Origin of the sequence: Pseudomonas sp. R5(2019) (genome assembly GCF_009905435.1) — a bacterium.
Classification (GTDB): domain Bacteria; phylum Pseudomonadota; class Gammaproteobacteria; order Pseudomonadales; family Pseudomonadaceae; genus Aquipseudomonas.
Map to the genome: position 1 here is coordinate 56,959 of NZ_JAAAMT010000017.1, position 49,831 is coordinate 106,789.

General features: G+C 61.4%; 46 protein-coding genes and 1 pseudogene (1 of these 47 cut by a window edge). 17 read left to right on the forward strand and 30 right to left on the reverse strand.

Annotation, left to right across the window (positions count from 1 at the left end; translation table 11 throughout):
• The 3 genes from dnaQ to GUY40_RS13525 form a co-directional block, all read left to right on the forward strand.
• Positions 1 to 25: the 3' portion of a DNA polymerase III subunit epsilon gene (dnaQ, locus tag GUY40_RS13515; RefSeq protein WP_166569445.1), read on the forward strand. It extends 710 nt beyond the left edge of the window; the window shows 25 of its 735 coding nt (coding positions 711–735); its start codon lies beyond the left edge, outside the window; it ends in the stop codon at positions 23 to 25.
• A 281-nt stretch (positions 26 to 306) separates the two neighbouring features.
• Positions 307 to 2,565, forward strand: coding sequence for an Orn/Lys/Arg decarboxylase N-terminal domain-containing protein (locus tag GUY40_RS13520; protein WP_166569446.1), 2,259 nt, complete (start codon positions 307 to 309; stop codon positions 2,563 to 2,565).
• Between the two features lie 29 nt (positions 2,566 to 2,594).
• On the forward strand, positions 2,595 to 3,143 hold the full coding sequence (locus GUY40_RS13525; protein WP_166569447.1) for an N-acetyltransferase: 549 nt from the start codon (positions 2,595 to 2,597) through the stop codon (positions 3,141 to 3,143).
• Here GUY40_RS13525 and GUY40_RS13530 read toward each other — a convergent pair.
• Both GUY40_RS13530 and GUY40_RS13535 read right to left on the reverse strand, forming a co-directional pair.
• Positions 3,133 to 4,041: a LysR substrate-binding domain-containing protein gene (locus GUY40_RS13530; protein WP_166569448.1), complete on the reverse strand. Its 909-nt coding sequence runs from the start codon at positions 4,039 to 4,041 to the stop codon at positions 3,133 to 3,135. The genes GUY40_RS13525 and GUY40_RS13530 overlap by 11 nt on opposite strands.
• A gap of 52 nt (positions 4,042 to 4,093) precedes the next feature.
• Entirely contained in the window at positions 4,094 to 4,300 is a 207-nt protein-coding gene (locus GUY40_RS13535; protein WP_166569449.1) for a hypothetical protein, read from the reverse strand.
• Positions 4,301 to 4,486: 186 nt separating this feature from the next.
• On the opposite strand from GUY40_RS13535, the gene GUY40_RS13540 reads away from it, so the two are divergent.
• Positions 4,487 to 5,047 carry an NADPH-dependent FMN reductase gene (locus tag GUY40_RS13540; RefSeq protein WP_166569450.1) on the forward strand — a complete coding sequence of 187 codons (561 nt, stop codon included), beginning with the start codon at positions 4,487 to 4,489 and terminating at the stop codon, positions 5,045 to 5,047.
• A 55-nt stretch (positions 5,048 to 5,102) separates the two neighbouring features.
• Here the strand turns inward: GUY40_RS13540 and phnX are convergent, their stop codons facing one another.
• Together phnX and GUY40_RS13550 are read right to left on the reverse strand one after the other, a co-directional pair.
• Positions 5,103 to 5,930: a phosphonoacetaldehyde hydrolase gene (phnX, locus tag GUY40_RS13545; RefSeq protein WP_166569451.1), complete on the reverse strand. Its 828-nt coding sequence runs from the start codon at positions 5,928 to 5,930 to the stop codon at positions 5,103 to 5,105.
• A gap of 55 nt (positions 5,931 to 5,985) precedes the next feature.
• On the reverse strand, positions 5,986 to 7,095 hold the full coding sequence (locus GUY40_RS13550) for a 2-aminoethylphosphonate--pyruvate transaminase (protein ID WP_166569452.1): 1,110 nt from the start codon (positions 7,093 to 7,095) through the stop codon (positions 5,986 to 5,988).
• Positions 7,096 to 7,205: 110 nt separating this feature from the next.
• On the opposite strand from GUY40_RS13550, the gene GUY40_RS13555 reads away from it, so the two are divergent.
• Entirely contained in the window at positions 7,206 to 8,057 is an 852-nt protein-coding gene (locus GUY40_RS13555) for a LysR substrate-binding domain-containing protein (RefSeq protein WP_166569453.1), read from the forward strand.
• A gap of 105 nt (positions 8,058 to 8,162) precedes the next feature.
• Here the strand turns inward: GUY40_RS13555 and GUY40_RS13560 are convergent, their stop codons facing one another.
• Positions 8,163 to 9,041, reverse strand: coding sequence for a LysR substrate-binding domain-containing protein (locus GUY40_RS13560; RefSeq protein WP_166569454.1), 879 nt, complete (start codon positions 9,039 to 9,041; stop codon positions 8,163 to 8,165).
• Positions 9,042 to 9,332: 291 nt separating this feature from the next.
• Here GUY40_RS13560 and GUY40_RS13565 point away from each other — a divergent pair, with 291 nt between their 5' ends.
• Together GUY40_RS13565 and GUY40_RS13570 are read left to right on the forward strand one after the other, a co-directional pair.
• Positions 9,333 to 10,640: an MFS transporter gene (locus tag GUY40_RS13565; protein ID WP_166569455.1), complete on the forward strand. Its 1,308-nt coding sequence runs from the start codon at positions 9,333 to 9,335 to the stop codon at positions 10,638 to 10,640.
• Between the two features lie 112 nt (positions 10,641 to 10,752).
• Positions 10,753 to 11,463 (forward strand): YebC/PmpR family DNA-binding transcriptional regulator, encoded by a 711-nt coding sequence (locus tag GUY40_RS13570; protein ID WP_166569456.1) that lies wholly within the window; start codon positions 10,753 to 10,755, stop codon positions 11,461 to 11,463.
• A 40-nt stretch (positions 11,464 to 11,503) separates the two neighbouring features.
• On the opposite strand, the gene GUY40_RS13575 is transcribed toward GUY40_RS13570, so the two are convergent.
• The gene (locus GUY40_RS13575) at positions 11,504 to 12,793 is read right to left on the reverse strand and encodes a leucine-rich repeat-containing protein kinase family protein (RefSeq protein ID WP_166569457.1); all 1,290 of its coding nucleotides are present in this window, start codon (positions 12,791 to 12,793) and stop codon (positions 11,504 to 11,506) included.
• 148 nt (positions 12,794 to 12,941) lie between these two features.
• Here GUY40_RS13575 and GUY40_RS13580 point away from each other — a divergent pair, with 148 nt between their 5' ends.
• A complete protein-coding gene (locus tag GUY40_RS13580) occupies positions 12,942 to 14,825 on the forward strand; it encodes a propionyl-CoA synthetase (protein ID WP_166569458.1) in 1,884 nt (627 codons plus the stop codon).
• A gap of 351 nt (positions 14,826 to 15,176) precedes the next feature.
• Here the strand turns inward: GUY40_RS13580 and GUY40_RS13585 are convergent, their stop codons facing one another.
• A complete protein-coding gene (locus tag GUY40_RS13585; protein WP_166569459.1) occupies positions 15,177 to 16,175 on the reverse strand; it encodes a bile acid:sodium symporter family protein in 999 nt (332 codons plus the stop codon).
• 85 nt (positions 16,176 to 16,260) lie between these two features.
• Here GUY40_RS13585 and GUY40_RS13590 point away from each other — a divergent pair, with 85 nt between their 5' ends.
• Positions 16,261 to 17,049 carry a helix-turn-helix domain-containing protein gene (locus GUY40_RS13590; protein ID WP_166569460.1) on the forward strand — a complete coding sequence of 263 codons (789 nt, stop codon included), beginning with the start codon at positions 16,261 to 16,263 and terminating at the stop codon, positions 17,047 to 17,049.
• Here the strand turns inward: GUY40_RS13590 and zapE are convergent.
• From zapE to GUY40_RS13605, 3 genes are all read right to left on the reverse strand, one after another.
• The gene (gene zapE, locus GUY40_RS13595) at positions 17,046 to 18,194 is read right to left on the reverse strand and encodes a cell division protein ZapE (RefSeq protein ID WP_166569461.1); all 1,149 of its coding nucleotides are present in this window, start codon (positions 18,192 to 18,194) and stop codon (positions 17,046 to 17,048) included. The genes GUY40_RS13590 and zapE overlap by 4 nt on opposite strands.
• A gap of 87 nt (positions 18,195 to 18,281) precedes the next feature.
• Positions 18,282 to 19,784, reverse strand: coding sequence for a HAMP domain-containing sensor histidine kinase (locus tag GUY40_RS13600; protein WP_166569462.1), 1,503 nt, complete (start codon positions 19,782 to 19,784; stop codon positions 18,282 to 18,284).
• Positions 19,781 to 20,497 (reverse strand): response regulator transcription factor, encoded by a 717-nt coding sequence (locus GUY40_RS13605; protein ID WP_166569463.1) that lies wholly within the window; start codon positions 20,495 to 20,497, stop codon positions 19,781 to 19,783. The genes GUY40_RS13600 and GUY40_RS13605 overlap by 4 nt, the downstream gene beginning before the upstream one ends.
• A gap of 183 nt (positions 20,498 to 20,680) precedes the next feature.
• On the opposite strand from GUY40_RS13605, the gene msrB reads away from it, so the two are divergent.
• The 3 genes from msrB to msrA are packed head-to-tail and all read left to right on the forward strand — an operon-like array spanning position 20,681 to position 23,722.
• Positions 20,681 to 21,199, forward strand: a complete 519-nt coding sequence (gene msrB / locus GUY40_RS13610; protein WP_166569464.1) for a peptide-methionine (R)-S-oxide reductase MsrB — start codon at positions 20,681 to 20,683, stop codon at positions 21,197 to 21,199.
• A gap of 35 nt (positions 21,200 to 21,234) precedes the next feature.
• Positions 21,235 to 22,998 carry a cytochrome c biogenesis protein DipZ gene (locus GUY40_RS13615; RefSeq protein ID WP_166569465.1) on the forward strand — a complete coding sequence of 588 codons (1,764 nt, stop codon included), beginning with the start codon at positions 21,235 to 21,237 and terminating at the stop codon, positions 22,996 to 22,998.
• Between the two features lie 16 nt (positions 22,999 to 23,014).
• Positions 23,015 to 23,722 (forward strand): peptide-methionine (S)-S-oxide reductase MsrA, encoded by a 708-nt coding sequence (msrA, locus tag GUY40_RS13620; RefSeq protein WP_166569466.1) that lies wholly within the window; start codon positions 23,015 to 23,017, stop codon positions 23,720 to 23,722.
• 3 nt (positions 23,723 to 23,725) lie between these two features.
• Here msrA and GUY40_RS13625 read toward each other — a convergent pair whose 3' ends face one another.
• From GUY40_RS13625 to GUY40_RS13640, 4 genes are all read right to left on the reverse strand, one after another.
• Complete coding sequence (locus GUY40_RS13625; protein ID WP_166569467.1) at positions 23,726 to 24,409, reverse strand: glutathione S-transferase family protein; 684 nt, start codon at positions 24,407 to 24,409, stop codon at positions 23,726 to 23,728.
• A gap of 44 nt (positions 24,410 to 24,453) precedes the next feature.
• Positions 24,454 to 25,605, reverse strand: coding sequence for a M14-type cytosolic carboxypeptidase (locus GUY40_RS13630; RefSeq protein WP_166569468.1), 1,152 nt, complete (start codon positions 25,603 to 25,605; stop codon positions 24,454 to 24,456).
• 54 nt (positions 25,606 to 25,659) lie between these two features.
• Positions 25,660 to 26,163 carry a DUF4880 domain-containing protein gene (locus tag GUY40_RS13635; protein ID WP_166569469.1) on the reverse strand — a complete coding sequence of 168 codons (504 nt, stop codon included), beginning with the start codon at positions 26,161 to 26,163 and terminating at the stop codon, positions 25,660 to 25,662.
• Between the two features lie 411 nt (positions 26,164 to 26,574).
• The gene (locus GUY40_RS13640) at positions 26,575 to 26,913 is read right to left on the reverse strand and encodes a DUF6124 family protein (RefSeq protein ID WP_166569470.1); all 339 of its coding nucleotides are present in this window, start codon (positions 26,911 to 26,913) and stop codon (positions 26,575 to 26,577) included.
• 128 nt (positions 26,914 to 27,041) lie between these two features.
• On the opposite strand from GUY40_RS13640, the gene GUY40_RS13645 reads away from it, so the two are divergent.
• Positions 27,042 to 27,725, forward strand: coding sequence for a LexA family transcriptional regulator (locus GUY40_RS13645; RefSeq protein WP_166569471.1), 684 nt, complete (start codon positions 27,042 to 27,044; stop codon positions 27,723 to 27,725).
• A gap of 63 nt (positions 27,726 to 27,788) precedes the next feature.
• Here the strand turns inward: GUY40_RS13645 and GUY40_RS13650 are convergent, their stop codons facing one another.
• From GUY40_RS13650 to GUY40_RS13675, 6 genes are all read right to left on the reverse strand, one after another.
• On the reverse strand, positions 27,789 to 28,205 hold the full coding sequence (locus GUY40_RS13650) for a DUF5615 family PIN-like protein (protein WP_166569472.1): 417 nt from the start codon (positions 28,203 to 28,205) through the stop codon (positions 27,789 to 27,791).
• Positions 28,202 to 28,885 carry a DUF433 domain-containing protein gene (locus GUY40_RS13655; protein WP_166569473.1) on the reverse strand — a complete coding sequence of 228 codons (684 nt, stop codon included), beginning with the start codon at positions 28,883 to 28,885 and terminating at the stop codon, positions 28,202 to 28,204. The genes GUY40_RS13650 and GUY40_RS13655 overlap by 4 nt, the downstream gene beginning before the upstream one ends.
• 73 nt (positions 28,886 to 28,958) lie before the next feature.
• Positions 28,959 to 30,920, reverse strand: coding sequence for an acetyl/propionyl/methylcrotonyl-CoA carboxylase subunit alpha (locus GUY40_RS13660; RefSeq protein ID WP_166569474.1), 1,962 nt, complete (start codon positions 30,918 to 30,920; stop codon positions 28,959 to 28,961).
• The gene (locus tag GUY40_RS13665) at positions 30,917 to 31,735 is read right to left on the reverse strand and encodes a gamma-carboxygeranoyl-CoA hydratase (protein WP_166569475.1); all 819 of its coding nucleotides are present in this window, start codon (positions 31,733 to 31,735) and stop codon (positions 30,917 to 30,919) included. The genes GUY40_RS13660 and GUY40_RS13665 overlap by 4 nt, the downstream gene beginning before the upstream one ends.
• Positions 31,736 to 31,738: 3 nt before the next feature.
• Positions 31,739 to 33,346 carry a carboxyl transferase domain-containing protein gene (locus tag GUY40_RS13670; RefSeq protein ID WP_166569476.1) on the reverse strand — a complete coding sequence of 536 codons (1,608 nt, stop codon included), beginning with the start codon at positions 33,344 to 33,346 and terminating at the stop codon, positions 31,739 to 31,741.
• Positions 33,347 to 33,372: 26 nt separating this feature from the next.
• Positions 33,373 to 34,536, reverse strand: coding sequence for an isovaleryl-CoA dehydrogenase (locus GUY40_RS13675; RefSeq protein WP_166569477.1), 1,164 nt, complete (start codon positions 34,534 to 34,536; stop codon positions 33,373 to 33,375).
• Between the two features lie 259 nt (positions 34,537 to 34,795).
• Between GUY40_RS13675 and GUY40_RS13680 the strand changes: the two genes are divergently transcribed.
• Entirely contained in the window at positions 34,796 to 36,475 is a 1,680-nt protein-coding gene (locus GUY40_RS13680) for an AMP-binding protein (RefSeq protein ID WP_166569478.1), read from the forward strand.
• 71 nt (positions 36,476 to 36,546) lie between these two features.
• Here the strand turns inward: GUY40_RS13680 and GUY40_RS13685 are convergent, their stop codons facing one another.
• The 3 genes from GUY40_RS13685 to GUY40_RS13695 all read right to left on the reverse strand — a co-directional run bounded on the left by GUY40_RS13685 (position 36,547) and on the right by GUY40_RS13695 (position 39,146).
• Positions 36,547 to 36,876, reverse strand: a complete 330-nt coding sequence (locus GUY40_RS13685; protein WP_166569479.1) for a hypothetical protein — start codon at positions 36,874 to 36,876, stop codon at positions 36,547 to 36,549.
• A gap of 470 nt (positions 36,877 to 37,346) precedes the next feature.
• A complete protein-coding gene (locus tag GUY40_RS13690) occupies positions 37,347 to 37,496 on the reverse strand; it encodes a hypothetical protein (protein ID WP_166569480.1) in 150 nt (49 codons plus the stop codon).
• Positions 37,497 to 37,658: 162 nt separating this feature from the next.
• A complete protein-coding gene (locus GUY40_RS13695; RefSeq protein WP_166569481.1) occupies positions 37,659 to 39,146 on the reverse strand; it encodes an aldehyde dehydrogenase family protein in 1,488 nt (495 codons plus the stop codon).
• Positions 39,147 to 39,438: 292 nt separating this feature from the next.
• Here GUY40_RS13695 and GUY40_RS13700 point away from each other — a divergent pair, with 292 nt between their 5' ends.
• Together GUY40_RS13700 and GUY40_RS13705 are read left to right on the forward strand one after the other, a co-directional pair.
• The gene (locus GUY40_RS13700; RefSeq protein ID WP_166569482.1) at positions 39,439 to 40,608 is read left to right on the forward strand and encodes a p-hydroxyphenylacetate 3-hydroxylase oxygenase component; all 1,170 of its coding nucleotides are present in this window, start codon (positions 39,439 to 39,441) and stop codon (positions 40,606 to 40,608) included.
• A 69-nt stretch (positions 40,609 to 40,677) separates the two neighbouring features.
• Positions 40,678 to 41,619, forward strand: coding sequence for a p-hydroxyphenylacetate 3-hydroxylase reductase component (locus tag GUY40_RS13705; RefSeq protein ID WP_166569483.1), 942 nt, complete (start codon positions 40,678 to 40,680; stop codon positions 41,617 to 41,619).
• Between the two features lie 66 nt (positions 41,620 to 41,685).
• Here GUY40_RS13705 and GUY40_RS13710 read toward each other — a convergent pair whose 3' ends face one another.
• The 4 genes from GUY40_RS13710 to GUY40_RS13725 form a co-directional block, all read right to left on the reverse strand.
• A complete protein-coding gene (locus GUY40_RS13710) occupies positions 41,686 to 42,837 on the reverse strand; it encodes an acyl-CoA dehydrogenase family protein (RefSeq protein ID WP_166569484.1) in 1,152 nt (383 codons plus the stop codon).
• A complete protein-coding gene (locus GUY40_RS13715; protein WP_166569485.1) occupies positions 42,824 to 43,945 on the reverse strand; it encodes an enoyl-CoA hydratase/isomerase family protein in 1,122 nt (373 codons plus the stop codon). The genes GUY40_RS13710 and GUY40_RS13715 overlap by 14 nt, the downstream gene beginning before the upstream one ends.
• A 213-nt stretch (positions 43,946 to 44,158) precedes the next feature.
• Positions 44,159 to 44,929: a S9 family peptidase gene (locus tag GUY40_RS13720; RefSeq protein WP_166569486.1), complete on the reverse strand. Its 771-nt coding sequence runs from the start codon at positions 44,927 to 44,929 to the stop codon at positions 44,159 to 44,161.
• Positions 44,916 to 46,031 carry a DUF3182 family protein gene (locus GUY40_RS13725; protein WP_166569487.1) on the reverse strand — a complete coding sequence of 372 codons (1,116 nt, stop codon included), beginning with the start codon at positions 46,029 to 46,031 and terminating at the stop codon, positions 44,916 to 44,918. Before GUY40_RS13725 ends, GUY40_RS13720 begins: the two co-directional genes overlap by 14 nt.
• Before the next feature lie 177 nt (positions 46,032 to 46,208).
• Here GUY40_RS13725 and GUY40_RS13730 point away from each other — a divergent pair, with 177 nt between their 5' ends.
• On the forward strand, positions 46,209 to 48,017 hold the full coding sequence (locus tag GUY40_RS13730) for an aminopeptidase P family protein (RefSeq protein WP_166569488.1): 1,809 nt from the start codon (positions 46,209 to 46,211) through the stop codon (positions 48,015 to 48,017).
• A gap of 32 nt (positions 48,018 to 48,049) precedes the next feature.
• Here the strand turns inward: GUY40_RS13730 and GUY40_RS13735 are convergent, their stop codons facing one another.
• From GUY40_RS13735 to GUY40_RS28040, 3 genes and pseudogenes are all read right to left on the reverse strand, one after another.
• Positions 48,050 to 48,331 carry a hypothetical protein gene (locus tag GUY40_RS13735; protein WP_166569489.1) on the reverse strand — a complete coding sequence of 94 codons (282 nt, stop codon included), beginning with the start codon at positions 48,329 to 48,331 and terminating at the stop codon, positions 48,050 to 48,052.
• Between the two features lie 176 nt (positions 48,332 to 48,507).
• The gene (gene rhtA / locus GUY40_RS13740) at positions 48,508 to 49,395 is read right to left on the reverse strand and encodes a threonine/homoserine exporter RhtA (protein WP_166569490.1); all 888 of its coding nucleotides are present in this window, start codon (positions 49,393 to 49,395) and stop codon (positions 48,508 to 48,510) included.
• A gap of 239 nt (positions 49,396 to 49,634) precedes the next feature.
• Positions 49,635 to 49,831 (reverse strand): annotated as a pseudogene (locus GUY40_RS28040) (hypothetical protein); the annotation flags it as partial.

Below are 49,831 nucleotides of genomic sequence, written 5' to 3' on the forward strand. Positions count from 1 at the left end.
GGCGATGTGGGTGCAGCTGTTGTAGGAGCCGAGCTTGCTCGCGATGAAGGCGCCGCGGTATTCCCGATATACCGCGGCGCCTTCATCGCGACGGTTCGGCGCCCCGACAAGCTCGGCTCCCACCTCAAAAAAATTGCAGTCAGCCATAGAATCTCCCACATTCCCAGCTTTGACATCGGTTAATGCTTGCTTTTGTGGGAGCAAGGCTTGCCTGCGAAGGGCCGGACGCCCCACATAAAACATCGCGAAAGGCTACCCTGAAGCATGAGGCCCATTTGGCCTGCTGCTTCAGGGATGCTGTCGCGTATGTACAAAGACCTGAATTTCCCCATCCTGATCGTCCACCGCGACATCAAGAGCGATTGCATCGCCGGTGATCGGGTGCGCGGCATTGCCGCCGAGCTTGCCCAGGACGGTTTCAGCATTTTGTCCGCCGTCGACTACGCCGAAGGTCGGCTGGTGGCGTCGACCCATCATGGCCTGGCCTGCATGCTGGTAGCCGCCGAAGGCGCTGGCGAGAACACCCATCTGCTGCAGAACATGGTCGAGCTGATTCGCGTGGCTCGTACCCGTGCGCCACATCTGCCGATCTTCGCCTTGGGCGAGCAGGTGACACTGGAAAATGCCCCCGCCGATGTCATGAGCGAACTCAACCAGTTGCGCGGCATTCTCTATCTGTTCGAAGACACGGTGCCGTTTCTGGCGCGTCAAGTGGCGCGGGCTGCGCACAATTATCTGGATGGCCTGTTGCCGCCGTTTTTCAAGGCGCTGGTGCAACACACCGCGCAATCCAATTATTCGTGGCATACGCCGGGCCACGGCGGGGGTGTGGCTTACCGCAAAAGCCCGGTGGGGCAGGCGTTTCACCAGTTTTTCGGCGAGAACACCCTGCGCTCGGACCTGTCGGTGTCGGTACCGGAGCTTGGGTCGCTGCTCGATCACACCGGCCCCCTGGCCGAAGCCGAAGCCCGCGCGGCGCGCAACTTTGGCGCCGATCACACGTTTTTCGTCATCAACGGTACGTCGACCGCCAACAAGATTGTCTGGCATGCGGTGGTCGGCCGCGATGATCTGGTGCTGGTGGACCGCAACTGCCACAAATCGGTGGTGCACGCGATCATCATGACCGGCGCAATCCCGCTGTACCTGTGCCCGGAACGCAATGAACTGGGCATTATCGGGCCGATTCCGTTGAGTGAATTCAGCGCCGAATCGATCCAGGCCAAGATCCAGGCCAACCCGCTGGCCCGCGGGCGCGCGCCCAAGGTCAAGCTGGCGGTGGTCACCAACTCCACTTACGACGGCCTCTGCTACAACGCCGAGCTGATCAAGCAGACCTTGGGCAACAGCGTCGAGGTGCTGCACTTTGACGAGGCCTGGTACGCCTATGCCGCCTTCCACGAGTTTTTCAGCGGTCGCTACGGCATGGGCACCTCGCGCACGCCCGAGAGCCCGTTGGTGTTTTCGACCCATTCCACCCACAAGCTGCTGGCCGCGTTCAGCCAGGCGTCGATGATCCACGTCCAGGACGGCGGCGCCCGGCAACTGGACCGCGACCGCTTCAATGAAGCCTTCATGATGCATATCTCCACCTCGCCGCAGTACAGCATCCTGGCCTCGCTGGATGTGGCCTCGGCGATGATGGAGGGGCCGGCCGGGCGCTCGTTGCTGCAGGAGATGTTCGATGAAGCGCTGAGCTTTCGTCGGGCGCTGGCCAACCTGCGCGAGCATATGGTCGCCAGCGACTGGTGGTTCAGTATCTGGCAACCGCCGCAAGCCGATGGCGGCCACCGGCTGGAGACCCAGGACTGGGTGCTGACGCCCCAGGCGCCCTGGCACGGCTTCGGTGATGTGGCCGAGGATTACGTGCTGCTCGACCCGATCCGCGTGACTTTGGTGATGCCGGGCCTGACCGCCGGTGGCGCCTTGAGCGAGCACGGCATTCCAGCCGCCGTGGTCAGCAAATTCCTCTGGGAGCGGGGCCTGGTGGTGGAGAAAACCGGCCTGTATTCCTTTCTGGTGCTGTTCTCCATGGGCATCACCAAGGGCAAGTGGAGCACCTTGCTGACCGAGTTGCTGGAGTTCAAGCGCAGCTACGACGCCAATATCGAACTGACCGCCAGCCTGCCCTGTGTCGCCCGACTCGATCCGGCCCGCTACAGCGGCCTGGGGCTGCGCGACCTGTGTAACCAGTTGCATGCCTGCTATCGCAGCAACGCCACCGCCAGGCACCTCAAGCGCATGTACACGGTGCTGCCGGAACTGGCGATGAAACCGGCCGATGCTTACGACAAGCTGGTGCGCGGCGAGGTCGAAGCGGTGCCGATCGATAAACTCGGCGGGCGCATCGCCGCGGTGATGCTGGTACCTTACCCGCCGGGGATTCCTTTGATCATGCCGGGCGAGCGCTTTACCGAGGCCAGCCGCTCGATCATTGATTACCTGGCTTTTGCGCGCACGTTCAACAGTGGTTTTCCGGGTTTTGATGCTGATGTCCACGGCCTTCAGCATGATGCCGATGAGCACGGGGTGCGGGTTTACACGGTCGATTGCGTCAAGGCGTGAGGCGACGTATTCACGGAACATGAGGGATTATGCGTTCGCTCAACTCAAGGCTGCAGGTGCGTACGGCAGGCGACGATTTTGCTGGTTACGTATTGGGCAGTGATTTTGGTTTTACCATCAATGGCTATGTCACGGCCGTCTTTGGCCAACCGGTCGAAAAATGGTCTATCAGCACGGTCGAGCCCTATCGCAAGTGCTATGGCATCGACCCGGAAGAGTTCAAGAGCTACCGCGACGCCGCCGACAGCGCGGTGCTAGTGGCCTGGCTCGACGATCGAGCGGTCGGCCATGTTGTGGTCAGCACCAACTGGAACGGCTATGGCCACGTCGACGAATTGGCGGTCACCGCTGCCGCTCGCCGCAGCGGTGTGGCTCGTGCGCTGCTTGACGCCGCCTGTCGCTGGGGGCGCGACAAGCGTTTGCCGGGGCTGATGTTGGAAACCCAGAACAACAACCTCGGTGCCTGTCGGCTGTATGAGGGCTACGGGTTCGAACTGGGCGGTATCGATTACTTGCGCTATCGCGGTATCGACCTGGATACCCGCGAAGTGGCACTGTTCTGGTACTTCATGTTCTAGCGGCTTGACTGGCCAGCAGGGCGCCGGCTTTTTCCGTGAGGATCTCCAGCAGCGTCTTGAGCGCCGGCGACGCTTCGTGCTCGCGCAAGGTCAGGGCGTAGAGGGTTACCGGAATGGCCGGGGCAATCGGGCACATATCCAGGCCCGCCGCGCGGGCGCCGAGGGCGGTGAAAGGGTCAACCACCGCCAGCCCTTCGCCGGCTTCGACCATGCTGCGCATCATCGGGTAAGTCTGCACGCGGGTCTGGATAAGCGGTGCCGGGCGCAGGGTCTGCAGTCTGTTTTCCAGCAAGCGCCGCAGCGGGTCCTCGCCATCCAGGCCAATCATGGTCTGCCCGGCCAGGTCTTGCAGGGCGATGTATTTCTGCTTCGGTTGCAGCCAGCCGTGCGGCGCCAGCAGCTGCAGTTTGCCCTGGACCAGGGCCGCGCCGGTGATGGCGGGGTGCTCGCAAGGCTCCAGGCTCAGGCCGACGTCGCAGTCGCGCAACAGCAGGCTGCGGACAATCGCCTGGTTGCTCTGGCTGGACAGCGAGCAGGGGGTCTCGCGAAAACGCCGGCGCAGGGCGGCAACGCTCTGGGGCAGCAGCTGTTGGGCGAGGGTCGGGGTGCAGACAACCCGCAAGGGCGGGTCCTGATGCTGACGCAGGTCGCAGGCCAGGCGCCGGATGTGCTCGAGTCCGTCATACAGTCGGTTGAATTCGTTTTCCAGCGCCAGCGCTTCGCGGGTCGGTTGCAACCGGCCCCGGCCCTGAGCGAACAGCATGTAGCCCAATTGCTGTTCGGCCTCTTGCAGGGTCGCGCTGACGGCGGTGGAGGGGAGGTCGAGCGAGGCGGCTGCGGCCGTCAGGTTGCCGGTCTGCAGAATCGCCTGGATCACTTCAATATGACGCAGTCGCATGAACTCCCTTTCTCCCGGGTCAAGGCCTCGATTGGCCGTATCCTACGGCAGATCAGGGAACGCGGGTGATCTTGACCCCGCTTTGCACCAGTTCGAACACATCGTCTTCTACGTGATTGACGCGATCGCCAATGGCCAGACGGTAGGTGGTGAGGTTGCTGCCATCCGCTTGAGGGGTGGATTCCTGATATTCATGAACGGGATAAATCCGACCTTCTGCGTCCCTTGCATGAAATTGTCCAACGAGTACTGCAGCCATTTGTTCAAGAACCTCTAGAAAAATCCACAATTTGCGTCAGCTGTAGACCACTGATTTACAGGCGAAGTTTAGCCGACACTGAAAAATAATCTTCTGTCCGACAGAACGAAAGCACCATACAGCGGAATAATCGGGAACTGTCATCTATAAGTTAACCTCCTCAAGTCAGATAAGTCGGAAACTCTTATGAGCAAAGTCTATTCAGTGGCCGTGGTGGTCGGCAGTCTGAGGAAGGAATCGTTCAACAAAAAGGTGGCGCTGGCCTTGAAAAACATGGCCCCGGCGAGCCTATTGCTTGAGTTGATCGAGATCGGCGAGCTGCCGTTGTACAACGAAGATATTGACAGTGATTCACCGCCAGCGGCCTATACCGCGTTCCGTGAAAAAATTCGCAACAGCGACGCGGTGCTGTTTGTTACCCCGGAATACAACCGTTCGGTCCCCGGCGTGTTGAAGAATGCGATCGACGTCGGCTCGCGGCCTTATGGCAAAAGTGTCTGGAACAAGAAACCGGGCGCGGTCATCAGCGTTTCGCCAGGCGCGGTCGGTGGCTTTGGTGCCAACCATCATCTGCGCCAGTCCATGGTCTTTTTGAATGTGCCGTGCATGCAGATGCCGGAGGCCTATATAGGCAGGGCGGGCTCGTTGTTTGACGATGCCGGCAAGCTCTCGGAGCAAACCCGGCCGCTCTTGCAGAGCTTTATCGACAGCTACGGCCAGTGGGTCGAAAAACAACTCAATGCCTGAAGCAACGACGCCGCAGTCCCTTGCCGGGGCTGCGGCGTCGTTGTGTTCAACGGCCTCAGGCCGCTTGTGGCGTCTCGCCATTGGCCAGGCGACGGTTGATGTCGGCGACCACTTGCGGCAGTTCATTGATGGTGTCGATCAGGTAGTGCGGGCGCGAACCTTCGAACAGTGCGTGGATGCGCTTGCGTTCGGTGTCCAGCTGATCCGAGCCCAGGGCGCGGAAGCCTTCGTAGGTCAGGCCCAGGGCGTTGCCCGAGCACACCAGCGCCACGGTCCACATGCCGGCACGGCGGCCTTCCAGGATGCCCGGGACGGTGTCATCGACCTTAACGCAGGCGGCGACGTCGTCGATGCCCAGGGCGATCACGTTGGCCAGGGCCTGGGCCGGCCAAGGGCGGCCGTTAGGCACTTCGTCGGTGGCGACCACATGGTCGGCGACATAGCCATTCTTGGCCGCCAGCTCAACCACCTTCTCCATCACCACCGCCGGGTAGCCGGAGCAGGAGCCGATTTTCAGGCCGTCGTTGCGCAGTTGGGTGATGGTCTCCAGCGCACCCGGGATCAGCGCCGAGTGGGTGGCGATCTTCTCGATCTGCAGCGGCATGAAGCGCTTGTAGATGGCGGTCACGTCGTCATCGGTCGGGGTGCGGCCGAATACCTGCTTGTAGCGTTCGGCGATCTGCGGCTGGTCGCACAGGGTGCGGATGTGGTCCCACTTGCCCATGCCCATCGGGCCGCGCGCTTCTTCGATGGAGACCTGCACGTCGAACTCGCCGAAGGCTTCGACAAAAATCTGCGTCGGGGCAAAGGAGCCGAAGTCGACCACGGTGCCGGCCCAGTCGAGGATGGCGGCTTGAAGCTGGGTAGGGTTGTTGTAGTTCATGTCTGAATTCCTTGAATGGTCGTGCTGCAAATAAGGGTTAACAAGCAGAAGCGGTTCAGATGTCCAGCACTTCCATTTCGCGCAGGACTTCGGCGATAGCGTTGACGGCGGCGCTCATACCGTCCGGGCCGACGCAGCCGATGCTGCCGACGCGGAAGGTTTCGACCTGGGTCAATTTGCCCGGGTAGAGAATGAATCCCTTGGCCTTGACGCGCTCGTAGAAGTCCTTGAACTGGTAGCGGGCATCACGCGGGGCGTGGAAGGTGACGATGATCGGCGCCTGGATCTCGGCCGGCAGGAAGCTGCGCAGGCCAATCTCGGCCATGCCATCGAGCAGCGTCTTGCAGTTGGCGGCGTAGCGGGCGTGGCGAGCGGGCAGGCCGCCTTCTTCGTTGTACTGCAGCAGGGCTTCGTGCAGCGCCGCCACCACGTGGGTGGGCGGGGTGAAGCGCCATTGGCCGCTCTTGGCCATGTAGGTGTGTTGGTCGTACAGGTCCATGGCCAGCGAGTGGGCATTGCCTTCGGCCTTGGCCAGCGAGTCTTTGGCGGTGAACACAAAGCCCATGCCGGGCACGCCTTCAAGGCATTTGCCGGAAGCGGCGATCAGGGCATCGAACGGGATTTCCCGGGCATCGATCGGCAAGGCGCCGAAGGAGCTCATGGCATCAATGATCAGGCGTTTGCCGTGCTGGGCCACCACCTGGGCGATTTCTGCCAGTGGGTTGAGAATGCCGGTGCTGGTCTCGCAGTGGATCAGGGCGACGTGGGTGATGGCGCTGTCGGCGCGCAGCAGGCGGTCAACGTCTTGCGCGGTGGTGGGTTCGTCTTCGGCGGTTTCAAAGGTGCTGAAGTCACGGCCCAGCACTTTGCAGATCTTCGCCAGGCGCTGGCCGTAGGCGCCGTTGATCAGTACCAGCACCTTGCCATCGCGCGGCACCAGGGTGCCGATCGCCGCTTCCACGGCGAAGGTGCCGCTGCCTTGCAGGGGCACGCAGTGGTGACTGTCGGCACCGTTGACGATGGCCAACAGTTGTTGGCAGAGGCTGGCAGTCAGGTCGTTGAAGCGGCTGTCCCAGGAACCCCAGTCAACCATCATCGCTTGCCGCGTACGGTTCGAGGTTGTCAGTGGGCCAGGGGTAAGCAGGATCGGGGCAGCGGTACTCATTCTGGGTTCCTCACAGCGGTGGGCTGAACTTACGGTGCCTAAGTTGCAATTCTGTTGATCATCAATCAAATTGTTTGTTGTTATGCCAACCATAAGTCAGGCCGATAGATATGAACCTGTTTCAACTGCGCGCATTCGATGCGGTGGCCCGTGAAGGCAGTTTTACCCGCGCCGCAGAGCGGCTGTTCATCAGCCAGCCGGCGGTCACCGGGCACATCAAGGCACTGGAGGAGCACTACCAGATCACCTTGTTGCGTCGTACCGCCCGACGGGTCGAGCTGACCGAAGAGGGCATTCGCCTGGCGGCCATCACCCGCGCCATGTTTGGCTTGGCCGAAGAAGCCCAGGCCATGCTCGAAGCCAACCGGCAACTGCTGACCGGGCGTCTGGAAGTGGCGGCCGATGGGCCACACCGGGTCATGCCGATGCTGGCCCGCCTGCGTGAGCGCTATCCGGGAATTACCGTCAACCTGCGCTTGGGCAATGCGCAGGAAACCTTGGCAGCGTTGCTGTCTGAACACGCGGATGTGGCGGTGATGACTGAAGTGGAGCCGCGCAAGGGCTTGCACCTGCAGGCGCTGAGCCCATCACGCATTTGCGCATTGGTGCCAGCCGGACATGCCTGGGAGCCAGCGCGGGCGATCGAACTGCGCCTGCTGCATCAGCAGATCATGGTGCTGCGCGAACCGAGCTCGATTACCCGGCGCACCTTTGACCAGGCCTGCGGTCTGGCGCAGATCCAACCGCGGGTGCTGCTGGAGTTGGACAGCCGGGAGGCGGTTACCGAAGCGGTGGCGGCGCAGCTGGGGGTGGGTATTGTGTCGTCAGTGGAGGTCAGCCACGACCCGCGAGTGTGCGCGGTGCCGATTGAGGGGGAGGGGTTGGTGAACCAGCATATGGTCGGGTGCCTGGAGCGGCGGCGGGAGTTGCGCCTGATTCAGGCGTTTCTGGCGTTGGCGTAGGAGCCGGCTTTAGCCGCGATGGGCTGCGAAGCGGCCCCCTGGGCCGGGCCTGCTGTGCAGGCCATCGCGGCTAAAGCCGGCTCCTACACAGGGGCCGTGCTGAATTCATTGATCAGCCAGACTCTCGCGCACCATCTCCAGAAACGTCGCCACCACCCGCCGCGAACTCTGCTCACGCAAACACACCAGCGTTTCCGTCAGCCGCCGCTTGCAGTCGACAATCGGCAACGCACACACCCGGGCATCTGCCCCGAACTCCGCCGCCGACACGACGCCCACGCCAATCCCTACCACCACCGCCTCACGCGCGGCTTCGCGCCCTTCGACCTGGATGGCCGGGCGAATGCGCAGGCCGGCCTGTTGCATTTCTTCCTCAAGCGTCTGGCGCGTGACCGAGCCCACTTCGCGCAACACCAATGGCGTGTCGTCCAGGTCGGCCAGGCTGATCGAGCCACGGCTGGCCCACGGATGCTGCAGCGACACGAACGCCACCATCGGGTCATTGCGCAGCGGCAGGCAGAGCAGGCGCTCGTCGTCCACATCGCGACCGAGCAGGGCAAGGTCGGCCTGATAGTTGAACAGTCGCAGCAGCGATTCGTCGGTGTTGCCGGTTTCGATCTTCACCCGGATGCCGGGGTAGCGATCGCAGAATCGGGCAATCTGTGGCAGCACATGCACCGGCGCATCCACCGCCAGCACCAGCGTGCCGGTCTGCAAGGCGCGGGAATCTTGCAGCAGGTCGTGGGCTTCGGCTTCGCAGGTGAACATGCGCTGGGTGATCAACAGCAGTCGCTCGCCCAGGTCGGTCAGGCGCACCGAGCGTTTGTTGCGATGAAACAGCAATACGCCGAAGCGCTCTTCGAGCTTGCGGACCTGATCGGAGATCGCCGGCTGAGTGAGAAACAACCGCTCGGCGGCGCGGGTGAAGCTGCCATGCTGGGCCACGGCATGGAATGCCTTGAGCTGTGCGTGCGAAACAGACATGCCACGACCTCTTAAAATCTGGACTTATATTTGAAATACGATAAATCGATTTTATTTATTAGTCAGTAATTGTTTCTATCCCGCTCAGCCCAACGACGCAGGCGGCCGACTGCGTCGTCAGGGCATGGGCCAGGCGGCGTTGACAGACCCACTACAACAGCGCACCCGCCAGGTTCTCGACTGACCCAGCAGCGTCCTTCACCGGTCGTCGCTGAAAGTGCTCAACACAATAAAAAACAGGCGTTTTTTCTCAATTCTGCCGGCACACTCGAACTCGAGGTCAGACTCACCATGAAAAAACAGATAGCTACCATCCAGCGTTGGCGTGTGCAGATCTTCGCCATCACCTGGTTGGCCTATGCGGCCTTCTATTTCACGCGCAAAGCGTTTTCAGTCGCCAAACTCGGTATTGGCGAAGACCCCACGTTTCACCTCGACAAAATGGCCATGGCCAACCTCGATGCCATCTACTTGACGGCCTATGCCGTCGGGCAGTTCACCTGGGGGATGATGGCGGATCGCTTCGGCCCTCGGGTGGTGGTGCTCGGCGGGCTGGTGATTTCCGCTGCCGCAGCGGTGGTCATGGGCAGCGTCGCGACCTTTCCGATCTTCGCCGCCTGTATGTTGATCCAGGGCCTGGCGCAGTCCACTGGCTGGTCGGGGCTGTGCAAGAACATCGGCAGCTTTTTTCCGGCCGAGCAGCGTGGCCGGGTGCTGGGGCTGTGGAGTTCCTGCTATGCCTTTGGCGGTCTGGTGGCCTCACCGTTTGCCGGCTGGTGGGCCTACACCGCCATTGGCAGCTGGCAGGCGGCGTTTATCTCCAGCGCCGCGGTGGTGGGGCTGGTGGCGGTGCTGTTTTTTATCTTTCAGCGCAACAAGCCTGAAGATGTCGGCTTGCCGGCCGTCGAGCCAGAACCGCAGACCGTCGGCACCAGCGAGCCGCGGTGCAGCATCTGGGCGCCGCTCAAGGAAATCTTGCGTAATCGCACGGTGATGACCCTGGGCCTGGCCTACTTCATGCTGAAGCCCGCCCGCTACGCCATCCTGCTCTGGGGGCCAGTGATTGTGTTCGAACAGATGCCCTCGGTGGGCAAGGTCGGGGCGGCAATCATCCCCACCGTGTTTGAACTGGCCGGGTTGCTCGGGCCGATCATGATCGGTCTTGCTTCCGACAAAATCTTCGGCGCCCGGCGCATGCCCGCCTGTGTACTGAGCCTGATTGCCTTGACCGTTACCCTGGCCCTGTTCATGGGCACTCTGCACACCGGCAGCGTGACACTGGTGGTCTGCCTGCTGTTTGTCATGGGTCTGACCCTTTATGGCCCGGATTCGATGATCAGCGGTGCGGCCGCCATCGATTTCGGCGCCGCCAAGGCCGGTGCCAGCGCGGCCGGTTTCGTCAACGGCTGCGGCTCGGTCGGGGCTATTCTCGGCGGCTTGCTGCCGGGCTACTTCGACACCGTCACGGTGTTCATGGTCTTCGCCGGTTGCGCGCTGTTCTCCGCCCTGGTGCTGGTGCCGCACTGGAACAGCCGCCCGGCAGCCGCCAGCGATGTACGAGTGGCGGTGCCTACCCCATCGATCCCGCTGCGTACCTGATGCAGCCGCAAGGCCGACAAGGGCTGAGTTTCAAATTCTACGGGATTGTCGATAAACTGGCGCAAAGTGCCGATCGCTAACGGAATCGGCGCACCGAGCAAGAGAGTCAGTAATGGGCGCACAGTGGAAAGCTAAACACCGAGAAGCAGCAGCCAACGCCAAAGGGCGGATTTTCGGCAAGCTCGCCAAAGAAATCCAGATCGCTGCCCGCGCGGGTGCCGATATCGAAACCAACTCGCGCCTGCGCCTGGTCCTGGAGCAGGCCAAAAAGGCGTCGATGACGCGCGAGACCTGGGAACGGGCGATCAAGAAAGGCTCGGGTGTCGGCGGCGATGCCGTCCAGTACACGCTGGTCAAATACGAAGGTTTTGCCCCGCACCAGGTGCCGCTGATCGTCGAGTGCCTGACCGACAACGTCAACCGCACCGTGGCGCAGATCCGCGTGCTGTTCCGCAAGGGTCAGCTGGGCGCTGAAGGCTCGGTGTCCTGGGACTTCAACCATGTCGGCATGATCGAAGCCACCCCGGACACAGCGGATGCCGATCCGGAAGAAGCCGCCATCGAGGCCGGTGCTCAGGAGGTTGAAGAGGCTGATGAGGGCGCAACCCTGTTCATCACCGAGATCACAGACCTGGACGCGGTGCAGAAAGCCTTGCCTGGCCAAGGTTTCACCGTGACTTCGGCGAAGATCGGTTATATCTCGAAGAATCCGGTCGATCCGACCAGCCTCTCCGAAGCGCAACTGGCCGAAGTCGAGGAGTTTCTGGAGGCCATCGACGGCAATGATGACGTGCAGAACGTCTATGTCGGTTTGGCAGGTTAAGTGACACCCAGCGCGCTACTGTGTATAGCGCGCTGCTTTTTCATACAGGCTGCAGGCGTCGATGGATTTCTGCAAAGCTCGGTCTTTGCATGACCTGCGCCAGCAGACAGCTTTGCTGCAAGGCTTCCATTGCCGGATCGCTGTCATCACCGCGCTCCAGCAATTCCCCCAGCAATATTCCGAAGGCCCTGACTTCGATGCGTTGCAAGGCCTGCGCCATTGTGCCTGCCGCCTGCGGATAAAACGCCGCCGCACCGAAATCCCCCAATAGGGCTTGACCCTGCTCGGTACACAACACGTTGTGTGCATACAGATCGCCGTGATTGATGCCCAGGCTGTGCAGGTGTTCGGCTGCCGACGCGATGGCGCAAGCCAGTCGACGGACGGCTACAGGGGTGAAACGCGCTCGCTCGGGATAGATATCACGCGTGCAGGATTCAAGGCTCGGCGGCCCTGCCAGATTGCCCAGCTGTGGGTCGATCAGATCCATCACCAGCCCGGCCAGCCCCTGCGGATGGCCGCTGACCCGACCCTGGACGCCAATCAGGTGCGGGTGTTTGCCTGCGATCAACGACGCGCTCATCTCATGATGCGGCAGGCCATCGCTGGTGATGTTGCCCTTGTACAGCTTGACCGCCACTTCACACTGCTGCGGTTGCCGGAAAGCCTGGTGGATCACCCCGGAAGCGCCTTCTCCCAACGTGTGATGCAAGGTCAGGTGCTGCCAGTCGATGGTTGCCCTGTCCGGCTCCGGCGGCGGCTGGAAACCGTCCGGCAGCGGGTTACCGGCGAACGCCAGCCAGGCTAGATTCGGCATCTGCAGCAGCCACAAGGGCAGGGCGCTTAAACGGTTGGCGGCCAGACGCAGCAATTCCAGTTGCTGACAGCGCGCCAGGCTGTCGGGCAGTGCGGTCAGGCGGTTGCCGGAGAGCATCAGCTTTTGCAGCTCCACGCAGTCGCCCAATTGCTCGGGCAGCGTCTCGATGCGGTTGTCGGTCAGCACCAGGCTGCGCAGGCGTGGCGCCAGGGCGCTGGCCGGTACACGCTCGATCTGGCAGCCCCTGAACCCCACCACCTGCAGCGTAGGGCACTGGCCGAGGCTTGCCGGTAGTTCAGTGAACGGGTTGTAGGAGCAAAACAGCACGCGCAGGTGTTTGAGCCGCCCCAGATCGTCGGGCAGGCTGCGCAGGCTATTGCCGCTCAGGTTGAGCACTTGCAGCGTGTCGGCCAGGGAGAAAATCTCCTCGGGGAAGTGCTCCAGCCCGCAGGCCAGGTCCAGCCGCGTGCTGCCCGCCAGGCGGCCGGCTTTCAAGTCGTCGAGGGTATGCATGGAAAACGGTGCTGCTCCAGAAAATCGCGGCGGCCATGATACCCGTTCAGGGCATGCGCGTTACGACCTTGGTCACGTGGCAACCTGCGCGTCTGCGGCCATACTCAAGGTTCGCCCTTCAATAACAACAAAGCACAGGGTAGTACTGATGAATTACCAGCAATGCTATGACCGCTCCATTGCCGACCCTGCGGCCTTCTGGGCCGACCAGGCGCAAGAAGTGGCCTGGTACCGCAAGCCCACCCAGATACTGACGCATAATCCCGATGGCACCGACCAGTGGTTTGCCGATGGCCAGCTGAACAGCTGTTACCTGGCGCTGGACCGCCAGATCGAGCTGGGCCGGGGCGAACAGGCCGCACTGGTGTACGATTCGCCGGTCACAGGCGTCCAGCAATCCTTCACCTACCATCAATTGCGCGACGAAGTGGCACGCCTCGCCGGTTTGCTGCAGGCACTCGGGGTGCGCAAGGGTGACGGGGTCATCATCTATATGCCGATGGTGCCTCAGGCGGCCATGGCGATGCTGGCCTGCGCGCGCATTGGCGCGGTGCACTCGGTGGTGTTCGGTGGCTTTGCCGCCAATGAGCTGGCCTTGCGCATCGATGACGCCCGGCCGGCCTTGCTGCTGACCGCATCCTGCGGCCTGGAGTTCGACCGCGTCATCCCCTATAAACCGCTGGTGGACCGAGCCCTGGCGCTGGCCAAACACCGGCCCGCGCGGGTGCTGGTGTGGCAGCGCCCGCAATGCGAGGCCGAACTGCTGCCCGATCGGGACCTGGATTGGCGGGCGGCGCTGGCCCATGCGCAGCCGGTCGAACCGGTAGCGGTCGCCGCGGGGGACCCGCTGTACATCATGTACACCTCCGGCACCACCGGGAAACCCAAGGGGATCGTCCGCGAGAACGGTGGCAACGCCGTGGCGCTGGGTTTTGCCATGCGGCATATCTACGGTATGCAGCCTGGCGATGTGTGGTGGGGGATTTCCGACGTCGGCTGGGTGGTGGGTCACTCGCTGATCGTTTATGGGCCGTTGATGAACGGCTGCACCAGCGTGTTTTACGAGGGCAAGCCGATTCGCACCCCGGACGCGGGCGTGTACTGGCGGATCGTCGAGCAGTATCGGGTCAACGCGCTGTTCTGTGCGCCCACGGCCATGCGCGCGATTCGCAAGGAAGACCCGGAAGGGCACTTGCTGCGTCGGTATGACTTGAGCTCGCTGAGGCAGTTGTTCCTGGCCGGGGAAAAACTGGATTCCAGTACCCATCAATGGCTGGAAGCGATGACTGGCAAGCCGGTCCACGATCACTGGTGGCAGACCGAAACCGGCTGGCCGGTGACCGCGCCCTGCGTCGGCCTGCCCGGTTCCGGCGCGCGTGCCGGCTCCAGCAACCGTGCCGTGCCGGGTTATGCCGTGCGGGTGCTGGACGAAGAAGGCAGGGTCCTTGGCCCGGGCGAACAGGGTTCGATCGTGATCGCCTTGCCATTGCCGCCGGGCTGTAGCCAGACCTTGTGGGGTGACCATTCGCGCTACCTCGAGGCGTACCTGAACACCTGGCCGGGTTACTACCACACCGGTGACGGCGGCTACCTGGATGACGAGGGGTTCGTCTACATCATGGGGCGCACCGACGATGTCATCAATGTGTCCGGCCATCGCCTGTCGACCGGTGAAATGGAAGACCTGGTGGCACAGCATCCGGCCGTCGCCGAATGCGCGGTGATCGGTATTCAAGACCCGATCAAGGGCCAGGTGCCGCTGGCGCTGGTGGTGCTCAAGGACGGTTGCGAGGTGACCGAGCAGGCGCTGCAAGCCGAACTGGTGGCGCGGGTGCGCGAGCAGATCGGTGCGCTGGCGTGTTTCAACAAGGTTCAGGAGGTCAAGCGCCTGCCAAAAACCCGCTCGGGGAAAATCTTGCGGGCGGTGCTGCGCAAACTGGCCAATGGCGAGGCGTGCAGTGCGCCCTCGACCATTGATGATGCGACGATACTGGTGGAGATCGAGGCGGTGCTGGAGGCGCATCGGGGCTGAAAAACCCGGTTTGCACGCCGGGTCGATTCGAAGCCGGCTTCAGCCTCGAAGGGGTGCGCAGTGCCCAATGCCAGTCAGTTAAGGCGAATTACATGTGGGAGCGGATTTATCCGCGAATGAAGGCTCCGCGCAATGCCTGATAAACCGCGGTGTCTGAATTCGCGGATAAATCCGCTCCCACATTAGGTTTTCGGCGTTCCATTCCTTGACTGACCGGCATTGGGGCAAGCCCGGCTCTCATCACGGGGTCCGTGCCTTGACTGACGGGCATTGGGCGCAGTGCCCCCCAACTTTTAGGCCTGCTGCGCAGGCCATCGCGGCTAAAGCCGGCTCCTATCATTAGGTTATTGCCTAGGGATCTACCTGGCCCATCAGCTCGGGCACCGATTCCGGGCGTTTGGCGAATCGCTGCGCCAGCACCGCACAGACCATCAGTTGAATCTGGTGGAACAGCATCAGCGGCAGGATCAACACGCCGATGGTGCTGCCGACGAACAGCACCTGGGCCATCGGCACGCCGGTCGCCAGGCTTTTCTTCGATCCACAGAAGAGGAGGGTAATGCGGTCTTCCTGGTTGAAGCCAAAGGCCTTGCCCAGCACGGTGGAGGCCAGCAACACCAGCGCCAGCAGCACGCAGCAGACGATCACCAGCCCGGCCAAATCCCGTAGCGGGATCTGCTGCCAGATGCCTTCGATCACCGCCTCGCTGAACGCGCCGTACACCACCAACAGGATCGAGCCCTGGTCGACGAACTTCAGCCAGTGCTTGTTGCGCGCCACCCAGGCGCCGACCCAGCGTCGGGCGATCTGGCCGGCAATGAACGGCAGCAACAGTTGCCCGCTGATCTTCACAATGGCATCCATCGTCGAGCCGCCGTCACCGTGCACGTTCAGCAGCAACGTCACCAGCAAGGGCGTCAGGAAGATCCCGATCAGGCTGGACGCCGCCGCACTGCAAATCGCCGCGGGGATATTTCCCCGCGCCAGTGAGGTAAAGGCAATCGCCGACTGAACCGTGGCGGGCAGGGCGCAGAGGTAGAGCATGCCCATGTACAGGTCGTTGCCGATCAGCGGCGACAACAAGGGCTTGAGCGCCAGACCGAGCAGCGGGAACAGCGCGAAGGTCAGGCCGAACACCAGCAAGTGCAGGCGCCAGTGGCCGGCACCGGCAATGATCGACTCGCGCGACAGTTTGGCGCCATGCATAAAAAACAGCAGGGCGATGGCGCTGTTGGTCAGCCAGCCAAAGCCGACCGCGACCTGTCCGCTGACGGGCAGGAAGCTTGCGAGCAGCACCACGCCGACCAATGTCAGGGTGAAATTGTCGGGTAAGAAACGAGGACGGGTCATACGCATCATCATCCGGGGTTGCCAAATACGTTGCGGCGACTCTAACGTGCCTGCTGATTACCGACTAACGCCGATGAGCCAACAGATGTCGCCTAAAGGACATGAAAAACCGGTCAGGCGCAGTATTCCCGGACTGCCCAGCCTGCCACGACCTATTTACGGTCGAACCGAATCGCTGCCCAATCGGGCGCTGACGCGACGCCACAGCCACCCTTGGGTGCAGTTGTCCTACGCGATTCAGGGCGTGCTCGAGGTGCAGACCAGCGCCGGGCGCTTCATCGCACCGCCGCAGCGCGCGGTGTGGATTCCGGCGGGCATGCCGCACCGGGTGTTGAGTTCGCCACGCACGGAAATGCGCAGCCTGTACCTCGATTGCAGTGTCACGGGCTGGGCGGCGGCGCATTGTCAGGTGCTGGGCGTGAGCGAGCTGTTGCGGGAGTTGATCCGGGCGTTCAGCGAATTTCCGGTGGAGTACGAGCTGGAGGGGGCGCACGGACGGCTCGCCCAGGTCCTGCTGGATCAGCTGGCCGCCGCCCCGCAACTGGACCTGATGTTGCCACTGCCTCATGACATCCGCTTGCGCCAGATTTGCCGCAGCCTGCAGCTGCACCCGGAGCAGCAGACAACGCTGGGTCACTGGAGCCAGAAACTGGCGGTGACAGAGAAAACCCTCAGCCGGCTGTTTCTGCGCGATACCGGTCTGACCTTCCGCGCCTGGCGCCAGCGCTTGCGATTACTGGGCGCGCTGACGCCGCTGGAGACGGGTGAGCGTGTCACGGATGTGGCGCTGGCCTGTGGCTACGACTCGACGTCCGCTTTTATTGCCGCCTTTCGCGAGCACTTTGGCACCACGCCAAGGGAATTCTTCCGTTAAACAGCGCCGAGCGCCGCAGGCCCGACTTCCACTAGCTGCCCCAGGCGGCTGCGGGTCCGTGCCAGATCCGCCGCTGTCCCACCCAGGCTGTCGCGCAGTGGCCTTTGGCCAATCAGCAGCAGGCGCTTGTCCTGGTCGTAGAGCACGTCGATCAGGTTGATAAACCGCTGTTGTGCCGCCACCGTGCAGTCTTCCAGGTTGGGTAGGCGGTCGATGATCCAGGTGTCGAAGCGTCGGCTCAGTTCCAGGTAATCCATCACCGCCGTCGGCTGCTCGCAGATATCGCTGAAGTCGAAGCGGATGGTGCGCTCATGGCACAACCGCGCCTGCAGCTCGCGCGTACCGACCGCCAGGGCAAAGGGCGGACTGTCCAGCGGCGGCAGTTGCAGGGCCTGGCGTTGGGCTGTGCAGCCCGGCCAGACGTAATGCCCTTGGGTGAATAGCTGACCGATTCCCGACTCCGGCTGGCTGCGGTAGTCATGTGCGCCGCCGACTTCCATCACCTGCATGTGCGCATTGATCAGCTTGATGACCGGCAAGAAGCGCTCATGATAGAGCGGGTTGGGCAGCAGGCCTTCAGGCGGATAGTTGGAGGTGATCAGCAGAAAGATCCGGCGCTCGAACAGCGCCGTGAACAGCCGCTTGATCAACATCGCATCGCCGATGTCGTGCACATGGAATTCGTCGAAACACAGCAACCGGCAATCCTGGAGCAGTTCATCGAGGGTCATGCCCAGGGCGTCGTCCTGGCCGCGATGCCTGAACATGCCCTGATGCAGCTGGGCGAAGAAATCATGAAAGTGCAGGCGGCGCTTCTGGCTGATCGGCACGGCGCGGAAAAACCCATCGAGCAACCAGCTTTTGCCGCGTCCCACGGCACCGTGCAGGTACAGGCTACGCGCGCTCGCCTGGTCCAGTTGCCCGGCCTGCTGGGCCATGCTCTGGATCACGCGTTGCTGGCTATGGCTCAAGGTGTAGCCTTGCTGTCTGGCCTTCTTGCGAAAATAATCGGTGATCTGTTGGCCGTGCCCGCCTGGTTCACTGCCCACAGGTTTGCCAAGGCGTTTGCCGAGCGTGCGCAGGGGGGCGCTCAGCCATGATTTTTTCGGCGGTAGAACGGCCAATTGAAGAGTCCTCGCATGCATTCCAGGCTCGCTGGCGCGAGCGGCGCTAATTTAACCGACCGCCCGCCAAGCCGAAAGTCCAATAGCCTGCAAGCGTCGTAACCGGTACTAAAGTGCCAGGCGCAACCGCGTGGCGGACTTTTCGTCTACCGGCAACCCGAAGCGAAAGCTTGCGCCACGCCCGGGCAGGTCCACCAGCTGAATCTGCACACCATGCAGCTGCAGGATCCGGTGCACGATGCGCAGCCCCAGGCCACCATCACGACGCGCCCCGCCGATGGTGAACGGGCGCAGAAACAAGCCTTCGCGCAGGGCAGCATCGATGCCGGGGCCGCTGTCGCTGACTGTCACTTCGACCATAGCGCCTTGCGCGACCAGGGTGATTTCGACCTCGCCGCCCGCCGGGGTGTGGCGCAGTGCGTTGTCCAGCAGGTTGGTCAGCACCCGCTCGATCAGGCCCAGGTCAGCGCAGGCGGCCGAGACGCCCGGGGCGATATTGGCCTTGAGCGCCACCTGGCGTGCTTCGGCGGTCAGTTCGAATTTCTGGAACACGTCCTGGACCAGATCGGTCAGCGAGAAGCGCTCCAGCACCGGCTGCACGAAACCATGTTCCAGGCGCACCAGTTCCAGCAACGACTGGGCCAGGCCACCGACCTTGCGGCTCTGGTCCAGGGCGATGCCCAGGTAGCGCCGGCGTTCGGCGGGGGTCAGGCTGGCGTCCTTGAGCGAGAGGGTTTCCAGATAGCCGTGCAGAGAGGCCAGCGGCGTGCGCAGGTCATGGGAGATGTTGGCCACCAGTTCGCGGCGCTCCTGCTCCTGGCGGGTCAGCGAGCGCCATTGCTCGCCCAGGCGGGTTTCCATCTGCCGGAACGCCGCATCGAGCACGGCGATCTCGTCCTGGCTGGCGGTTTTATCGTTCGCTTCAACGGCTGGCGGGGCAGGCGCTGGCGCGGGGGCGCCATCGATGTCGAAGCGCCGCACGGTGTCGGTCAGCCGGCGCAATGGCCGGGTGATCAGGGCAAAGGCGGTCAGGCCGGCCACCAGGCACAGCAGCGCGACCATTACAATCGACCACAGCGCGGTGCTGAGGGCCACACCGGTTGCCCCGCGCTCGGCCAGGCGGTCGTACTCTTCGCTCAGCAACACCACGTAGAGATAACCGGTCTGGTGGCCATTGGCGCGCAGCGGTGCGACGCTGAACACTTTGCGCCCGTCGTCACTGCGAGGGTCATCACCGAGCACCGGCAGGGCCGCGCCGGCCAGCAGCCGCCGCAGCGGCGCCAGATCGACCTGCTCCCGGCGCAGGCGCCCGGCCGGTGCGGCATTGCCGATGACGCGCCCCTGGTTGTCGAGCAAGTACACCTCGACGCTGGGGTTCACCTGCATGAGTTTGCTGAACAGGTCGCGCAGCGCCTCGGGCTTCAGGCCGCTGGCGTCCATCAGTTGGGTGTCACCGGCAATGTGTGCGGCCAGATCGCGAGATAAGCCCTGCACCACTTCCAGCTCGTGCATGCGGGTGGAGCGTACCTGCATCCAGACCGACGTGCCGCTGCACACCAGCAGCAACAGCGCGAACACCACTGACAGGCGCTGGGTGAGGGTCAGTCTCATGGCAGATCCTCGGGGTTGGCCATTTTGTAGCCTCGCCCCCACACGGTGAGGATGCGTACTGGCTGGGCCGGGTCGGTTTCGACCTTGGCCCGCAGGCGGTTGATATGGGTATTGACGGTGTGCTCATAGCCTTCGTGGTTATAGCCCCAGACGGCGTTGAGCAAGTCGATGCGCGAGAACACCTTGCCCGGCTGGCGCGCGAAAAAGTACAGCAGGTCGAATTCGCGCGGAGTGAGGTCGAGCAGGCGGCCTTCGAGTGAGGCCTCCCGGGTCAGCGGGTCGATAAACAGCCCGGCCGCGTTCAGGCTGCCAGCGTCCATTTTCAGGTTGCGGGCCATGGCATCGACCCGGCGCAGCAGGGCTTTGACCCGCGCCACCAGCTCCAGCATGGAAAACGGCTTGGCCAGGTAATCGTCGGCCCCCAGTTCCAGCCCCAGCACCCGGTGCATTTCGCTGGAGCGGGCGCTGGTGATGATGATCGGCGTGTAGCGGGTCATGGCCCGGGCGCGGCGGCAGATTTCCAGGCCATCGACACCGGGCAGCATCAAGTCGAGGATCAGGGTGTCCCAACCGCCCTGCTCGAGCAGGCGCAGGCCCTGATGACCGTCGGCGCAATGGACGACCTCGAAATGCTCATCGCGCAGGTGCAGCACGATCAGGTCGGCGATGTGCTGGTCATCCTCGACGACGAGGACGCGTTTGGCTTGATCCATCGAGACTCTCCCTGGAACGGCCCCTCACTTCTTCATCAGAGTTTGGGCTAGTACGTTCGCCCCATTGTGCAAGTTTTCCGGCGCCGAAGTTGTCACGAATTGTTTAACTCTGCGTGAGGATTTGGCGATCAGCGACCCCTTAGGCTTTACCCAATACCCACGCGGTCATTCGGGAGAAAGGCCATGTTATCCAGACGACAATTGCTGGTTGCCGGTGGCAGCCTTGGCGCGGCAGCGCTGGCGATCGGTGTGCTGCCGAAGTGGCTGGCGGCATCCTCAGCCGCGGATGCGGGCCCGGCCACGGCGGCGCAAGCCTTTGAAATCAGCCACACCGACGCGCAATGGCGCGCGCTGCTGAGCGCCGAGCAATACCAGGTCCTGCGCAAGGAAGGCACCGAACGCGCCTACAGCAGCCCACTGAACGACGAGCACCGGGCCGGCATCTTTGCGTGTGCCGGTTGCGGGTTGCCGCTGTTTTCGTCGACGACCAAGTTCGACAGCCACACCGGTTGGCCCAGTTTCTGGCAGCCGCTCGAGAACGCCGTGGCGGTACGTACAGATTCTTCCTACGGGATGGTGCGCGACGAAGTGCACTGTCGTCGCTGCGGTGGCCATCTGGGCCACGTGTTCAATGACGGACCACGCCCCACCGGCCTGCGCTACTGCATGAACGGCCTGGCGATGACCTTTACGCCGGCCTGAGCCTGCGCACCTTTACCCTGATAAGGAAGGACGTTATGTGGCTTCTCATACTTGCCTACCTGGGTGGCGTGCTGACCATCGTCAGCCCATGCATCCTGCCGGTGCTGCCCTTTGTGTTCGCCCGCACCGGCCAGCCTTTCCTGCGCAGTGGCTTGCCGCTGCTGGCGGGGATGGCGCTGACCTTTGCGCTGGTCGCCACCCTGGCCGCCGTCGGCGGTGGCTGGGTGGTGCAACTGAACCAGTACGGCCGCTGGCTGGCGTTGATTTTTGTCGCGCTGTTCGGGCTGACGCTGCTGTTGCCGCACTTGGCCGAACGCCTGACGCGGCCGTTGGTGGCAGCGGGTAACTGCCTGTCGCTCGCCGCCGGCAACGATCCGCGGCCACGGCCGGGGGCTTCCCTGTTGATCGGGGTCGCTACCGGCTTGCTGTGGGCACCGTGCGCCGGTCCCATACTTGGGCTGTTGCTGACCGGTGCGGCCCTGCAAGGCGCCAACATCACCACCACCTTGCTGTTGCTGGCCTACGCGGCGGGTGCCGCCACTTCGCTGGCTCTGGCGCTGTTGATCGGCGGCAAGGTGTTCACCTTGATGAAGCGCTCGCTGGGCGCCGGTGAATGGCTGCGCCGGGGCCTGGGCGGGGCGATGCTGGCCGGCGTCGCGGCGATTGCGCTGGGCCTGGATACCGGCATTTTGGCGAAGCTGTCCACGGCCTCCACCGGTGGGCTTGAGCAGGCGCTGGTCGGCCGTCTGGCCGGCATCGGCCCGTCCGGCAGCGGTGCGATGATGGAGCAGGGCGCGGCGATGAAAGCCTCCAATCAACAGGCCTCGGTGTTGCCGGTCGAAGGCACGCTGCCGGCGCTGGATGGTGCCGTGCAATGGCTCAACTCGCCGCCGCTGACGGCAGAAGCCTTGAAAGGCAAGGTGGTGCTGGTGGATTTCTGGACCTACTCGTGCATCAACTGCCTGCGCAGCTTGCCGTACGTCAAGGCCTGGGCCGACAAGTACCGCGACCAGGGGCTGGTGGTGATTGGTGTGCACGCACCGGAGTTCGCCTTCGAGCGTGACATCGACAACGTCACCCGGGCCATGCGCAAGCTGGGCATCGATTACCCGGTGGCCATCGACAATGACTACCGGATCTGGCGCGCTTTCAATAACCAGTATTGGCCGGCGCACTACTTCGCCGACGCCCAGGGTCGCATCCGCTATCACCATTTTGGCGAAGGCAAATACGCCGAATCCGAGCGGGTGATCCAGCAGCTGTTGCGTGAGGCTGGCGCCACTCAGGTGACGGCGGGCCTGGCCGAGGTCAGCGGGCAGGGCGTGCAGCAAGCGCCGCAAATGGGCGCAATGCGCTCACCGGAGACCTATCTGGGCTTCGAGCGGGCCAGGCACTTTGTCTCGACCCAAGCGTTGGCGCCGGACCGCGTTGCCACGTACACGCCGCCGGCAACCCTGGCGCTCAACGAATGGGGCCTGCAAGGGCAATGGACCATTGGCGCCGAGCACGCCAGCCTGGTGGCGGCGAGCGGGCGCATCGTCTACCGCTTCCATGCCCGCGATTTGCACCTGGTGCTGGGCCCGGGGGCGGACGGCAAGCCGGTGCGTTTCAAGGTCACCATCGATGGCCAGGCGCCGGGTGACGCCCACGGTACCGATGTGGCGCCCGATGGTAGCGGCCGTGTGACCGAACAACGGCTCTATCAGCTGGTGCGTCAGCGCGGCGAGGTGCAGGACCGCACCTTCAGCATCGAATTTCTCGACCCGGATGTTTCGGCCTACGCCTTCACCTTTGGTTGATTCAGGAGTGTGCGCCATGACTGTTTTTGCGAAATATGCGTCGGGGCTGATGGGCTTGTTGGCGCTGGCGTTTGCCGGCCCCGGCAGCGCCTTTTCCTTCGGCACAGGTAGCGAGGGCGTGGTGATCGCCGCGCCCGCCCTGGACGAAACGGCCAAGACCGGCAGCCAAACCCTGGTCGTGGCCGGTGGTTGCTTCTGGGGTGTGCAGGGGGTGTTTCAGCACGTCAAGGGCGTGACCCGTGCGGTCTCGGGCTATGCCGGGGGCGCCGCCGACACCGCTGACTATGAACGGGTCAGCGACGGCGACACCGGGCATGCCGAAGCGGTACAGGTGACCTTCGACCCGGCACAAGTGAGCTATGGCACGTTGCTGCAGATCTTCTTCTCGGTCGTCCACAATCCCACCGAGTTGAATCGTCAGGGCCCCGACAGCGGCACCCAATACCGCTCGGCGATTTTCCCCCAAAGCCCCGAACAACAGCAGGTCGCCCAGGCGTACATCGCCCAGCTTGATGCCGCCGGTGTGTACGGCAAGCCCATCGTGACCCGGCTGGAGCGCTTCAACGGCTTTTATCCCGCCGAGGATTACCATCAGGACTTCCTGACCGAGCACCCGATGTATCCCTATATCGTGGTCAATGACCTGCCCAAGGTCGCGCAGTTGAAGAAGCTGTTTCCCGATCGCTACCGCGATGAACCGGTGTTGGTCAAAGGCGGCTCATAAGGCTTATTCATCGTCCAGAAAGCGCTTGGGGATAGCCTCCTTGAACGGGAACAGCTTGAACCAGGGCCGTGCCTCTTCCAGCACCCGCTCGAAGGAACGGCGTTTGAGCAAGCGTTCGAAATACGCCGTGAGGTTGCGGTGGCTGGCGGGGAACGGCTCGACGATCGAGGCATAGAACAGGGCCGGAGCGGCGGCGCAATCGGCGAGGCTGAAGCGGTTGCCGATGGCCCAGGCCTTATCCGCCATCTGTTGCTCGATCATGTTGTAAGCGGTGCGCAGGTTGGCATGAGCGTCGGCCACGCCGAGCACATCGCCACCGCCTTCGGGGCGCAGGCGGTCGGCGACAATTTTCTGCATCGGCACTTGCACATAGAGGTCGAAAAAACGGTCCCACAGGCGCGCCTGCAGTTGAGCCGCCGGGTCAGCGGGGAGAAACCGCGTCTGGCCCGGGTAATGCTGATCGAGGTATTCGATGATGATGCTGGTTTCCGGCAGGGTCAGCTGCTGTCGGGCGTCGTACAGCAGGGGGATCTTGCCCACTGGCCAGCGTTCGAGAAAGGCCTTGTTCGCCTCGGCATCACTGAAGTCTACGGTGTGGGCGGTAAAGGGTGTGTCGTTCTCGTAAAGGGCAATCAACACCTTGTGGCAGAACGAGGCCAGCGGGTGCAGATAAAGGGTCAGTGCCATGGGGAGGTCCTGTAGTGGGCTGTGCTGGAGGTGACCTTCTGGATTCAACGCAACTTCGGGATCAGGTGCGCAAAGGTGCTCAACACATCCTTGCCCAGCTGCGCCGATCGCTTGCCGGACCAGCCGGTGAGGGCATCCGGTGCATCGTCGTGATCCTTGAACGGCATCTCCAGGGTCAATGACAGGCAGTCGTACTTCTCCCCGACGGCGTTGCACGCCAGGGTCATGTTGGCTTGGCCAGGCTGATCGCGCTTGTAGCCATGGGTGGTCTGGAAGTCTTTGGTTTGCTGGCTCAGGTGGCTGCGAAAGGCCTGTTCAAGCTCGGCGATGCGCGGCGTATAGCCTGGGTTGCCTTCGCAGGCCGCAGTAAACACATGGGGGATTTCTTCATCGCCATGGGCGTCGACAAACAGGTCCACACCGTGCTTGTTCATCTGTTGCTGGACAAAGAACACTTCCGGGCTGTGTTCGGCGCTGGAGTCCTGCCAGGCGCGGTTCAGATCCTTGCCCATGGCATTGGTGCGCAGGTGGCCATGGAAGGCGCCGTCCGGGTTCATGTTCGGCACCAGGTACAGGTCAGCGCTGGCCAGCAGGGCCTTGAGTTCTTCGCCACCGTCCTGTTGCAAGCGCTCGATCACTCCCTCCATGAACCACTCGGCCATGTGTTCGCCGGGGTGCTGTTGGGCAATGATCCACAGCTTGCGCTTGCCGGGTGCGCCATCGCCCTTGCGCAGCAGGGGAATGTCCCGGCCTTCTGCGCTCTTGCCCACGGCCAGCAACTCGAGACCGGCGTCGTTGACGGCCCGTGCGATCAGTTGCTCATGCCGGGCGCGGCTGTAGGGCTCGAAGTAGGCAAACCAGACCTGGCCTTCACGGGCTTCAAGATCGAAGCGCAAGGCCTGGCCGTCGAAGCGGCTGGGGACGCGAAACCAGGTGCTGTGATCGTAGGAGGCCACCGCGTTGTAGCCCTGCCAGGCCTTGTTGTACGAAGACTGCCCGGCGTTTTCCAGGCTGAAGCCGTAGTGCTCACCCGGCGTCATGCCGCTGACCTTGAAGTGGAACCATTGAAAGTGCTGGCTGCGGGTATCGGGGCGGATGGCCAGGCGCACGTTGCCGGGCTCGCTGGCGTCGATCAGTTCGATGTTGCCGCTGTCGAAGTCGGCGCTGATCAGAAGAAGAGTTGCTGGCACGGTCATGGCCTCATCAATATGCGTGTGAGGCGTACTGTACACGGCCCGACGGAGGCTGCGTCAGTACCAGAGGCAACCGAGCCCAAGCACGCTCAAGGTGAGCAACAGCAGCGACCAGCTGCCCATGCCCAGCGAGCGCCGTGGCTGGCGGTACCACTGGCCTTTGCCCAGTTCACGGGCCGGTGCCAACAGGGCGCGCCAGTGCAGTTCGGTAGCATGGAAGGCGTGCAGATGGGCAGGATCGGCATCCAGCCAGCGGCGAAAGTCGATGCGCTCGCTGGCGGTGGTCGCGGCGCATTGCAGGCGCACATACCAATGGCTGGCCATGGACACGTCGGTTTGCAGATGATCGCGACCCTGTTCCAGCACCTGGGTCATGTCCTTCTCCACTTGCTCCTGGGTCAGGTGCAGGCGCTGAGCGATATCAGCAAAGGGCAGATCATCGAGGCGACTGAGCAGGAAGACCTGCAGGACCCGGCGTGGCAGTTTTTTCAACTGTTCGCGCTGACCTTGGGCCGGGTGGCGCTGGAAGGGGTTTTCAAACGAAGAAAGCAGGCTGGCCATAAGTAAGCTCCATGCGAGGTCTGGCGAACGCTGAGCAGCTGAAAGTGGGGGGCGTCCTCCCTGACGCTGCAGCAGCTTAGTCTTTATGAGATTGATTCTCAAGTGCTAAGTCGCTGGATATCAAGATCAAAAGGTTGTTTCAGGCTTTTGCTGACGATAGTCCTTTGCTATTATCGCGGCCATTCGAAACACCCTCTTCATTAGCCTGAAGAAACCAAAAAAAGACCCGGCAAAAAAGCCGGGTCAAAAACCGTGATTAGCCTGATGAGGAGATAATCTGAGAGTCCGACCTAAGGTCTTTCAGGTTATCCAACCAGTCTCGCGACCAGTTGCTGCAATAATAATCGTTATCATTTAGAGGTCAAGTGAATTTTCCGTCATTCGGGAAAATTCATGCCTCGCATCGCCCCGTCATTGCCGTTGATATTGATCCAGAGCCCGTTCTACAAGGGTTTTGGTCATATCGGCCATGTGCACCACAGAAAACGCCAAATCCCTCTTGGACCCTTGCTGTGCATCGGCGACTTCATACGCCGTGGCTGCCGTGCAGCGCATCAACATCAATGCATGTGTCAGCGCCTGTTCGGTGCTGAGGCCGTCGCGCGCCATGAAAGGCGGGCGTTCCGGTTGAGGGTTTACCGGCTCCGGGTTCAGGTAGTAGTCGAGCGCGCGCCTGGCGGCTTCGGATTCGCTGAGAGTGGGGGTGTTGTCCAGATCACTTGCCTGAACGCCGCGAGGCTTGGAATTCATAAGGGGCTGGCCGCCTTTTTTGATTGGAAAATGTCCGCACCAGATTAATACGACTCGTATTTATTTCCATAATCTACATAATACAAAGTGTGTATTGAGTGGTTCAGTACAGACCGTATCGTGCCGCAATGGAAAAATGGATTGCGCTGATTAGAAACAGGATGCGTGACATGAGTGTCACGCAAGAAAAACTCGCCGAACGCCTCGGAGTCTCCCAGGGCGCGGTCAGCCATTGGCTGAACGACCGCCGCGGGCTGAAGCTGGACCGCCTCAACCGCATGCTCCATGCCTTGGGGCTGACGCCGCTGCAGTTGATGCCTGACGCTCAGGTGGCCGAAGCGGCTGCCAGCTACGGCCTGGAGTTCAAGGAAGCCCCGGCGATCTCGCAGGTGAGCGACGGCGTGCGACTGGCGCTGTGCTTTCGTTACCCGCTGATCAGCTGGGACCAGGCACTGGACCCGGAGCAGCCGGCATTGCTGTCAGTACCTGGGCAACGCTTCGAACTGACCGACTACCAGACCGATGCGCACTGCTTCTGGCTGGAAGTGGAAGGCGATGCGATGAATGCTCCGGTGGGCATCAGTGTGCCCCATGGCATGCTCATCCTGGTAGACCCCACCCTTGTGCCCAAAGCCGGGAATCTGGTGATCGCGAAATGGGATGACAGCGCGGTAGCCACCTTCCGACAGATCATCGAAGAGGGCGGAAAGCGTTATTTAACGCCGCTTAACCCTACTTACCCGAAACAGCTTCTGACAGACCAGTGCCGCGTTATAGGCGTGGTCGTACAGGCTTCCGTGAAATTTCTTTAAACATGAACTGATGCGGCCTACGGGCTGCATCACTTTTGCGGCAACACGTATTTTCGTGCATGCCTAAAGACTGGGAATGTCGTAGCAATTGATCGTGACTGATCCGTCTTCGGCTTCACTCACTTCGATCGCCTTATTGACCAAGTCGGCCGGGAGTGAGTCCAGGGCAATCTGAAACAGTGCCCTCTGCCCGAGCATACCCAGTGGCACGTTGCCGGAGCGCGTAAGGCAGATCAATCCCGCGTGAATTTCCTCAAGTGAATGCAAGCCCGCGAGCGGCCCGCCTGTTGGCCCTCGAAAATCACGTGCATTGTTGGTGACAAGCGTCAGGTCCTCGGCGATGACGTATTTCATCAGTTGCTGATCCTTCAGACCTGCCCAACCCCTGTCGCGAACGGAGGTGGCGTTATAACCGGCGGCGTGTGCGAGCTTGGTGAGTGAGGGAGAGAGGCATTCGTCGATCAGGAACTGAAGCCTCATTCCTCTCCTCGCGCTGCCCGTACGTTTTTGGATTCAACCAACTTCCAGCCCTTCGGTGGCCCCGCCTTGCGCGGCCGGCCCCGGCGTGGATGGGTTTCTCGGTAGAGGCGGGCCAGATCAATCATTTCCTCGGTCAGAAATGGGTAGTCTTCCTGGATGAGCTCCAGTGGTACACCTTCGCCAACCGTTGCCAGAATATTCTCGATTGGCAGCCTTGAACCTTTGAAAACGGGTTCGCCGCCGAGGATGTCGGGGTCGCAAACTACGGTCTCATAGGCTTTTGAAAGTTGCTGCATTCGCAGAATGACGAAGAGCATCTCGTCCCGGATGTTAACGGTCAGAGGGCCCAGGTCTACGGTGCTTAGCGCCAGTAACCACTCGGCCAGCGGGTCAATTGCCGATTTTCGAGCAATTTCCTTGGCAGCAGCGTCGTAATAGCAAGCAGCCCAGGTATCGATTGCGTCTCGACGTACAGCCCGTGACAGCATGTTTTTGAATTTGTGATTTATGCACACTGATACCGCTGTTCCCAGCAGGTCATATTCGCGACGCGTGGTGCGGGTGACGAATCTGCCAGGCAAAAGACCGTCGTCGAGCAATCTGTCAACTTCGGACTCCGAAGTCTGGGTCACAAAGGCAACCTCCGAGCTGACGGACCTTGCGAATGCTGTAGCAGTCATGATGAATAATCCTTCCCTGTAGCCGGAAGGATTATCCTGGTCTTCTTTCTGCTTCAGCGCAAGGTGCGCCCGTCTACTCGCCAGCCTCTTCCAGCTCCACCAGCACACTGCCTTCACTGACCATCTCGCCTTCCTGGCAGTACAGCGCCTTGATCACCCCGGCATGCGGGGCGCGGATGCTGTGTTCCATCTTCATCGCTTCGAGCACTACCAGTTGCGCGCCGGCTTCGACGGGCTGGCCGACCTCTACCAATACCCGCACGATGCTGCCGTTCATGGGCGCGGTCAGGCCGCCCTGATGGCTGTGGCTGGCTTCGGCCTCGGCAATCGGGTCGACACGCGAGACGGTGTGCAACTCGCCTTGCCATTGCAGATAAAGCGGGTCGCCTCGGCGGATGGCCAAATGGTTTCGACGGATGCCGTCTTCGTCGCGGATCAACTGTTCACCTTGCAGCTGCAAGGTGCTCGGGCTGCTGGCGTTGAGCGAGATCATCTGCCGCTCGTCATTGCAGCAAAGGTGCAGGCTGACGTTCGAAGGCAAGCCGGCGCGCAGGCCCTGGGTCGAACTCCAGGGGGAATGCCGGTCGTCGTTGCGGATTCGAGCCGGTTCGCTCTGGATGTATGCCTCGGCGGCTGCCTGCCAGAAGGCTCCGGGCAAGGGTTGTGGAGCAGGCAGCAGTTGCTCCTGATAGCGGGGGATAAAGCCGGTGTCCAGTTCTGCCTCGGCAAAGGCCGGGTGAGCGATTATCCGCCGCAGGAAGGCGATGTTGGTCTTGACCCCGCCGATGGCGAATTCGTCCAGCATGCTCAGCAAGCGCAAGCGGGCCTGTTCGCGGTCTTCGCCCCAGGCGATCAGCTTGCCCAGCATCGGGTCATAGAAGGGCGATACGCTGTCGCCTTCTTCCACGCCACTGTCGACTCGCCGGCCCGGGCCCGGCGCGGATTCGCGGTAAACCTGCAAGCTGCCGGTGGCCGGGAGAAAATCGTTGCTCGGGTCTTCGGCGTACAGCCGCACTTCAATCGCATGGCCCTTGAGCGGCACCTGATCCTGGGTAATGGGCAGGGGTTCGCCGCAGGCGACGCGAATTTGCCAGGCCACCAGGTCGAGCCCGGTGATGGCTTCGGTGACCGGGTGCTCGACTTGCAAGCGCGTGTTCATCTCCATAAAGAAGAATTCACCCCGCGAGTCGAGCAGAAACTCCACGGTCCCTGCACCCACATAACCGATGGCCTGGGCGGCGCGTACGGCCGCTTCGCCCATGGCCCGGCGTTGTCCCGGGCTCAGACCGGGGGCGGGCGCTTCTTCGACGACTTTCTGGTGGCGGCGCTGGATCGAGCAATCGCGCTCATTAAGGTACAGGCAATTGCCGTGCTGGTCGGCAAAGACCTGGATCTCCACATGGCGTGGCTTGAGCACGTACTTTTCCACCAGCATGCGTGAATCACCAAAGGACGATTGGGCTTCACGCTGGGCCGACGCCAGCGCTTCGGCCAGCTCGCTTTCGCGTTCGACCACCTTCATGCCCTTGCCGCCACCCCCGGCGGTGGCTTTGAGCAGGACGGGATAGCCAATACGTGCCGATGCCTCGCGGAAGGTTTCCAGATCCTGGGCCTGACCGTGGTAGCCCGGCACCAGCGGCACACCGGCGGTTTCCATCAGCGCCTTGGCCGCCGACTTGCTGCCCATTGCGTCGATGGCGCTGGCCGGTGGGCCGAGGAAGATCAGCCCGGCCTCTTCAATGGCGCGGGCAAAACCGGCGTTCTCGGACAGAAAGCCGTAGCCCGGATGAATCGCCTGGGCGCCGCTGGCCTTGGCGGCTGCCAACAGTTTGTCGACGTCCAGGTAACTGTCGGCGGCCTTGGCGCCGCCCAGGTCAACGCGGATATCTGCTTCGCGGCTGTGGCGGGCATTGCGGTCCACGGCGCTGTGCACCGCCACGGTGGTCAAACCCAGCGCCTTGGCAGTACGCATGACCCGGCAGGCAATCTCGCCACGGTTGGCAACCAGCAGGGTAGTCAATGGGGGGCGGCTCATGGGCGCGGCTCCTTCGCAGTGGCGTCGGTTTGCCAATCGGGTTGGCGTTTTTCCAGGAAGGCATGCAAACCTTCCTGGCCTTCGGGGCTGACGCGAAGGCGGGCAATGGCGCTTTCGCAGCTATGGCGCAATGCTTCAGTCAGCTCGCCAGCGCCTACTTCGCGTAGCAGCGTCTTGGTCGCGCACAGGCCTTGTGGGCTGTTCTGCAGCAAATTGCTGACCCAGGCCTCGACCTGAGCGTCCAGTTCCGCGGCTGGGTAGACTTCGGCCAACAAGCCCAGTTCTCGTGCCCGCACACCACTGAAACGCTCGGCGGTCAGGGCGTAGCGACGGGTTGCGCGCTCACCGATCGCCTGGACCACGAACGGGCTGATGACCGCCGGGGCCAGACCGATCCGCACTTCGGACAGGCTCAATTGCGCATCCTCTGCGCCGATGGCCATGTCGCAGCAGCTGATCAAGCCCAATGCACCACCGAAGGCGGCTCCCTGAACCACCGCCAGGGTCGGAATCCGAAGGGCGGCCAGGTTGTACATCAGGTCGCCCAGTTCATGAGCGTCCGCCAGGTTAGTGGCGTAATCCAGCCCGGCCGATTGCTGCATCCAGGCCAGGTCCGCCCCGGCGCTGAAATGCTTGCCGCGTCCGCGCAGTACCAGAAAACGCAGGCTCGGGTCGCCATTGACCTGCTCCAGCACTTTGATCAGTTCGCCGATCATCTGGGCATTGAAGGCGTTGTTTTTCTGCTCGCGGCTGAGCCAGAGGGTGGCGAAACCACGGATGTCCTTGTGCAATTCGAGGGTCGTGAAATCGTTCATCGGTCACATCCGGAAAATGCCGAAACGGCTCTGTTCGATCGGGGCGTTGAGTGCTGCGGACAAGGCCAGGCCCAGTACGTCACGGGTCTGCGCCGGGTCAATGACACCGTCGTCCCACAGGCGCGCACTGGAGTAATAGGGATGCCCCTGATGTTCGTACTGATCGAGGATGGGTTGCTTGAGCTGCGCCTCTTGCTCAGCGCTGAAGCTTTGCCCGCTGCGCTCGACCTGTTCGCGCTTGACCTGGGCCAGCACGCCTGCGGCCTGCTCGGCGCCCATCACGCCAATCCGTGCATTCGGCCACATCCACAAAAAACGCGGGTCGTAGGCGCGACCGCACATGCCATAGTTGCCAGCGCCAAAGCTGCCGCCGATGATCACGGTGAACTTCGGCACCTTGGCGCAGGCCACGGCGGTCACCAGTTTGGCGCCATGCTTGGCGATACCGCCGGCCTCGTATTTTTGCCCGACCATGAAGCCTGTGATGTTCTGCAGGAACAGCAGTGGAATGCCGCGCTGACAGGCCAGCTCGATAAAGTGCGCACCTTTTTGCGCCGCCTCGGCGAACAGGATGCCGTTATTGGCCAGGATTGCGATCGGATAGCCATGCACGTAGGCAAAGCCGCACACCAGGGTGGTCCCGAACAGCGCCTTGAACTCATCGAACACTGAGCCGTCGACCAACCGTGCAATGACTTCTCGCACATCGAATGGTTGCTTGGCGTCGGCCGGAACGACGCCGTACAGCTCTTCGGCGGCATAGAGGGGGGCGATGGGGGCGTGCTGCTGAACCATACCGAGTTTCTGCCAATTCAGGTTGGCGACACAGCGGCGGGCGATGGCCAGTGCATGTTCGTCGTTATCGGCATAGTGGTCGGCAACGCCCGAGATCTTGCAGTGCACATCAGCACCCCCGAGGTCTTCGGCGCTCACCACTTCGCCGGTCGCGGCCTTGACCAGCGGGGGGCCGGCGAGAAAGATCGTGGCTTGCTGGCGAACCATGATCGCTTCGTCGGCCATGGCCGGCACATAGGCACCGCCGGCGGTGCAAGAGCCCATGACCACGGCAATCTGGGCGATGCCCAGGGCGCTCATGGTGGCCTGGTTGAAGAAGATCCGCCCGAAGTGCTCGCGGTCAGGAAACACCTCGTCCTGGCGCGGCAGGTTGGCACCGCCGGAGTCCACCAGGTAAATACACGGCAAGCGGTTCTGCAGCGCGATGGCCTGGGCGCGCAGGTGCTTTTTCACGGTCAGTGGGTAGTAGCTGCCGCCTTTGACCGTGGCGTCATTGGCCACGATCATGCATTCAACCCCTTCAACTCGGCCGATGCCCGCGATGACGCCGGCCGCCGGGACGTCTTCGCCGTACACTTCATAGGCGGCCAATTGGCCGATTTCCAGAAACGGTGAGCCCGGATCGAGCAGGCGATCGATGCGCTCGCGTGGCAGCAGCTTGCCGCGTGAGGTGTGCCGCTGCTGGGCCTTTTCGCCACCGCCTTGCTGAACCTTGGCCAGCAGGTCGCGAAGGGCCTGGACCTGTTCAAGCATGGCCGCACTGTTGCTCGCAAATTCCGCGGAGCGGGGATTGATCTGAGTGTGCAGGATTGCCATTGGCGCGATTCCTTTTATTCGGGAGCTCAGCGAGTTTCGTTGAACAGTTCGCGGCCGATCAGCATCCGGCGGATTTCGCTGGTGCCGGCACCGATTTCGTACAATTTGGCATCGCGCAGCAGGCGCCCGGTGGGGAACTCATTGATATAGCCGTTGCCGCCCAGAATCTGGATCGCGTCCAGGGCCATTTGGGTGGCACGTTCGGCGGTGTAAAGGATCACGCCGGCAGCGTCCTTGCGGGTGGTTTCATTGCGCTCGCAAGCCTGGGCCACGGCATACAGGTAGGCGCGGCTGGCATTGAGGTGGGTGTACATGTCAGCGACCTTGCCCTGGATCAGCTGGAACTCGCCGATGCTCTGGCCGAATTGTTTGCGGTCGTGAATATAGGGCACCACCACGTCCATGCACGCTTGCATGATCCCGGTCGGGCCGCCTGAGAGCACTACGCGTTCGTAGTCCAGGCCGCTCATCAGCACCTTGACCCCGCCATTGACCACGCCCAGCACGTTTTCTTCCGGCACTTCGACATCGTCGAAGAACAGCTCGCACGTGTTGGAGCCGCGCATGCCGAGCTTGTCGAACTTGTTGCTGCGGCTGAAGCCTTTCCAGTCGCGTTCGACAATAAAGGCCGTGATTCCGTGAGGGCCTTTTTCCAGGTCGGTCTTGGCGTAGATGACGTAGGTGTTGGCGTCCGGGCCGTTGGTGATCCAGGTCTTGCTGCCATTGAGCACGAAGTGGTCGCCGCGCTTGTCGGCGCGCAGTTTCATCGACACCACGTCGGAGCCTGCATTGGGCTCGCTCATGGCCAACGCACCGATGTGCTCACCGCTGATCAGCTTGGGCAGGTACTTGGTTTTCTGTTCGTGGTTGCCGTTGCGGTTGATCTGGTTGACGCACAGGTTCGAGTGCGCGCCGTAGGAGAGGGCGACCGAAGCAGAACCGCGGCTGATCTCTTCCATGGCCACCACGTGTGCCAGGTAGCTCAGGCCGGTGCCGCCGTATTCTTCCGGCACGGTGATGCCCAGCAGGCCCATGTCACCGAACTTGCGCCACAGGTCAGCGGGGAACAGATTGTCGTGATCGATCTGGGCGGCGCGGGGTGCCACTTCGGCGGCGACGAATGCCTGAACCTGGTCACGCAGCATGTCGATGGTTTCGCCCAGGGCGAAGTTCAGGGAGGGATAGCTCATGTGGGCACCTGTGCTGATTATTGTTATGAACGTGTGGGTGATGACCTTTACGTTAACGTAAACCTCGGAAGATTCACTGTCAACAGTAGGCAATCGCTTTGTCTGTTGTAGTCTGATTCCTACGTTAGCCTAAGCCGATTAATCATCATGACCTTTACGTTAACGTAAATATGCGCCAAAGTAAGCCCAGGTTATGGGTGCCGGTGCTTCTGACCGGCAGTTCACGAGTGCTCCCAGAACAATCACAAAAGGGACCGTCATGGATCAACTGAGCTACACCCAAGGTCGGCAAGACAAACCGCTATTGGCTATGACTATTGGCCAGGCATTCGATAACACGGTCGCCCGTTTTCCTGACGGCGAGGCGCTGGTGGTGCGTCATCAACAACTGCGCTACAGCTGGCGAGAGCTGGCTGTGCTGGTCGATGTGCATGCTCGCGCCTTGCAGGCCCTGGGCCTGGAGTGTGGCGACCGGCTGGGCATCTGGGCGCCGAACTGCGCGCAGTGGTGTATCGCCCAGTTCGCCAGTGCGCGTATCGGCGCGGTGCTGGTCAATATCAACCCGGCCTATCGCAGCAGTGAACTGGAATACGTGCTCAAGCAGTCGGGTTGCAAGTGGCTGATCAGTGCTGGCGCTTTCAAAAGCTCCGACTACCACGCCATGCTCAATGGACTGATTCCGGAGCTAGCCGAACATCCCGTGGGGCAGCTGCAAAGCGCCGTGCTGCCGGACCTGCGTGGGGTGATCAGCCTGGAGGCGCTGCCACCGGCAGGCTTTTTGCCCTGGAAGCAATTGGCGGCCCTGGCCAGCGAGGTCAGCGAGGATGATTACCAGGCGCGCCAACGCAGCCTGCAATTCGACCAGCCGGTGAATATTCAGTACACCTCCGGTACCACCGGTTTTCCCAAGGGCGCCACGCTCAGCCACTACAACATCCTCAATAACGGCTACATGGTGGGCGAGAGCCTGGGCCTGACCGAACAGGATCGCCTGGTGATCCCGGTGCCGCTTTACCACTGCTTCGGTATGGTCATGGGTAACCTGGGCTGCATGACGCACGGCAGCACCATGATCTACCCCAACGACGCCTTCGACCCGTTGCTGACGCTGACGACCGTCGCCGAAGAACGCGCCACTGCTTTATATGGTGTGCCGACCATGTTCATTGCCATGCTCGACCAGCCCGAGCGCCCGCAGATGGACCTGTCGAGCCTGCGTACCGGCATCATGGCCGGGGCTGTATGCCCGATCGAAGTGATGCGCCGAGTGATCACCGACCTGCACATGAGTGAAGTGCAGATCGCCTATGGCATGACCGAAACCAGTCCGGTGTCCTTGCAGACCGGCCCCACCGACGAATTGGAACTGCGCGTGAGCACCGTCGGCCGCACCCAGCCGCAGTTGGAAAGCAAGATCATCGACAGTCTTGGCTGCATCGTTGCGCGCGGCCAGATCGGTGAGCTCTGCACCCGTGGCTACAGCGTCATGCTCGGTTACTGGGGCAACCCCCAGGCGACTGCCGAAGCCATCGACCCGGCGCGCTGGATGCACACCGGTGATCTGGCGACCATGGACGCGCAGGGCTACATCTGCATCGTCGGGCGCAACAAGGACATGATCATCCGCGGCGGCGAGAACATATACCCGCGCGAGCTTGAAGAGTTCTTCTTCACCCATCCGGCGATAGCCGATGTCCAGGTCATCGGCATCCCGGATGAGAAATACGGCGAGGAGGTGGTGGCCTGGATCAAATTCCACCCGGGCCACAGCGCCAGCGAGGCAGAGCTGCAACTCTGGTGCAAGCAACGCCTGGCACACTTCAAGACACCGCGTTATTTCCGCTTTGTCGACGAGTTTCCGATGACGGTTACCGGCAAGGTGCAGAAGTTCAAGATGCGTGAGATCAGTATTGAAGAGTTGGGGCGGGTTAAACGCTGACACCCGCCCAATAAAAAGCCCCGCCCTTTGATACAGGGCGGGGCTTTTTTATACATCGCTGGTAATGGCAATCAGCAGTAACGGTCCAGGCGACGAACTTCCGAGCTGTCCCTGATTGCCTGCCACTCCTGCTTCAGCGTTTGCAGCACGCGGGCCATGAAGTCCTTGTCGGCTGCGGCTTTCTTGCCGACATAGCCCTGACCGCGACGGTACATTTTCAAGCGTGCACGCAAGGCCGGCGTGTGTTGTTCAAACTCGCTTTCCTGGGTGAAAGGCGCAAGCGTATCAATTTGAACAGTGCCCGACTCGCTGACCCACAGAATATGGTTGTCGAGCGTGTCTTTACGGGCGGCAAACAGTTTAGCCAGTTCATCAACAGTAGGTTGATCATTCAAATTCATTTGTAAGCCCCTTAGATCATTCGTTGATCTGCTTGTGAGTTAACTCAAACCGGCACGTCGGCCCGTTGATGAGTGGCGAAGCAAATGGACGACACTGAGTGTTCGTCGAGTGAAGATCTGGCCCTAGCTTGATGTATGTAGCTTCGATGCGAAGCTACTACACCAGCGTCGTGGCACGGGGAGGGGAGAGTTCCCAAGTTACAGGTGACGGTGACAACGTCATCAAGAGCGGCTCCCCAAACTGCTTTCCCGTGCCGGACGATGATGCTAGTCATTCATCAATCTGCCTTTTGGGCAGTTCACATCACTGAGCAGCTCAACGGCTTGTCGAGCCTGCCTGGATTACCTTTTGCCAGCGCTCCCGATCAGGGAGATGGCTGCATCATGCAAGGGCAAAAGAGCGTCGTCAATAGCTTTTGTAGTGAATATTTTTTGTCACTACAAGATTGTCCGACAGTCTGAGCGGAGCGTCAGGGCTTGAGGGGGCGTTCTTCGTCCTGATCTGACAGGCTCTTGCCATCGTCAGGGTGCTTCCAGGTTTGCGGCGGCTCCTGCTCGTCATCGGCAGGTTCGTCGGGAGGGAGTTCTTTCGAGGGATTGGAGTCGGGAGTGTTGGCCATATGCACCTCCACTATTGGAAACAATCGGGAGATTTCAGTATAGAACCCCGTTGCGGGGTGCGGCCAAAAGCATCGCGGCGGTTCGGCGTCCCGACAAGCCTCGCTCCTACGCGTGTAGGAGCGAGGCTTGCCTGCGATGCTTTTGGCAATCTAGAGCCGAAATCAGTACCGAATCATCACCGACTTCAACTCGGTGTAATCATCGATAAACGCATCTCCGAACTCACGGCCCACGCCCGACGCCTTCACGCCACCGAACGGCACGGCTGGGTCGAGCAGGGTGTGCATGTTCACCCACACCGTTCCGGCTTCAATCTGCGGCACCATGCGCAATGCCTTGCTCAGGTCGTTGGTCCAGAGGCTGGCGCTCAGGCCATAGGGGGTGTTGTTCATCAATTGCAGCAGCTGTTCTTCGTCGTCGTATGGGAAGAAGGTCGCCACCGGGCCGAAGGTTTCTTCGTTGAGCAGAGTGTCGTTAATCGAGTTGGCAATGATGACCGTCGGCTCCACGTAGCAGCCCGGGCCGTCGATGACCTTGCCGCCACAGACAATGGTGCTGTTCTCGGCGCGTGCCTGGGCAAAGAACTGCCCCAGTTTGGCCTGGTGCTGCTTGTTGGTCAGTGGCCCGAACTGAGTGGCTTCGTCCAGTGGCGAGCCGATTTTCAGAGTTGCCAGGCGCTCGGCCAGCTTCTCGGTCATGGCTTCCAATTGCGAGCGGTGTACAAAGAAACGCTCCGCCGCCGCGCAGATCTGGCCCGAGTGCAGGAAGCCGGCCTCGATCACGCCATTGACGGCCTTGTCCAGGTCCATGTCGCGCAGGAACGCCGCCGAGTTTTTGCCGCCCAGTTCCAGGGTGGCGCGGGTCAGCTTGGCATCCATCGCGCTCTTGCCCACGGCGATGCCGGTCGGCACGGAGCCGGTGAACGAGACTTTGTCGGTGCCCGGGTGTTCGATCAGCGCCTTGCCGACCATGCCGCCGCCGGTCAGCACGTTCAGCGCGCCGGCTGGCAAGCCCGCCTCAACCGCCAGTTCAGCGATGCGCAGGATGGTCAGCGGGGTGAATTCGCTGGGTTTGATAATGATGCTGCAACCCGTGGCCAGGGCGGAGCCGAGTTTCCAGATGGCGATCATGCTGGCGAAGTTCCACGGCACGATCCCCACGACCACACCGACTGGCTCGCGCAGAGTAAAGGCAGTGTAGCGTTCACCGGCAAAGGACGGCAGCGACGGGGTGATGGTCTGGCCACTGATCTTGGTCGCCCAGCCGGCGTAATAGCGCAGGAAGCTGGCGGCCATGTCCACTTCGAACATCCGCGAAATCTGGATGATCTTGCCTGACTGGCAGGTCTCGATCTGAGCCAGTTCCTCGCGATGACGCTCCAGCAGGTCAGCCAGCTTCAACAGCACACTGGCACGGGCCGCAGGCGCCGTCTGCGACCAGACCTGGAACCCGCGGTTGGCCGAGGCCACTGCCTGGTCGATATCGGCCTGGCTGGCGTCGGCCACACGGCTGATCACCACGCCGGTGGCCGGGTCGATGACGTCCAGGGTCTGGCTGGAGGTGCTGGGCACGTAGCCGCCGTCGATAAACAGCTGATGGCTACGCTTGAGAAAGGCTTCAACCTGGGGCAGAAGAGGAATCGCGCTCATGGGGGCATACCTGTGGGCAGGAAGAAAAAAACCGCAATGACCTACCTTAGCGACTGGGTCTTGCTGCTGCTTGACTGTGCCTGCCGACTAAATGTCTGTGCGTGCCAATCGGCAACCGGTGCCGCTGTGCGACCCTTCGCGGTCGAGGCCGCTACGGCTATGAAAAGTACAATCTTCCATCTGAAAGTTGCATTTTCCACCTCGGTGCATCCCCCCATACTGGCCCTGCATCCAGCGTCGCCCCCTCATCCCGGACGGCCGCGCGGACATTTAATAATAAGCAGGGCTATCCATGAAAAAGCCAAACCCGTTGCTCGAAGACCTGAAGTCGATTCTGCCGACCATCGCCGCCAACGCCTTCCGTGCCGAGCAAGACCGCCAAGTCCCCGATGAGAACATTGCCCTGCTCAAGAGCATTGGCCTGCATCGGGCGTTTCAACCGAAAGCCTTTGGTGGCATGGAGCTGTCCCTGCCGCAGTTCGCCGATTGCATCGCCCTGCTGGCGGGCTCCTGTGCCAGCACGGCCTGGGCCATGAGCCTGCTCTGCACCCACAGTCACCAATTGGCCATGTTCCCGGCAAAGCTGCAGCAAGAGCTGTGGGGCGAAGACCCGCATGTCACTGCCAGCAGCAGCATCGCGCCCTTTGGCCGTACCGTCGAGACCGACGGCGGCGTAATGTTCAGCGGGGAAATGGGCTGGAGCAGTGGTTGCGATCATGGCGAATGGGCGATCGTGGGCTTTCGCCGCATGAACGCCGAAGGCACTCAGGATTACTGCTTCGCGGTACTGCCGCGCAGTGACTACCAGATTCGCGACGACTGGTACGCCGTTGGCATGCGCGGCAGCGGCAGCAAGACGCTGATCATCGACAACGTCTTTGTCCCCGAGCATCGGATTCAAAAAGCCAAGGACATGATGGAAGGCAAGTCCGCAGGCTTTGGCTTGTACCCCGACAGCAAGATCTTCTTCACCCCGTACCGTCCTTACTTCGCCAGTGGATTCTCCACCGTCAGCCTGGGCATCGCCGAGCGCATGCTTGAAGTGTTCCGCGAGAAAACCCGCAACCGCGTGCGTGCCTACACCGGTGCCGCAGTCGGCGCGGCAACCCCGGCCTTGATGCGCTTGGCCGAGTCGACCCACCAGGTCGCCGCCGCCCGCGCCTTGCTGGAAAAAAGCTGGGAAGAAATTGCCGAGCATGGGGAGCGTCACCAGTACCCGAGCCGCGAGACTTTGGCGTTCTGGCGTACCAACCAGGGCTACGCCACCAAGGTGTGCATTCAGGCCGTCGACCGCCTGATGGAAGCGGCCGGTGGCGGCGCCTGGTTCGAAACCAACGAACTGCAGCGCCTGTTCCGTGACGCTCACCTGACCGGTGCCCACGCCTACACTGACTATGACGTCTGCGCACAGATTCTGGGGCGCGAGTTGATGGGCCTTGAGCCCGATCCAAGCATGGTCTGATCCACCACCCATCCTCGTTGCCCATAACAACAATCAGGGCTGCCTTCAGCGGTAGCCCGGGAGTCTTGCATGTCTACTCAAACCGAAGCGGCGTTCGACAGCCGTGCCTTTCGCCGTGCCTTGGGCAACTTCGCCACGGGCGTCACCGTGGTCACCGCTGCGACCGAATCGGGCTACAAGGTTGGCGTTACGGCCAACAGCTTCAACTCGGTTTCGCTGGACCCACCGTTGATTCTCTGGAGCATCGACAAGCGCTCCAACAGCCATGCGGTATTCGAAGAAGCCAGCCACTTTGCGGTTAACGTATTGGCGGCCGATCAGATCGACCTGTCCAACAATTTCGCCCGGCCCAAGGAAGACCGCTTCGCTGAAATCGAGTACGAGCCGGGCGAGGGCGGGGCTCCGGTGTTCGCCGATTGCGCCGCACGCTTCGAATGTGAGAAGTACCAGCAAGTGGACGGCGGCGATCACTGGATCATGATCGGCAAGGTGGTGGCCTTCGACGATTTCGGTCGCTCACCGCTGCTGTATCACCAGGGTGCTTACTCGATGGTGTTGCCGCATACCCGCATGACCCAACGTGAGGAAGGCCAACCGCCGAGCAGCCACTTTCAGGGTCGCTTGAGCCACAACCTGTACTACCTGATGACCCAGGCCCTGCGTGCCTACCAGGCCAGTTATCAGCCACGGCAACTGTCCACCGGCCTTCGCACCAGCGAGGCGCGCATGCTGATGGTGCTGGAGAACGATGCGGGCTTGAACCTGAGCGATCTGCAGCGTGAAGTGGCGATGCCGGCACGCGAGATTGACGAAGCGGTGGCCAACCTCAAGCGCAAGGGGCTGGTGACCGACAGTGACGACAAGGTGCGTTTGACCGTGGCCGGGATCGACCAGACTGAAGCGCTCTGGACCATCGCCCGAGAGCAGCAGGACAAGGTATTTGGCGCGTTCAGCGATGAACAGATCGAGACCTTCAAAACTGTCTTGAAGTCAGTGATCCGTAACTGTTGACCCATTGCTGAAAAGCTTCGCGGCGGTCCGCCGGACCGCCGCGAATAGCCGCGCCACCGTACCGAGTCAAACCCCGTAATGCTTGAGCTCCCGCGCAATCAGCATCCGCTGAATCTCGCTCGAGCCTTCATAAATCTGGGTAATCCGCGCATCCCGGTAGTAACGCTCCACCGGGTAGTCCTCAAGATAGCCATAACCGCCATGCACCTGGATCGCCCTGGAGCACACCGACTCGGCCATCTCCGAGGCAAACAGCTTGGCCTGAGAGGCTTCGGACAGGCAGGGCAGGCCCGCGCTGCGCAGCCTGGCAGCATGCAGAATCAACAAGCGCGAGGCATTGATCTGCAGGTGCATGTCGGCCAGCAGGTTGGCGATGCTCTGGTGTTCATTGATCGGCTTGCCAAATTGCACCCGGTCGCGTGAGTACAGCAGCGCTGCTTCAAAGGCCGCGCGGGCAATGCCCAAGGCTTGGGCGGCGATGCCAATGCGGCCACCTTCAAGGTTCGACAAGGCAATCGCCAGGCCCTTGCCGCGGGCGCCGAGCATGTTTGCTGCCGGTACCCGGCAATCATTCAAGCTGACCGCGCAGGTGTCAGAGGCGCGGATGCCCATTTTGTGCTCGCTGCGGTCCACGTTGAAACCGGGGGTGTCGGTGGGCACCAAAAAGGCTGAGAGGCCTTTCTTGCCAAGCTCAGGGTCAGTGACGGCAAAGACGATGGCCAATTTCGCGCGCTTGCCGTTGCTGACAAATTGCTTGGCACCCTTGATGACCCATTCATCGCCCTGCAGTTCGGCACGGGTGCGCAGATTGTGGGCTTCGGAACCGGCCTGAGGTTCGGTCAGGCAGAAGCAGCCGATGACTTCCCCACTGGCCAGGCGGGCGAGCCAGGTGTCTTTCTGTTCCTGGGTGCCGTACTGCAGCAATGGCCCGCAGCCGACGGAATTGTGAATACTCATCAACGCACCGGTGGCGCCGTCGCCTGCCGCGATCTCCTCGACCGCCAGGGCATAGGCCACGTAGTCGGTGTAGCTGCCGCCCCATTGTTCCGGCACCACCATTCCCAGCAGGCCCAATTCACCCATTTTCGCCACGACCGCATCATCGATCCAGCCGGCCTTTTCCCAGGCCTGGGCATGCGGCGCGATCTCGCCACGGGCGAAGTCGCGCGCCATGTCGCGGATCATGATTTGCTCTTCGTTCAATTCAAGGTCTTGCATGGCAGTGCTCCGGCCTTCGAAGGCCTTCGAAGAATTGTTCTACCTGTGCAGGCTCCAAGGCTTGCAGGGTGGGCGGGTTCCAGCGCGGTTGTTTGTCCTTGTCGATCAACAGGGCGCGCACGCCTTCGATCAAGTCGCCATGGGCGAACCACTGACGGTCCAGGTGCAGCTCCATCGCAAAGCACTGCTCAAGGCTCAGATGACGACCACGGCGCAGCATTTCCAGGGTGACGGCCATGGCCAGTGGCGAGCGGGCCGCCAGCAGATCGGCGGTCTTGTGCGCCCATTCCTGGCTGTCGGCGACGTTTACCTGGCGCAGTTGTTCCAGCATGCTCGGCACATCGGGCAGGCCGAAGAAATGATCGATGGCGGGGCGCAAGGTGGCCAGGGGAGGCTCTTCGAGGGTCTGCGCGCCGAGCTTGGCGAGCAGGCCTTGCAGGTCTTTGAGTGGGGCGTTGCTCCAGCCCAGGTTATCGAGGCGCTCATCCAGGGTGGGCAGTTTGCTGCTCTCCACAAACCAGTCGGCCAGCCCACAGTACAGCGCATCGGCAGCTTGTATCTGGACGCCACTGACCCCCAGGTAAATGCCCAGTTCACCGGGAATGCGCGGCAGGAAATAACTGCCGCCCACGTCCGGAAAATAACCGATGCCGGTTTCCGGCATGCCCAGCCGGCTGCGTTCGGTGACCACCCGCACATCGGCGCCCTGGGCCAGGCCCATGCCGCCGCCAAGGGTAAAGCCATCCATCAAAGCCAAAACCGGTTTGCGGTAGTGGTGAATGCACAAGTCGAGGGCATATTCCTCGTCGAAAAAGGTTTCGTGAAGCGTGTCGCCATTCTTGTAGCTGTCGTACAGCGAGCGAATGTCTCCGCCTGCGCAGAAGCCCTTGGGGCCGGCGCCGCGCAGTACCACCGCGTTCACCTGGTCATCCAGGGCCCATGCGTCCAGGGCGCGTTGCAGGCCCCGAACCATATCCAGCGTCAATGCGTTGAGCCCGGCAGGGCGGTTGAGGGTCAGGTGCCCCACATGGTTACGGATTTCGCACAGCACATGAGCATCCAGGGAACTGCCGGTGGATGAAGTGGTAGGTTGAGCCTGGGCGGTCATCGCTATCTCCCTGCTTTGTTGTTGATTTCCAAATGATTTGGAGCGGATTCGGGGCGCGTCGGATGTTCGTGCGATCGTAGCAGTGCAAATTTGCCGCTATCAATCCGTAAAAGTGCAGGTTCAGTCTGCAATTTTGCATGTGGGGCCTGCTTCAATAGCGTAGTTCGGCGACCGCACGCAGTCAGCGGCTCAACGCCTGTGAAGACTGAGTGCTCACGAATATCGGGGCGAGTGATGCGGGTATTTGTCCAGACGCGCGCCAATCACCATTTCGCTGATCCAGGCTGTAAGGATCGAGCTGTAGGCTTTCTGGCTGCTGTCGGTTGAGAGCCCATGATCTGCGTCATCAACGATCCGATGAGTCAATGAATGAGCGCTGACAAAGGCCGAGCGATAACTCATCAGTGTGGCATGGGGCACGTAGTCGTCCTGCTCCGACTCCACCAGCAACACATCCCCGGCGAACTCTGCACAGGCCGCGAGGGCACGGTTGTCGGCCGGGCTCAGGGCGCTGTTGCGGTAGCTCACCAGCTTCTGGCGATTCAAGTCCTGCTTGGGCAGACTCCACTCGTCATCCCAGTACAGCGCTGGTACGCGTAGCGCCAGCCATTTGACCGGGCGCAGGCGGGTCAGGATCGTGGCCAGGTAGCCCCCATAGCTACTGCCGATAACGGCGATCGCGGAGGTGTCCACGGCTGGGTGGCTGACCAATGTGTCGTAAGCGGCGAGCAGGTCATTGAGGTTTTGCTCGCGGCTGACACTCATGCGCTGGCTTTCGGTTTTTTCGTGACCGCGCAAATCGAAGGTCAGGCAGACGCATCCCAGCCCGGTGATGTTCTTGGCCCGTGCCAGGTCGCGTTGCTGGCTACCACCCCAGCCGTGGACAAACAAAATGCCCGGGACTTTCGGGCTCGGGCTGAGGACGGTCCCGGCGATCAGTTCACCGTCGACCTTGATATCGACCGGCTCGCTATGGATGGTCATAGGGCCGCACTCGGGCGTATTTGGTGATGAATCCGACGTCACTGTCATCTCCTTGATAGAAGAGGGTGGCATCGGCGGGCAATTCGGTTTCGCCGTAAATTTCGTGGGTCGAGGCTCTTAGCCGCTGCAATGTCAGGTCATCGGCGAACGCCTCCAGGGCCAGCACTTCGGCGCTGCTGGCACCGCCAATCCGCCAGGACTGCTCCAGCACACCGCTGCGCAGCTTGCCTTGGGCGTTGGTGCCGCGGGCTACGTCGTAATTGCGCCGCGAGGCGACAAAGCCTGGCAAGGCCGCGATGGCGGCCTGTTCGTAAAGCCTGGCCTGGTTGACCGCGAGGCGGGTGGGCTTGTCCATGTCCAGCTGCAGCAGCTGGTCATAATCGCCACGTACCAGCACCAGCTCCGAGCCACCATAGACCGTTTCACCCGCGTGGTCCTGGGTCAGATTCTGAGTGCCGTAATAGCTGGCGATGATGCCGGCGACCATCACCTGGCCGACACTGAAGGTTTCAACGTCGGTGAGGTTTTCCTCCAGCACCAGCCCCCAGGTGCTGATCTCCTCCTCATCGAGCTGACTGAGGATGGCATCCAGCTCGTTGCGGTTGTGAATCACGCACTGGCCGCGACCGGCTGTTGCCCGTACCGGTTTCAATCGCAGTGGGCCGTCAATGAACAACAGATCCGCGGCCATTTGCGCATCGGCCAGGCTGAACACGCTGTAGCCACGCAGCAGCGCATCACTGGCCCGCAGCGCAAAATCGTCAGTCCAGCCCAGCGGCGACATGGCGCCACCGGGCAGCGGGTGGGAGATGGCCTTGGTGGCCATGAACGGCTGGCTGACCATGCCACCAAAAAAATCGCGGTCGGTTTCGATACCCAGCTGCCGGTATCGCTCTGGATCAATGAGGGTGTCGGTGGGCAGGTAATAGCGACGCTCACCGGCAGCAGCACTGAGTGCCGCCGGGAAAAACTCGGTGCCCAGGATATTCGCCAGGCGCTCGGCAAGCTTGATGTGAACCTCATGCTCGTGTGCGGGTTTTGCATCCTCTGCGGTGAGCAATACGACGCCGGTCTTCGCTTCAATGGGGGCTGTCATAGGCATTTTCCTTGGGGGGGCAAGAGGCTTTGCGCAAGGCTTTCAGGATTGTGAAACGAGAGGGCGCGGGTAAGTTCAAGCCAAAGGATGAATGGCGGATGTGTGCGGGCAGTTGCTCGGCGCCTGGGGCTGTTCCATTATCGGGGGCTTCAGAACAGTCAATTGTGTGGTGGCGCCGTGAGCATGAGCAAACAGCCTTTATCCCAGGGAACGGTGGTTGCGCGTCTTGCGCGGGTCCGTGAAGTCATGAATCGCGAAGGGATCGATGCCTTGCTCGTCCCCTCTGCGGACCCGCATCTGTCCGAGTATTTGCCGGGCTACTGGCAGGCGCGTCAGTGGTTGTCAGGTTTTCACGGCTCGGTTGGCACCTTGATTGTTACTCCTGATTTCGCCGGACTTTGGGCGGATAGCCGCTACTGGGAGCAGGCCGAGCACGAGCTGGCGGGTAGCAGCATCGAACTGATGAAATTGATGCCCGGGCGTCCTGGGCCGCTGGAGTGGCTGGCGGAGTCGGCGCCTGAAGGCGGCAGCGTGGCGGTCGATGGTGCGGTCATGGCTGTGGCGTCGAGTCGGCAACTGAAGCACACGCTGCAATTGCGTAATGTGGCGTTACGAACGGGCAGCGATGTACTGGCCGAAGTCTGGGAAGACCGGCCGCCATTGCCGGAAAACCCGGTTTATCAACATCTGCCGCCGCACGCGACGGTGAGCCGTAAAGAGAAGCTTGAGCGCCTGCGCATGGCGATCAAGGAGCGTGGCGCGCAATGGCATTTCATTGCCACCCTGGATGACATCGCCTGGTTGTTCAACCTGCGTGGCAGCGACGTGTCCTATAACCCAGTGTTTGTGTCGTTTGCATTGATCGGTCCGGAGCGGGCCACCTTATTTGTTGCCTCGAGCAAAATCGATGGGGCCCTGCGCGCTGCGCTAGAGCAAGACGGCGTCACGCTTTGCGAATACGCTGAAGCAGGGGCGGCCCTGGCGGCACTGCCAGCCGGCAGCACCGTGCTGGTCGATCCGGCGCGTGTGACCTGCGCCTTGCTTGAGCGGCTGCCGGAAGGCGTCAGCGTGGTAGAAGGGTTGAACCCGACGACATTGTTCAAGTCACGCAAAAGCGAAGCGGATGCGGTGCATATCCGTCAGGTGATGGAACAGGATGGCGCGGCGTTGTGCGAATTTTTCGCCTGGTTTGAAGCGGCGCAGGGGCATGAAGCGCTTACCGAGTTGACAGTCGATGAGCGCCTGAGCGCGGAGCGGGCGCGTCGGCCAGGTTTCGTTTCACTGAGCTTTGCCACTATTGCTGCATTCAATGCCAACGGCGCCATGCCGCACTACCGCGCAACGGAGCAGGCCCACGCAGTGATTGAAGGCGATGGCCTGCTTTTGATCGACTCTGGTGGTCAATACCTGGGGGGCACCACCGACATTACCCGAATGGTGGCAATCGGTACGCCCAGTCATGCGCAGAAGCTCGATTGCACTCGTGTGCTGCAGGGGATGATTGCCCTGTCTCGTGCACGCTTCCCTCGGGGCATTCTGTCGCCGCTGCTGGATGCCATCGCTCGCGCTCCACTGTGGGCGCACACTGTCGATTACGGGCATGGCACGGGGCACGGCGTAGGCCATTTCATGAACGTGCACGAGGGGCCGCAAGTCATCGCCTATCAAGCCGCGCCGACGCCGCAGACCTCGATGCAACCTGGAATGATCACCTCCATTGAGCCGGGTACCTATCGTCCGGGGCAGTGGGGCGTTCGCATCGAAAACTTGGTGTTGAATCGCGAAATTGGCAAAAGCGAGTTTGGCGAATTCATGAAATTCGAGACCTTGACGCTGTGCCCGATCGATACTCGCTGTATAGAGCTGGGTGAGTTGACGGCCGAGGAGCGGGACTGGTTGAACGCCTATCACCAGACCGTGCATGAGCGTTTATCGCCATTGCTGAAAGGGGCAGCGCTGGAGTGGCTGAACATGCGCACTGCGCCGGTGTGAAACCTGAAGGCGCCGCCCAGGGGCGGCGCTGGCTATTTGCAGATCACGATCATACTGCGGCTGGTGTAGCCGGCGGGGTTGAGGCCGAACGGGTAATCACCCGGGTCTTCGACGCTGTCGCCGGATTTGGCGATGACCTTGTAGCCTTTCTCGCCGCACAGCGAGGCTGCCTTGGAGTCACACTTGTTCCACGAAGAGGACAGGCCCGAGCAATTGATATGCAGGCCCTTCCTGCCGTGCTTGACCTCTGTTTTTGCAGTCGCGGCGCATCCTGCGACAGCGATTACGGCAAGGATGAGCAAAATTCGTTTCATTCCTGTCCTTATTGCACTCGCGGTTATGAGCCGCGTCTGATTCGATTAGTGCTCACCATCGTCTTGGGTTTGCGCGTCTTGGTCAAAGAAAGCAAAGGTGTTGTCGAGTGACAGCCTAAACATCGCTTGGCTGTGACGCAATTGGCAAATGCATCATAAATGAAATTAATTCTCAATCAGTCTGTCGCGACCAGTGGGGCAGGTTCTTTGCGCATGGTCGTGGTCGCGCCAACAGAGGCCACAATAATGGCGGCAATCGCCAGCCATTGCGCCAAAGACAGTACTTCGCCAAGAAACAGCAAACCTGACAAGGCACCAAATGCCGGTTCGATGCTCATGAGTGTGCCAAAGGTGCGTGCCGGCATCCGTGTCAGCGCGACCATCTCCAGGCTGTAGGGTAGGGCACTGGAAAGAATGGCAACGCCAATCGCTATCGGGATGAGCGCGGGGGAAAACAAATCCGCACCCGCATGGGCAATACCAAAAGGTGCAACGAACAACGCCGCAATCATGACGCCCAGGGCCGCCGTCTGAATGCCGTTTTCGGCACCTGCCTTTTGCCCATATAAAATGTAGAACGCCCAGCAGGCGCCAGCCCCCAGCGCATAGCCAGCACCTACGGGATCAACGCCGCTGCTGGTTTCGCCCAGTGGGACGAGCAGGTACATCCCGAATACCGCCAAGGCTATCCACAAGAAGTCGATTGCCCGGCGTGAGGCATAGATGGCAACGGCCAGCGGCCCGGTAAACTCCAGCGCCACCGCAATGCCTAGCGGCACGCTGCGCAGCGACATATAGAAGAGCAGGTTCATTCCCCCCAGCGCGACGCCATAAATGATAACGGTGCGCAGCGACTGAGCCGTAAACCGGGCGCGCCACGGGCGCAGCAAGACCAGCATGATAAGGCTGGCAAACACCAGGCGCAGAGTGGTTGTGCCTTGTGCCCCCACTGCGGGGAACATGCTTTTGGCCAACGACGCTCCTGTTTGAATGGAGGCCATGGCGATCATCAACACGCCGATGGGAAATAGCGTTGAAGCCAGGCTGCGGGGTTGGTCGCTCATTAGGGTGTCGTCTTCCTTATATATAGGTATCTGCAGGAGGTGGGAGCAGATGGCGCTATGATGCTCAAGCGGCGGTAATTGAGCAATATAGTGCGCAGTTTTCTTTTCGGGGCTTATTTCTGGTTTTGAGGTATTATTTGCTTGACGGCGTATTTATAAGATGTAGAATTCGCCTCCCGCTAACGAGAGATCGAAGCGAGCCAAGTGTTTGAAGTTGTTAGAGATTCTCTGAAAAAACTTCAAAATAAACGCTTGACAGGCACAGAGGAAAGCGTAGAATGCGCGCCTCGGTTGAGACGAAAGACTCTCAGCCAACCGCTCTTTAACAACTGAATCAAGCAATTCGTGTGGGTGCTTGTGAAATCAGACTGATTGTCAAAAAGATTATCAGCATCACAAGTGACTATACGAGCAATCATATAGTTCATTTTGAGAT

What these genes read in the sequence shown, in the direction of transcription:
- rhtA (WP_166569490.1), bottom strand. Translation starts at nt 49,395, where the DNA reads ATGAGCGACCAACCCCGCAGCCTGGCTTCAACGCTATTTCCCATCGGC.
- GUY40_RS13700 (WP_166569482.1), top strand. Translation starts at nt 39,439, where the DNA reads ATGAAAAAGCCAAACCCGTTGCTCGAAGACCTGAAGTCGATTCTGCCG.
- GUY40_RS13550 (WP_166569452.1), bottom strand. Translation starts at nt 7,095, where the DNA reads ATGAGTACCGCTGCCCCGATCCTGCTTACCCCTGGCCCACTGACAACC.
- GUY40_RS13525 (WP_166569447.1), top strand. Translation starts at nt 2,595, where the DNA reads ATGCGTTCGCTCAACTCAAGGCTGCAGGTGCGTACGGCAGGCGACGAT.
- msrB (WP_166569464.1), top strand. Translation starts at nt 20,681, where the DNA reads ATGTTATCCAGACGACAATTGCTGGTTGCCGGTGGCAGCCTTGGCGCG.
- GUY40_RS13605 (WP_166569463.1), bottom strand. Translation starts at nt 20,497, where the DNA reads ATGGATCAAGCCAAACGCGTCCTCGTCGTCGAGGATGACCAGCACATC.
- GUY40_RS13645 (WP_166569471.1), top strand. Translation starts at nt 27,042, where the DNA reads ATGGAAAAATGGATTGCGCTGATTAGAAACAGGATGCGTGACATGAGT.
- GUY40_RS13575 (WP_166569457.1), bottom strand. Translation starts at nt 12,793, where the DNA reads ATGCATACCCTCGACGACTTGAAAGCCGGCCGCCTGGCGGGCAGCACG.
- GUY40_RS13715 (WP_166569485.1), bottom strand. Translation starts at nt 43,945, where the DNA reads ATGACCGCCCAGGCTCAACCTACCACTTCATCCACCGGCAGTTCCCTG.
- GUY40_RS13530 (WP_166569448.1), bottom strand. Translation starts at nt 4,041, where the DNA reads ATGCGACTGCGTCATATTGAAGTGATCCAGGCGATTCTGCAGACCGGC.
- GUY40_RS13650 (WP_166569472.1), bottom strand. Translation starts at nt 28,205, where the DNA reads ATGAGGCTTCAGTTCCTGATCGACGAATGCCTCTCTCCCTCACTCACC.
- GUY40_RS13520 (WP_166569446.1), top strand. Translation starts at nt 307, where the DNA reads ATGTACAAAGACCTGAATTTCCCCATCCTGATCGTCCACCGCGACATC.
- GUY40_RS13735 (WP_166569489.1), bottom strand. Translation starts at nt 48,331, where the DNA reads ATGAAACGAATTTTGCTCATCCTTGCCGTAATCGCTGTCGCAGGATGC.
- GUY40_RS13615 (WP_166569465.1), top strand. Translation starts at nt 21,235, where the DNA reads ATGTGGCTTCTCATACTTGCCTACCTGGGTGGCGTGCTGACCATCGTC.
- phnX (WP_166569451.1), bottom strand. Translation starts at nt 5,930, where the DNA reads ATGAACTACAACAACCCTACCCAGCTTCAAGCCGCCATCCTCGACTGG.
- GUY40_RS13685 (WP_166569479.1), bottom strand. Translation starts at nt 36,876, where the DNA reads ATGAATTTGAATGATCAACCTACTGTTGATGAACTGGCTAAACTGTTT.
- GUY40_RS13590 (WP_166569460.1), top strand. Translation starts at nt 16,261, where the DNA reads ATGTCGCCTAAAGGACATGAAAAACCGGTCAGGCGCAGTATTCCCGGA.
- zapE (WP_166569461.1), bottom strand. Translation starts at nt 18,194, where the DNA reads ATGCATGCGAGGACTCTTCAATTGGCCGTTCTACCGCCGAAAAAATCA.
- GUY40_RS13570 (WP_166569456.1), top strand. Translation starts at nt 10,753, where the DNA reads ATGGGCGCACAGTGGAAAGCTAAACACCGAGAAGCAGCAGCCAACGCC.
- GUY40_RS13665 (WP_166569475.1), bottom strand. Translation starts at nt 31,735, where the DNA reads ATGAACGATTTCACGACCCTCGAATTGCACAAGGACATCCGTGGTTTC.
- msrA (WP_166569466.1), top strand. Translation starts at nt 23,015, where the DNA reads ATGACTGTTTTTGCGAAATATGCGTCGGGGCTGATGGGCTTGTTGGCG.
- GUY40_RS13565 (WP_166569455.1), top strand. Translation starts at nt 9,333, where the DNA reads ATGAAAAAACAGATAGCTACCATCCAGCGTTGGCGTGTGCAGATCTTC.
- GUY40_RS13725 (WP_166569487.1), bottom strand. Translation starts at nt 46,031, where the DNA reads ATGCCTATGACAGCCCCCATTGAAGCGAAGACCGGCGTCGTATTGCTC.
- GUY40_RS13585 (WP_166569459.1), bottom strand. Translation starts at nt 16,175, where the DNA reads ATGACCCGTCCTCGTTTCTTACCCGACAATTTCACCCTGACATTGGTC.
- GUY40_RS13560 (WP_166569454.1), bottom strand. Translation starts at nt 9,041, where the DNA reads ATGTCTGTTTCGCACGCACAGCTCAAGGCATTCCATGCCGTGGCCCAG.
- GUY40_RS13635 (WP_166569469.1), bottom strand. Translation starts at nt 26,163, where the DNA reads ATGGCCAGCCTGCTTTCTTCGTTTGAAAACCCCTTCCAGCGCCACCCG.
- GUY40_RS13540 (WP_166569450.1), top strand. Translation starts at nt 4,487, where the DNA reads ATGAGCAAAGTCTATTCAGTGGCCGTGGTGGTCGGCAGTCTGAGGAAG.
- GUY40_RS13580 (WP_166569458.1), top strand. Translation starts at nt 12,942, where the DNA reads ATGAATTACCAGCAATGCTATGACCGCTCCATTGCCGACCCTGCGGCC.
- GUY40_RS13695 (WP_166569481.1), bottom strand. Translation starts at nt 39,146, where the DNA reads ATGAGCGCGATTCCTCTTCTGCCCCAGGTTGAAGCCTTTCTCAAGCGT.
- GUY40_RS13680 (WP_166569478.1), top strand. Translation starts at nt 34,796, where the DNA reads ATGGATCAACTGAGCTACACCCAAGGTCGGCAAGACAAACCGCTATTG.
- GUY40_RS13555 (WP_166569453.1), top strand. Translation starts at nt 7,206, where the DNA reads ATGAACCTGTTTCAACTGCGCGCATTCGATGCGGTGGCCCGTGAAGGC.
- GUY40_RS13720 (WP_166569486.1), bottom strand. Translation starts at nt 44,929, where the DNA reads ATGACCATCCATAGCGAGCCGGTCGATATCAAGGTCGACGGTGAACTG.
- GUY40_RS13660 (WP_166569474.1), bottom strand. Translation starts at nt 30,920, where the DNA reads ATGAGCCGCCCCCCATTGACTACCCTGCTGGTTGCCAACCGTGGCGAG.
- GUY40_RS13535 (WP_166569449.1), bottom strand. Translation starts at nt 4,300, where the DNA reads ATGGCTGCAGTACTCGTTGGACAATTTCATGCAAGGGACGCAGAAGGT.
- GUY40_RS13600 (WP_166569462.1), bottom strand. Translation starts at nt 19,784, where the DNA reads ATGAGACTGACCCTCACCCAGCGCCTGTCAGTGGTGTTCGCGCTGTTG.
- GUY40_RS13670 (WP_166569476.1), bottom strand. Translation starts at nt 33,346, where the DNA reads ATGGCAATCCTGCACACTCAGATCAATCCCCGCTCCGCGGAATTTGCG.
- GUY40_RS13655 (WP_166569473.1), bottom strand. Translation starts at nt 28,885, where the DNA reads ATGACTGCTACAGCATTCGCAAGGTCCGTCAGCTCGGAGGTTGCCTTT.
- GUY40_RS13705 (WP_166569483.1), top strand. Translation starts at nt 40,678, where the DNA reads ATGTCTACTCAAACCGAAGCGGCGTTCGACAGCCGTGCCTTTCGCCGT.
- GUY40_RS13675 (WP_166569477.1), bottom strand. Translation starts at nt 34,536, where the DNA reads ATGAGCTATCCCTCCCTGAACTTCGCCCTGGGCGAAACCATCGACATG.
- GUY40_RS13625 (WP_166569467.1), bottom strand. Translation starts at nt 24,409, where the DNA reads ATGGCACTGACCCTTTATCTGCACCCGCTGGCCTCGTTCTGCCACAAG.
- GUY40_RS13730 (WP_166569488.1), top strand. Translation starts at nt 46,209, where the DNA reads ATGAGCAAACAGCCTTTATCCCAGGGAACGGTGGTTGCGCGTCTTGCG.
- GUY40_RS13640 (WP_166569470.1), bottom strand. Translation starts at nt 26,913, where the DNA reads ATGAATTCCAAGCCTCGCGGCGTTCAGGCAAGTGATCTGGACAACACC.
- GUY40_RS13690 (WP_166569480.1), bottom strand. Translation starts at nt 37,496, where the DNA reads ATGGCCAACACTCCCGACTCCAATCCCTCGAAAGAACTCCCTCCCGAC.
- GUY40_RS13630 (WP_166569468.1), bottom strand. Translation starts at nt 25,605, where the DNA reads ATGACCGTGCCAGCAACTCTTCTTCTGATCAGCGCCGACTTCGACAGC.
- GUY40_RS13710 (WP_166569484.1), bottom strand. Translation starts at nt 42,837, where the DNA reads ATGCAAGACCTTGAATTGAACGAAGAGCAAATCATGATCCGCGACATG.